Annotated in this window: 40 protein-coding genes and 1 pseudogene; 23 read left to right on the top strand and 18 right to left on the bottom strand. The window is 42.1% G+C overall.

Features of this window, described 5'->3' with window-relative positions; all coding sequences use genetic code 11:
- Positions 1–159: 159 nt before the first annotated feature.
- Both ACEW80_RS32545 and ACEW80_RS32540 read right to left on the bottom strand, forming a co-directional pair.
- Positions 160–339 (bottom strand): hypothetical protein, encoded by a 180-nt coding sequence (locus ACEW80_RS32545; RefSeq protein ID WP_373530567.1) that lies wholly within the window; start codon positions 337–339, stop codon positions 160–162.
- A 116-nt stretch (positions 340–455) separates the two neighbouring features.
- The gene (locus tag ACEW80_RS32540) at positions 456–5639 is read right to left on the bottom strand and encodes an AAA family ATPase (protein WP_373530566.1); all 5184 of its coding nucleotides are present in this window, start codon (positions 5637–5639) and stop codon (positions 456–458) included.
- Between the two features lie 254 nt (positions 5640–5893).
- Between ACEW80_RS32540 and ACEW80_RS32535 the strand changes: the two genes are divergently transcribed.
- From ACEW80_RS32535 to ACEW80_RS32520, 4 genes are all read left to right on the top strand, one after another.
- Entirely contained in the window at positions 5894–7723 is a 1830-nt protein-coding gene (locus ACEW80_RS32535; protein WP_373530565.1) for an EAL domain-containing protein, read from the top strand.
- Between the two features lie 477 nt (positions 7724–8200).
- A complete protein-coding gene (locus ACEW80_RS32530; protein ID WP_373530564.1) occupies positions 8201–12823 on the top strand; it encodes a PAS domain S-box protein in 4623 nt (1540 codons plus the stop codon).
- Between the two features lie 193 nt (positions 12824–13016).
- Positions 13017–13412: a hypothetical protein gene (locus ACEW80_RS32525; protein ID WP_373530563.1), complete on the top strand. Its 396-nt coding sequence runs from the start codon at positions 13017–13019 to the stop codon at positions 13410–13412.
- A 381-nt stretch (positions 13413–13793) separates the two neighbouring features.
- Complete coding sequence (locus ACEW80_RS32520) at positions 13794–15563, top strand: WD40 repeat domain-containing protein (RefSeq protein WP_373530562.1); 1770 nt, start codon at positions 13794–13796, stop codon at positions 15561–15563.
- Positions 15564–15841: 278 nt separating this feature from the next.
- Here the strand turns inward: ACEW80_RS32520 and ACEW80_RS32515 are convergent, their stop codons facing one another.
- A complete protein-coding gene (locus ACEW80_RS32515; protein WP_373530561.1) occupies positions 15842–16315 on the bottom strand; it encodes a shikimate kinase in 474 nt (157 codons plus the stop codon).
- A gap of 634 nt (positions 16316–16949) precedes the next feature.
- A complete protein-coding gene (locus ACEW80_RS32510) occupies positions 16950–17915 on the bottom strand; it encodes a glycosyltransferase family 2 protein (protein ID WP_373530560.1) in 966 nt (321 codons plus the stop codon).
- A 253-nt stretch (positions 17916–18168) separates the two neighbouring features.
- Between ACEW80_RS32510 and ACEW80_RS32505 the strand changes: the two genes are divergently transcribed.
- Positions 18169–20490 carry a PhoX family phosphatase gene (locus tag ACEW80_RS32505; RefSeq protein WP_373530559.1) on the top strand — a complete coding sequence of 774 codons (2322 nt, stop codon included), beginning with the start codon at positions 18169–18171 and terminating at the stop codon, positions 20488–20490.
- 214 nt (positions 20491–20704) lie between these two features.
- Here ACEW80_RS32505 and ACEW80_RS32500 read toward each other — a convergent pair whose 3' ends face one another.
- Positions 20705–21250 (bottom strand): PEP-CTERM sorting domain-containing protein, encoded by a 546-nt coding sequence (locus tag ACEW80_RS32500; RefSeq protein WP_373530558.1) that lies wholly within the window; start codon positions 21248–21250, stop codon positions 20705–20707.
- 873 nt (positions 21251–22123) lie between these two features.
- Here ACEW80_RS32500 and ACEW80_RS32495 point away from each other — a divergent pair.
- The 5 genes from ACEW80_RS32495 (at position 22124) to ACEW80_RS32475 (ending at position 27647) form a co-directional block, all read left to right on the top strand.
- A complete protein-coding gene (locus ACEW80_RS32495) occupies positions 22124–23098 on the top strand; it encodes a cation diffusion facilitator family transporter (protein WP_373530557.1) in 975 nt (324 codons plus the stop codon).
- A gap of 200 nt (positions 23099–23298) precedes the next feature.
- The gene (locus tag ACEW80_RS32490) at positions 23299–23511 is read left to right on the top strand and encodes a hypothetical protein (RefSeq protein WP_373530556.1); all 213 of its coding nucleotides are present in this window, start codon (positions 23299–23301) and stop codon (positions 23509–23511) included.
- Between the two features lie 39 nt (positions 23512–23550).
- Positions 23551–25515, top strand: coding sequence for an alkaline phosphatase (locus ACEW80_RS32485; RefSeq protein WP_373530555.1), 1965 nt, complete (start codon positions 23551–23553; stop codon positions 25513–25515).
- 126 nt (positions 25516–25641) lie between these two features.
- The gene (locus ACEW80_RS32480) at positions 25642–26157 is read left to right on the top strand and encodes a PEP-CTERM sorting domain-containing protein (protein WP_373530554.1); all 516 of its coding nucleotides are present in this window, start codon (positions 25642–25644) and stop codon (positions 26155–26157) included.
- Positions 26158–26444: 287 nt separating this feature from the next.
- Positions 26445–27647 carry an argininosuccinate synthase gene (locus ACEW80_RS32475; protein WP_373530553.1) on the top strand — a complete coding sequence of 401 codons (1203 nt, stop codon included), beginning with the start codon at positions 26445–26447 and terminating at the stop codon, positions 27645–27647.
- 36 nt (positions 27648–27683) lie between these two features.
- On the opposite strand, the gene ACEW80_RS32470 is transcribed toward ACEW80_RS32475, so the two are convergent.
- Positions 27684–28316 (bottom strand): DedA family protein, encoded by a 633-nt coding sequence (locus tag ACEW80_RS32470; protein WP_373530552.1) that lies wholly within the window; start codon positions 28314–28316, stop codon positions 27684–27686.
- Positions 28317–28805: 489 nt separating this feature from the next.
- On the opposite strand from ACEW80_RS32470, the gene ACEW80_RS32465 reads away from it, so the two are divergent.
- Positions 28806–29159: an STAS domain-containing protein gene (locus ACEW80_RS32465; RefSeq protein ID WP_373530551.1), complete on the top strand. Its 354-nt coding sequence runs from the start codon at positions 28806–28808 to the stop codon at positions 29157–29159.
- Between the two features lie 862 nt (positions 29160–30021).
- On the opposite strand, the gene ACEW80_RS32460 is transcribed toward ACEW80_RS32465, so the two are convergent.
- Complete coding sequence (locus ACEW80_RS32460) at positions 30022–30582, bottom strand: Npun_F5560 family protein (protein WP_373530550.1); 561 nt, start codon at positions 30580–30582, stop codon at positions 30022–30024.
- 187 nt (positions 30583–30769) lie between these two features.
- Positions 30770–31120 carry a 30S ribosomal protein S6 gene (rpsF, locus tag ACEW80_RS32455; RefSeq protein WP_373530549.1) on the bottom strand — a complete coding sequence of 117 codons (351 nt, stop codon included), beginning with the start codon at positions 31118–31120 and terminating at the stop codon, positions 30770–30772.
- 173 nt (positions 31121–31293) lie between these two features.
- Between rpsF and ACEW80_RS32450 the strand changes: the two genes are divergently transcribed.
- Positions 31294–31461: a hypothetical protein gene (locus ACEW80_RS32450; RefSeq protein WP_373530548.1), complete on the top strand. Its 168-nt coding sequence runs from the start codon at positions 31294–31296 to the stop codon at positions 31459–31461.
- Positions 31462–31531: 70 nt separating this feature from the next.
- Entirely contained in the window at positions 31532–32305 is a 774-nt protein-coding gene (locus tag ACEW80_RS32445; RefSeq protein ID WP_373530547.1) for a fumarylacetoacetate hydrolase family protein, read from the top strand.
- Between the two features lie 3 nt (positions 32306–32308).
- On the opposite strand, the gene ACEW80_RS32440 is transcribed toward ACEW80_RS32445, so the two are convergent.
- From ACEW80_RS32440 to ACEW80_RS32430, 3 genes are all read right to left on the bottom strand, one after another.
- Complete coding sequence (locus ACEW80_RS32440) at positions 32309–32788, bottom strand: Tic20 family protein (RefSeq protein WP_373530546.1); 480 nt, start codon at positions 32786–32788, stop codon at positions 32309–32311.
- An 81-nt stretch (positions 32789–32869) separates the two neighbouring features.
- The gene (locus tag ACEW80_RS32435; RefSeq protein ID WP_373530545.1) at positions 32870–33067 is read right to left on the bottom strand and encodes a hypothetical protein; all 198 of its coding nucleotides are present in this window, start codon (positions 33065–33067) and stop codon (positions 32870–32872) included.
- Positions 33068–33218: 151 nt separating this feature from the next.
- Entirely contained in the window at positions 33219–33398 is a 180-nt protein-coding gene (locus tag ACEW80_RS32430; RefSeq protein WP_373530544.1) for a hypothetical protein, read from the bottom strand.
- 478 nt (positions 33399–33876) lie between these two features.
- On the opposite strand from ACEW80_RS32430, the gene ACEW80_RS32425 reads away from it, so the two are divergent.
- Together ACEW80_RS32425 and ACEW80_RS32420 are read left to right on the top strand one after the other, a co-directional pair.
- Entirely contained in the window at positions 33877–36492 is a 2616-nt protein-coding gene (locus ACEW80_RS32425) for a hypothetical protein (protein WP_373530543.1), read from the top strand.
- Positions 36493–36670: 178 nt separating this feature from the next.
- The gene (locus tag ACEW80_RS32420; protein ID WP_373530542.1) at positions 36671–36781 is read left to right on the top strand and encodes a photosystem I reaction center subunit VIII; all 111 of its coding nucleotides are present in this window, start codon (positions 36671–36673) and stop codon (positions 36779–36781) included.
- A 246-nt stretch (positions 36782–37027) separates the two neighbouring features.
- Here the strand turns inward: ACEW80_RS32420 and ACEW80_RS32415 are convergent, their stop codons facing one another.
- From ACEW80_RS32415 to ACEW80_RS32390, 6 genes are all read right to left on the bottom strand, one after another.
- On the bottom strand, positions 37028–37147 hold the full coding sequence (locus tag ACEW80_RS32415; protein WP_373530541.1) for a photosystem II reaction center protein J: 120 nt from the start codon (positions 37145–37147) through the stop codon (positions 37028–37030).
- 68 nt (positions 37148–37215) lie between these two features.
- Entirely contained in the window at positions 37216–37338 is a 123-nt protein-coding gene (locus ACEW80_RS32410; protein WP_012411802.1) for a photosystem II reaction center protein L, read from the bottom strand.
- 8 nt (positions 37339–37346) lie between these two features.
- Positions 37347–37484 carry a cytochrome b559 subunit beta gene (gene psbF / locus ACEW80_RS32405; RefSeq protein WP_196517560.1) on the bottom strand — a complete coding sequence of 46 codons (138 nt, stop codon included), beginning with the start codon at positions 37482–37484 and terminating at the stop codon, positions 37347–37349.
- Positions 37485–37493: 9 nt separating this feature from the next.
- Entirely contained in the window at positions 37494–37742 is a 249-nt protein-coding gene (psbE, locus tag ACEW80_RS32400; protein ID WP_373530540.1) for a cytochrome b559 subunit alpha, read from the bottom strand.
- A gap of 184 nt (positions 37743–37926) precedes the next feature.
- A complete protein-coding gene (locus ACEW80_RS32395; protein ID WP_373530539.1) occupies positions 37927–38949 on the bottom strand; it encodes a photosynthesis system II assembly factor Ycf48 in 1023 nt (340 codons plus the stop codon).
- A 151-nt stretch (positions 38950–39100) separates the two neighbouring features.
- Positions 39101–39436: a rubredoxin gene (locus tag ACEW80_RS32390; protein WP_373530538.1), complete on the bottom strand. Its 336-nt coding sequence runs from the start codon at positions 39434–39436 to the stop codon at positions 39101–39103.
- Positions 39437–39722: 286 nt separating this feature from the next.
- Between ACEW80_RS32390 and ndhC the strand changes: the two genes are divergently transcribed.
- The 3 genes from ndhC to ACEW80_RS32375 are packed head-to-tail and all read left to right on the top strand — an operon-like array spanning position 39723 to position 41333.
- The gene (gene ndhC, locus ACEW80_RS32385) at positions 39723–40085 is read left to right on the top strand and encodes a photosynthetic/respiratory NAD(P)H-quinone oxidoreductase subunit C (protein ID WP_100899269.1); all 363 of its coding nucleotides are present in this window, start codon (positions 39723–39725) and stop codon (positions 40083–40085) included.
- Positions 40076–40813 (top strand): photosynthetic/respiratory NAD(P)H-quinone oxidoreductase subunit K, encoded by a 738-nt coding sequence (gene ndhK / locus ACEW80_RS32380; protein ID WP_373530537.1) that lies wholly within the window; start codon positions 40076–40078, stop codon positions 40811–40813. The genes ndhC and ndhK overlap by 10 nt, the downstream gene beginning before the upstream one ends.
- Positions 40806–41333, top strand: coding sequence for an NAD(P)H-quinone oxidoreductase subunit J (locus tag ACEW80_RS32375; protein ID WP_373530536.1), 528 nt, complete (start codon positions 40806–40808; stop codon positions 41331–41333). The genes ndhK and ACEW80_RS32375 overlap by 8 nt, the downstream gene beginning before the upstream one ends.
- A 104-nt stretch (positions 41334–41437) precedes the next feature.
- Here ACEW80_RS32375 and ACEW80_RS32370 read toward each other — a convergent pair.
- Positions 41438–42391, bottom strand: a pseudogene (locus ACEW80_RS32370) (Rpn family recombination-promoting nuclease/putative transposase).
- A 246-nt stretch (positions 42392–42637) separates the two neighbouring features.
- Between ACEW80_RS32370 and ACEW80_RS32365 the strand changes: the two are divergent.
- The 5 genes from ACEW80_RS32365 to ACEW80_RS32345 all read left to right on the top strand — a co-directional run bounded on the left by ACEW80_RS32365 (position 42638) and on the right by ACEW80_RS32345 (position 46113).
- Entirely contained in the window at positions 42638–43033 is a 396-nt protein-coding gene (locus tag ACEW80_RS32365; protein WP_373530535.1) for a hypothetical protein, read from the top strand.
- Between the two features lies 1 nt (position 43034).
- On the top strand, positions 43035–44837 hold the full coding sequence (locus ACEW80_RS32360; RefSeq protein WP_373530534.1) for an SUMF1/EgtB/PvdO family nonheme iron enzyme: 1803 nt from the start codon (positions 43035–43037) through the stop codon (positions 44835–44837).
- A 200-nt stretch (positions 44838–45037) separates the two neighbouring features.
- Positions 45038–45163: an SUMF1/EgtB/PvdO family nonheme iron enzyme gene (locus tag ACEW80_RS32355; protein WP_373530568.1), complete on the top strand. Its 126-nt coding sequence runs from the start codon at positions 45038–45040 to the stop codon at positions 45161–45163.
- 229 nt (positions 45164–45392) lie between these two features.
- On the top strand, positions 45393–45647 hold the full coding sequence (locus ACEW80_RS32350; protein WP_373530533.1) for a UPF0175 family protein: 255 nt from the start codon (positions 45393–45395) through the stop codon (positions 45645–45647).
- A complete protein-coding gene (locus ACEW80_RS32345; protein ID WP_373530532.1) occupies positions 45631–46113 on the top strand; it encodes a DUF3368 domain-containing protein in 483 nt (160 codons plus the stop codon). The genes ACEW80_RS32350 and ACEW80_RS32345 overlap by 17 nt, the downstream gene beginning before the upstream one ends.
- Positions 46114–46516: the final 403 nt, after the last annotated feature.

The raw sequence follows: 46516 nt of genomic DNA, 5'->3' as shown, positions 1-46516 counted from the left end.
TAATTATCCTTATGATGCCTACGGCGGTAAACTACGTAAATAGACCACGCTGTAGGGGTTTAGCAATGCTAAACCCTTACGAAAGATGTGGCTTTCAACCATATCCATATTTGGTATTTCTTGTCAATGCGTAAGTTCTATGGAAACTCGAATTCGATGTTAGTCAACTTTCATCAGAGGATCTAGCTGCTTTTCGTGCCTGGTTTGCGGAATTCGATGCAGCATACCGGGATAAACGACATGAATTAATGCAAAATTTAATACATGAGACAAATTTGCTTTTGGTACTAGAATTAACTGGAGATTTAATAAATGAGAATTGATGGACGGATGTTGCATACTACCAAACTCATGATTCCGACCACTGTGGAAAACAATAATTCCTGGGTGTATTGTTTTTTTCTGGTATGCATCAAAGTCTTAACCGAACTGTATTGGGCTGATCAATGGGTTCGTCAGTGATGGGTTAATTTATTGGGAATGGTGAAGTAAAAAGTCGCGCCTTGGTCTATCGCTGCTTGTCCCCAGATCCGCCCGCCGTGGCGTTGAATAATCCGTTGGACGATCGCCAGTCCGATCCCAGTACCTTCAAAATCTTGGTCGCGGTGAAAACGTTGAAATACCCCAAATAGATTATCAGCATACCGCATATCAAATCCGGCGCCATTATCTTTGATAAAATACACTCCTTCCCCATCCATCACTTCATAACCCACTTCAATGTAGGCTAAGGATTTGTAGCGGGTGTACTTGATCGCATTTGACAACAGGTTTATCCAGACTTGTTTGAGCAGCGAAAGATCAGCTTGACATTCGGGTAAATCAGCGATCGCAAACTCAATCTGACGCCCCTTCAAATCTGGAGCCAAATCATTCAGCACTATTTGAATTACCTCATTTGGAAAAACGGGCTGCTGGGATATTTCCTTACGATCCAGGCGGGATAGGTTCAACAAATCATCGATCAACTCACCCATGCGTTTGGCATTATCGCGCACAACTTTTAAGTGATGATTGGCTTCTAAATCGAGTTGCTCACCGTAATCTTCTTGCATTATTTTAGAGAAACCTGCGATCGCCCGTAGTGGTGCCCGCAAATCATGGGAAACAGAGTAAGAGAAAGCCTCCAAGGCTTTGTTAGCAGCTTCCAATTGAGCAGTCCTCTGGATTACTCGTTCTTCTAGTTCGGCATTGAGTTGACGGACTTCTGCCTCAGCTGCTTTAATCGCACTTATATCCCGCGTGACGCTAGAAAGATATTCTAGGCTGCCATCTGAGGCTTTGTGAGCAATGATCAGTTGGGAAACTGGGATTTCCTGACAATTTATGTCCAGTAAAGCCGTTTCACCAACCCAAGTGCCATCTCGAATTGCTGTCGGAATTCCTTGATTTTGAACCAAGTCTAATGCCCACTGGGGATGATAATTGGGGATACGAAAGTCAGAACCTTTATCTAGGGGCATCTCTGTCAGTTTGTTAGCTTGAGTATTCTGCCAGAGAATATTGCCTTGGGGGTCAGCCATGCCGATATAATCAGTGGATGCTTCCATGATCGCAATTAAACGATCGCGGTCTTTCTCTGCTTGCTGGCGATCGGCAATTTCAGCCTGTAAAGATTCATTCAATTCTGCCTGCTGCTTCAACAGACGGGCATTGTCAATGGAAATAGCTGCTTGAGTAGAAAGTAGACGCAGGATTTCAATTCGCTCCGGGGTAAATGCGTTGGTGGTAAGATTGTTTTCTAAAAGGACAATTCCAGTCAGTTTTCCCTGGTTCAACAGAGGCAGTTGTAAATACTGCCTTTCCATATCTTGGACTTTAGCGGTTGCCCCCCACCTTAAATAACCATACCTCGCCTCTTGCATATATGCTCTGGCAATGGTCATTCGCTTATTTGCCAGATGAAACTTTGCTGCTAGTTCGTTGGCTAAAGCCTCTTCTTGCAGATATTCGTTCTGCCTTGCTAGAATAATGGCGCGATCGTAGGCATCCATTGCTTCCACCACCTCACCCAACACTCGATGCCGTTCTGCTTCTACCAAGTGCCACTTGTGCAGATAATTCATCGGTGCGTGGGTTGACCAAAGCTGCATTAATCCTTGATTAGTAGCAATCTGCTGCAAGTAGTGAGATTGTTCTTCCGCAGTGATGTCAAGATAATTTGCCAGCAGTGCCAGCGATTGGTAGAAGTGCAAGGTAACGAAATATTCTGCCCCAGATCCAGAAATAGAATAACGGGCTGCGGTAGCTGCACTATCAACTGCTTGAGAAAAATCTCCTAGTGTATAAAAGAGAATCGTCTTTGCCAAATAGCTGATCAACAGAGCGTAGTAGTTGTTTTCGGCATGGAGTTGGGGCAACATGACAGATTCATCAAAACTTTCGCCAATTAGCTGGAGTGGATTGGCAGCTTTCCCTAAAAGATTCAATAAAAGTTGATGCCATATCTGCGATAGATAAATGGAGTGTTCCAGCTTTAGCTTTAAGAGCAAATCGTGATAGTTGACTAAAGATCGTTCGACAATTTCCAGGTTTTCTCCAACCAAAAATTGATAGAAGCAATAGTTGTTGATGCAGTAGCCGGCATATTCGTTATCCCCAGTTTCTAAACCGCTCTGCACTCCTTCAGCAAGATAAGGTAGACTTTCCCGCACCGATTTCTTCCAGTGCTGAATAAAGGTATAGAACATATTGTAAATCAGGGCTTTGTATTCCCTGGCATAAAACTGTTTAAGCAGTTCCAGCGCCAGTTGTCCTGCCTGATATCCGGCATCAATATTGCTCATACTATTACACAGGATAATACCGTACCAGACGTAAGCTCCCGATGCTAGTACAGAGTGTCCGTATTTGACACACAGTTTCACCTGTGTCAAAATTACTGGCAGCAGAATTTCCGGTCTGCCTCCGAAAATAGCGCTCAAACAGGCTTTAAGGATACGCAGGGCTGCCAATTGGGCAGGATCGGTCATGATCGGATAAGCTGCTAACTGCTCCAGAGTGGGCAGATTTATCAAAAAGTCCTGTTCATCCAGGTTTATGGACACGGGGTAGCCCAGCAGTTCCAATGCCTGTAAGCCGATGTCAGCAGCGTCACCAAATTGACGTTGTGCAATGTATATCTGCATTTGTAGCTCATAAGCCTTGATCCGATCAAGTAATGTTTTCCCCTGGTGTAACACCGTTTCGACTAGGGCGCTGGCAGCCGCAAAGTTAGCGTTGAGATATTCTGCCTCTGCTGACTCCACAAAAATATCCAACGTTAAATTGTATTGATTTTGCCAGCTATTGGCTTCTAGTAACTCCAAACCAGTTTGCATATATCTTAGAGTAGAGGTATATGCAGCAGCAGCTTTGGCTTTTTCTCCTGCCATCAAATTTAGCCGGACAAGTTCATTGCGTTCCACCTGAACCTGAATCAATTCACTTCCCAGATTTAGATGATTGACAATATCGAAAATGCGTTGCTCATGCTGTTCTGGTGGTGTATTTTGAAGTATTTTTTGTCCCACCTTGTAGTGAATTACTTGGCGTTCAGCTTCCGAAATCAGAGAATAGGCTGCCTGCTGAATGCGATCATGGGCAAATTTATATTCAATGGTAGGATTGCTCAGAAGTTGCACATCTAACACAACCGATTTGTGGGCATTGCTCAGGGGTATAATTAACCCTTGAGCGATCGCTATTCCCAAAATCTGGGCGGTTTCTCGCTGGGATAGTTCAGCAGCAAATGCCAGCGTTTCTAGATCAAAAGAGTTGCCAATGCAGGCAGATAGCTGCAATATTTGCTGCATCTGCTCATTCAGCTTCTGAATTTTCCCCGCCATCAACTCTACAACATTATCCGTAATCTCTCGATTCTGAATTTGCTCTATCGACCATTGCCACTTCTTTGTTTGGCGATCAAATTCCACTAGCTCTTCAGTGTAGAGAGATTTCAAAAATTCATTCATGAAAAAGGGATTACCATCGGTTTTTAGTTGCACCAAAACTGCTAAAGGCAGGGAATCCTCTGGTTGGCAACGCAGTGTATCTGCAATCAGCTGATTGATATCAAGTAGGCTTAATGAAGATAGAAAAAGTTGGTTTACCACTCCTCCACTCTGGCGGATTTGCTCTACCATCTGGCTCAGGGGATGAACTGCATTTACCTCGTTATCTCTGTATGCCCCAATCAACAACAAAGATTGCTTCTCAGTGGTGGTAGTTAGCAATTGAATCAGCTTTAGCGAAGCATTGTCTGCCCACTGGAGATCATCCAAAAAGATCACGAGCGGATGTTCTGGCTGGGTAAAGACGCGAATGAAATTTTGGAAGACTTGGTAAAAGCGATTTTGGGCTTCCGTCGGCGGCAGAACAAGTACATCTGGTTGATTGCCCACAATCAACTCCAATGCTGGAATTAGCTGGGTAATCACGCTACTGTTTGAGCCAAGGGCAGCTAAGAGGTGATCTCGCCACTGACACAACTGCACTTCGTCTTCGGTAAGTAATTGTTTAATCAGTGATCCAAAGGCTTGAGCGATCGCAAAGTAAGGGATATTGCGCTGATACTGGTCAAATTTACCCGAAATAAAATAACCTCGTTGTTGGGTAATCGGCTGATAAATTTCCTGCACCAAAACTGACTTGCCAATACCAGAGTATCCCGCTATCAGCATCAGTTCAACTTGAGAAGACGCTTTATCTGCTAATCTGGCGATCGCTGCTAATAATGTCTCAACCTCCCTTTCTCTGCCATAGAGTTTTTCTGAGATATGAAACTTATCAGAAATATCCTGTTGCCCTAAAGCAAAAGACTCAATTCGTCCCGTATGTTGTAGTTGGATTAGACATTGTTCTAGATCAGTTTTAATTCCCCAAGCACTTTGATAACGTTCTTCTGCTGTTTTAGCTAACAGTTTCAAGACAATTTCTGAAACTACCACAGGAATCTCTGGATCGATAACATGGGGTGGAACAGGTTTCAGAGCCAGGTGATAATGAATCAACTCCAGGGCATCTCTAGATTCAAAGGGCAGCCGATGGGTCAATAGTTGATAAAAGGTAACACCCAAAGAGTAAAAATCACTTCGATAGTCCAGAGAGCGGTTCATTCTGCCTGTTTGCTCTGGAGAGATATAAGCTAGTGTTCCCTCTAATACCGTGGGATTTTTAAGAGTTAATGTCTCCCGCGATCGGGTAGTTGAAATTCCAAAGTCAATAATTTTAATTTCTTGTGTTTCTAGATTTAAAATAATATTAGATGGATTGATGTCCTTGTGAATAATATTTGCATGATGAATTTCACTTAAAGTTTCAGTGATCTGCACTGCTAAATTCAGAAATTCTATCAAAGAAAACCTTTTTTTAGCTATAATCTTTGTTAAAGATTCCCCACCAAAATCCTCCAGAATGATCACAAAAGTACTTTGATATTGCTGCAATCCGTAAGCCTGAATAACCCCTTTTAATGATAAGCTGCGCGTAATTTCGTATTCGAGCTTATAGCGCGTGATTTCCTCTGGGGTAGGATAGTCTTTCTTCAAAATCTTGAAGATTACAGGCAAATGATCCCGTTCACGAATTCCTCGATAGACTCGTGAATTAGTACTTTCATGGATTTTTGACCGAATTTTATATTCAGTAATTTCCAGCATGGTTCAACCGCCTTCAATTGTTACACTGAGGGGCAAAGCAAGGTTGACTCAAAAATCCGATTATACATTCGTTAACAGCTAATTGGTGTTGTTTGGGATGAAAATGTGACAGATTAACTCAAAGTTTACGAAGGAGATTATGAGGTATGAGGTATGAGTGAACCCTTGAACGTCCTGATGGTTGAAGATTGCGAGACGGATGCCATGTTAATTCTCCATGAATTGCGTCGCGGTGGTTTCAAGCCCATCTGGCAGTGCGTCGAGAACTTGGGGATGCTCAGGTGCGGATAGAGCGCAAACAAGCTCAAAATCTGTTACAAACATTAGCGTCTAATATACCAGGAATGATTTACACCTTTGTACATCATTCTCATGATTCTGTTGCCTTTGAGTACATTAGTTTAGGCTGTATAGAACTTCTAGAGTTAACATCAGATAAAATTTTAGAAAATGCTTCTCTTTGCTTTGCACAAATTCATATTGATGACCGTGCCGGATGTTATGTGGCTGCCAAAGAAAGCGCTCAAACTTTAAAACCATTTTCTTATGAGTGCCGATTAATTACACCTTCTGGTAAACCCAAATGGGTACAAGCAAACGCTCGTTTAGAGTGTCGAGAAAACGGGGATATTGTCTGGCATGGTGTTTTATTAGATGTGAGCGATCGCAAACAAGCCCAAGAACTGATAATTCACAACGCCTTGCACGATCCATTGACAAATTTACCAAATCGGACACTTTTAGTAGAGCGGCTGGAACTAGCCATTAACCGAGCTAAACGAGTAAAAACCTATCGTTACGCCGTCTTATTCCTAGACCTAGATCGGTTCAAAGTGATCAATGACAGCTTAGGACACTTAGCTGGAGACCAACTACTAAAAACCATTGCTCAGAAGTTAAAAACTCATCTGCGCGAGGTTGATTTAGTCGCTCGAATCGGTGGTGACGAATTCGTAATTATGCTGGAAGATATTTCTGGTATTGAAAAAGTAATTCAAATTACTGAGCGTATCCTCACAGATTTTGAAACACCATTGATCCTTAATGATTCAGAAGTAGTTATCAGTACGAGCATCGGGATTGTCTTAGGAACAAAGGATTATTCTGAAGCCTCCGATTTACTTCGAGATGCCGATATTGCCATGTATCGAGCCAAAGCTCAAGAGAGAAGTTCGTATAAAGTTTTTAATATAAAAATGCACACTCAAGCCGTAGATCGACTAACTCTAGAAACCGATATCCGTAAAGCAATCGAACGAGAAGAGTTCGTTATATATTACCAACCTATTGTTGACATCCTTAGCGATGCCCACGGCGGACAAAGCCAACACGTTAGCGGAACGTCTCCTACAGAAACTTGGCTGCAAGGAGTTCGGCTAATTGGATTTGAAGCCTTGGTGCGTTGGCAACACCCAACTCGCGGGTTCGTTTTGCCGGAGGAATTTGTTCCTATTGCTGAAGAAACTGGGCTAATTGTGCAGATTGATCGCTGGATGCTCTACACAGCTTGTCAACAACTGGCAAACTGGAAAACCAAGTTTGCCAATCACTTGCCCCTCAAGATGAGTATTAACCTCTCTGCTCAAGATATTCGCCAAGCTAGCTTACTTGAAGACATCGATCAAACCCTAGCCAAAACAGGTTTAGAAGGCGATTCCATAGCCTTAGAAATTACCGAGAGTATGTTAATTGAAAATATCAGTAGTGCAATTGATTTATTAACCGAATTAAAGGCCAGAAAGATTCAAATCACCATTGATGACTTTGGTAGTGGTTATTCATCGCTCAATTATCTCCATCGTTTACCCGCTGATAATTTGAAGATTGATCGCTCCTTTGTAAGTCAGATGGAAGAAGGGAACCGTAATTATCAGGTTGTTAGTACTATTATTGCTTTGAGCAATCAACTCGGATTAGCCGTTATTGCAGAAGGTATCGAAACACCACAGCAACTTCACTGGTTACAGCAACTTGGATGCAAATTAGGCCAAGGTTATCTATTCTCTAAACCTCTAAGCCACGAGACAGTAGAAGCACTTCTAGCGCAATACGGTTCAGTTAAGGAAAATTGTAGGTTGGGTTGAGGCTTTGCGAAACCCAACAAACCTGCCCAAATGTTGGGTTTCGTTCCTCAAACACCAGATGCTTCTCCTTGCCGGAGACGCTGCGCGTAGCTTGCTTCCCCGCAGGGGTACAAGTCGGGAAACCGCAAGGGCGCAGTGGCTCCCCAACCTACGCAGCTTAAGGTTAACTGAACCGTATTGACTTCTAGCGAGTAAAAGTTTGGATTTATTTTCTAATTAATACGAGAAAGGGGAAACGAAGAAGAAAAACCTTGAATAATAATGGATAAGTTTCTTCTTATTTTTACTTCTTATTCTTCTTCTTTTACCCCTTCCCCTTCCTTGTCACATATCAGATAAATAATAAATTAACCTCTGACAAAGGAGGTTTTTAGAATTAAACAAAAATCTATCTGGAGATAAGTTACTAAAATTTGCAAACTAGCTTAGGGTTTGTACAGCCTCTGCAATGAGTATTGGTTGTTCCAAAACATTTTCATGCCCCATATTCATCATTCTCCTTTCCGGCGTTATGGCGTTACTGTATTAATTGTTGCACTAGCACTAGGGTTAATGTTAGCGATAGACCCTTGGCTAGGCATGAGTAAAACTCCTTTCCTGTTATTCTTTAGCGCTGTAATGGTGAGTGCCTGGTATGGTGGTTTCAAGTCAGGACTTTTAGCAATCTTCTTGTCTGGGCTACTGAGCGATTACTTCTTTATTTTGCCAGCCTATGATCTGAGTTTTGACTTCTCCAATGTTGTGCGAATTGGGTTGTTTACATTACAAGGATTGCTATTCAGTATCCTATGTTTAAAAAATACTCGGCTGCACCAGCAACTTCAGCAAGCCGTTCAGCAAAAAGACGAATTTCTAGCGTTGCACAATGCTTGGCTTGCCAGTTCACCAGTGGGACTGGCTTTTCTCGATACTGAACTTCGCTATGTTTACGTTAATGAAGCGTTAGCAGCTACAAACGGTGTGCCGCAAAGTCAACACATTGGTAGCACCTTTGGGGAAGTGCTACCGGAATGGGCAACGCAAATTGAGCCGATCTTTAGGCAAGTGATGCAAACTAGGGAGCCGTTACTTAACCAGGAAGTAAGGGGTGAAACCTATTATGGTCTTGTCAGCTATTATCCGGTGTGTTTACCGGATGGGCAGTTGTTGGGAGTGGGCATTAGTTCTATTGATATTACTCAACTCAAGCAGATTGAGCAAGCATTACGGGAAAGCGAAGCCAAGTTTCGCAGCGTAGTTGAGTCAAACATGATTGGTGTTGGCTTCTGGAATAGGGATGGCGGAATTATAGATGCTAATGATGCCTTGCTGAATATGGTGGGTTATACCCGTGAAGAATTACTTGCTGAAACACTTCGCTGGCAAGATTTAACTCCAATAGAGTACCATTCACTCGATGAGCAAGCACTGACTCAATTTCAAGACAGCATATTTTGCACCACTTACGAGAAGGAATATATTCGTAAAGACGGCTCACGCTTTCCGATTTTGATCGGTGCTAGCCACTTTGAAGGAACTGTAGATCGAGGAGCTTTCTTTGTTCTCGATATTACAGAACGCAAGCAGGCTGAGGAAAGACTCCGCTATCTCGCTCAAATTAGTAGTGTCCTCTCTAGTTCGCTAGATTATGAAGAAACCTTAGAACAAATCGCCAAAATCTCAGTTCCCCAGCTAGCTGATTGGTGTAGCCTAGATATTTTAAATGAAGATGGTTCCATTCGCCGCCTACCGATCGCTCACGCAGATCCGACTAAAGCCGAGTGGGCGCGTCAACTTCAACAATATGTGCCAGATTCCAAAGGTACGAATGTCATTAGTAGGGTACTGCAAACCGGGCAAAGCGAATTAATCCCAGAGGTGTCTGACTCATTCTTAGTGGCGATGACTCAGAATCAAGAACACTTAGACATTGTTCGGCAATTGGGGATTAAGTCTGCGATGATTGTACCTTTAATAGTACGAGGGCAAGTACTCGGCTGCATCAGGTTTGTCACCACCGAATCAGACCGTCGCTACGATCGCTCTGACCTGACTTTAGCAAATGATGTTGCTGATCGGGCTGCCTTAGCGGTGGAAAATGCCCGACTTTATGGAGATATCCACCAAGCTTTAGTACATTATGCCGAATCACTGTCTCTTTTAGATGCCCTGCTCGCAGGCGCTCCTGTCGCTGTCTGCTTTTTAGATCGGGAACTGCAATATATCCGAATTAATCAGGTTTTCGCTGACATTAATGGTTTGACCATAGAAGAGCATCTCGGACGCAAATTTGGGGAAGTGTTCCCTGAAATGATGGTTGAGTTTGAGCTACAGTTACAGCGCGTGTTGGATACTGGAGAACCCCTGCTAAATATGGAAATTAGCGGTGAGACAAGGGGACAACCCGGATATTATGGCTATTGGCTGGGCAACTATTACCCAGTCAAAAACAGAATGGACGAAACGGTAGGAATTGGGATTATTCTCGCAGATGTGACAGTAGCAAAGCAAACAGAAGTTGCGTTGCGCGAAAGCGAAGAAAGATTCCGGGCAATGTTCAACCAAGCGGCTGTAGGCATTACTTTAATCGCCTTAGATGGACGATTTCTGCAAATTAATCCTGCCCTGTGCGAAATTACTGGGTACAGCTATGAAGAGTTAATCCAGATGAATTTTCAAGAAATTAGCCACCCTGACGACTTGGAGATTGATTGGGAAAATGCTCGGCAAGTTTTAACACGAGAAATTAGTGGTTATTCCATAGAGAAGCGCTATATCCGCAAAGATGCTTCCATCGTTTGGGTAAACCTGACTCTATCAGCAGTTTGGGATGCTAAGGGACAAGCCAAGTATGCAGTGGGTATTATTGAGGATATTAGCGAACGCAAACGAGTTGAAACGACACAACAGTTTTTAGTCGAAGCCAGCACCTTACTCGCTGCTTCATTGGATTATGAAATTGCCTTGGAAAATGTGGCTAATTTGGCAGTTCCGACTCTGGCTGATTGGTGTATTGTAGATGTTTTCTGTGAAGATTGGTCAAGTAAACAAATTGCGATCGCCATTGCCGATCCCACAAAACGAAATATTCTAGACGAAATCCAACGCCATTATCCACCCAAAAGCCGAGCAAAATACCTTGTACAGCAGCTAAAGTTGGGAATTTCGGTATTTTACCCGGAATTATCTGACTTTCATCTTGTCTACATGGCTCAAGACGAGGCACATCTGCACTTGCTGCGAAGCCTGGGTATTCATTCTCTAATGGTGATTCCAGTCCGTTCCCGTGGGCAATTATTTGGAGCCATATCTTTTTTTACAGCCGAATCAGGTCGGCACTACAAACATACAGATTTGGCTTTAGCAGAGGATATTGCTCGTCGTGCTGCGACAGCAATTGACAACGCTAGACTCTACCAGGAAACTCAACAGGCAAAACAGGCAGCTGAACAGTCTGTGAATCGCATGGTACTTTTACAAAAAATAACTGCGTCCCTCTCGGAAGCCCTAACTCCCCAACAGGTAGCTGACGTAGTGGTAAACCAAGGTATTGCCGCCTTGTCAGCCACGGCTGGCTCCGTTGTCTTACTTGCTGATGTCAGTACTTTAAAAGTTGTGCAAGCAACTGGCTATCCGCAATCGCTCCTAGATGCTTGGGCAACTTTTCCCATCACTGCTGCTAACCAAATAGCAGAAACAGTCAGAACTAAAAAGCCGATTTTTTTAGAAAATCTCGCAGCTTTGATGGCAAAGTATCCTAACTTAGCAGATAATGTGGCTCTCACTGGAAATAAAGCCTGGGCTGCCATTCCGTTGATCGCAGAAGCCAAAATAATTGGGGCACTGGGATTAAGCTTTGCCACTGTTCAAAGATTTAATGAAGAAGACCGGGGATTTATGTTGACACTGGGACAACAGTGTGGACAAGCGATCGCTCGCGCTCAACTTTACGAAGCCGAAAAGACTGCAAGGGCACAAGCCGAGACAGCTAACCGAATTAAGGATGAATTCCTCGCTGTCCTTTCCCATGAACTCAGAACTCCTTTAAATCCGATTTTAGGGTGGGCAAAGTTACTCCGAACCCGCAAGTTCGATGAAGCCACTAGAATCCGAGCTTTAGAAACAATCGAGCGCAATGCCAAGTTACAAAGCCAACTTATTGGAGATTTACTTGATGTTTCGCGGATTTTACAGGGTAAGGTAAACTTTGAACTCTATGCAGTGGATTTGAAAGTAGCGATCGCCGCCGCACTAGAAACGGTACGCTTGGCAGCAGAAGCGAAGTCAATCCAAATTCAAACGTCGCTGAGTCATGATGTTGGCAAAGTTCTAGGCGATAGCGATCGCTTACAACAAGTAATGTGGAATCTCCTCTCCAATGCTGTTAAATTCACACCTGTAGAAGGACGAGTAGAAGTCCGTTTAGAGCAAGTTGGATTAGATGCCCAAATCCAGGTGATTGATACAGGTAAAGGCATCAACCCGGAATTTTTGCCTTACGTATTTGACTACTTCCGCCAAGCAGATGCCAAGACAACGAGAGTATTTGGCGGATTGGGATTGGGACTGGCAATTGTGCGCCGTCTCGTAGAACTACACGGTGGCACAGTTCATGCCGATAGTCTTGGAGAAGGACAGGGAGCAACCTTTACAGTCAAGCTACCTTTGGTCAAAAGTACTGAGTTACGAGTTGAGAATACCAAAGCTTCTCAACCACAATTCAGTACTCAAGACTCATTACTTTCTGGAGTGCAAATCCTGCTTGTAGACGATCAGGCTGATGTCCGAGACTTTTTTAGCTTTGCGCTAGAGCAATATGGGGCAACTGTAACGGCAGTTGAATCGGCAGCTGAAGCACTCGAAACATTAGCTCAGTTAAAACCAGATATTCTCTTAAGCGATATTGGAATGCCCTTCATGGATGGCTATATGCTGGTGCGTGAGGTGAGAAAATTGTCGCCAGAGCAAGGTGGACAAATTCCAGCGATCGCTTTGACTGCTTATGCAGCCGAAATTGACTACAACCAAGCAATGGCAGCCGGATTTCAAAAACACCTACCTAAACCTGTTGAACCAATCGATTTAGCTACAGCGATCGTTAATCTCATCGGTCATAATTAACTTTGAGTAGGGACACAGCAACGCTTATGTGTGTTAACTTACAGCAGCTTTATCCCAATCTAGTGATCTGGAATAACGAAGTAACTATAATTACAACAATATTAGTAGAGCAATTATACTTAACCCAATTGTAGGAAGTATTTTGGTAAGCGATCGTGTCAATCTAGCAAATAATTTTTCTTTGGATTTACTTATGGCTAAAAAATCTCAAACAAATTTAGAACAATACCAAGATGTCAGATTATCTGCTACCACAAGAATTTGGGTGATTACGGTAGCCATTCTCGGAGTTTGCGTTCCTCTTTCAATCGTTACTAGAAGCGGTGCTATTCTTCCTTTAGTTGCTATTGGTGGCGCAGCTGTTGATACAGTTGCAATTTGGCGTTCTGATGAGCAAAAATCAAAAACTAACTATTTGCAACAGCAGCAAATAGAACTGTTAGAGCAAAGATTAGCAAATTTAGAAACAATTGTTAGTAGTGATGACTTGAACTTGCAAATGAAAATTAAACAGATTGAGGCAAGAGATACTTTTGGCGACTCCTCTGATATGAGTACTACACCCAAACAACCAAAACGCAAAGGTTAAAATAATTTGTAATTCGTAATTTTCATAACACAAGGGTTTCATTGATTTGGAATGCGTGGTTTACTTCCGACGTGCTGTACTAAATTAGGACTTACGCAAGTAAACTTTCCTTTGTAGCTAGAACTGTTTCTAGGGAAACAGTATCTCGTTCTTCATCTCCCTTAGAATTGACCAACATCATCTAAATTCTCTATACCTTAGTTGCATTAGCTAATGAGATATCTAAATGCTATCCATCTCTATGTTTACCCGCAAATATATGTTAATGGCTGTGTTTTATTAGACTGCTAAAATTACTAGATTTTAATTAACTAAAGGTTATAAACTTGAGTAATTGCATTGGTATAGCTTACGGTAGGTATACAATAGTGTGACACGGGAATGCAGATGGATTGGATTAGCTTACTCAAGGCTCAACAAGCTGACTTCCTTCAACGTGTGAAAAAACCTAAAACTTACGACTTATCTTTGCTAGAAAGTCAAGTTAAAGGTTGTCACACTGAAATTATGGCCTTTTGGGGCGAACCTTTGGCAAAACTCCAAGAGCTTTCTCGCCAACAAGCAGAAGTTCTCGCCAAAAATCCGCCGCCGACTCCGCCTGAATATCCTGAACCTCCTGACTGGACGATACCTTTTCCTAAATATTTTCAGCAACAAGCCCAAGATTATCTTTTGCGGGAGCAAATCGTTAACCAGGTGATTACTGAACGCTTGGGCAAGTTGGTAAAAAAGGTGCCACAAGATACGTTGCAAAACATGATTTTAGATGATGAGGGAAATTTGTGTGGCGAAAGCAAATTTTCTTATGTACTAAAAGATAATCCTCAGCTAAGTGTTCAAGTTTATGTTGCTGATGGAGAAAGTTTTAATGGTATTAAAAAAGACAAAATTAAGTGGTCGGTTACTCAACAAGATTTAAAAAATCACCAAGTATTAATTTTTCTCTGTTTGTTTTATCCATATACAGGTAATTTAGGATACGAAAAACAAAGCATAATTACAGGTTTTTTACCTGCAAATCAAATTGAACTTACTGAACCAAAACTCTACATTAGTCCGAGTAACTTGTTGTATGCGGGGGGGTTAAGTTGGTATTTAGAATCACTTGTTGGCAAAAAAGACGCGCCGACAATAATTAACGAGACAACGATCGCAGAGACAATACAGACTATACCATCAGAGCATTGCCTCAAAGGTATAGTAGGTGATTGGGAATGCTGGCAGACTTTGAAAGGACATACCAGAGGAATTAATTGTCTAGCTTTCAGTTCAGGATGTAAGAATGGCAAAACCTTACCCATATTGGCAAGTGGTAGTCGGGGTGAGACGAAGCTATGGGATTTAACTAAGGGTGAATTAATAGATACATTGTCAGAGTATCCTTGGGTGATATCTGGGCTGGTGGATGAAGTGAATTCCCTCGCCTTTAGTTCAGATGGACAAACTTTAGTGAGTTGCGGTGCAGATTCCACAATTAAGATTTGGCACGTAGGCGCTCTAGACTTGATAGATATTTTGCACAAACATAATGGAGTAGTACGATGTGCTGCCTTCACACCCGATGGTAGAATGTTAGCCACTGGCGGAGATGACAGAAAAATTCTGTTTTGGGATTTAATGCAGCGTCAGGTTGCGATCGCACTCTCTTTAGATGATACAGCTGCTCATTCCCTGGTTTTAAGTCGAGATGGGCAGACTGTGGTAATAGGTAGCTATCGCAAAATCAAAGTCTGGCGCACCTCACCGAATACGGGGATCAAAAGTTTAAAGGATACACAACCACTGCATACCCTCATGGGTCATTCTCACATCGTTCGTTCCTTAGCAATTAGTGCAGATGCTAAACTACTAATCAGTGGCAGCTGGGATCAAACGATTAAAATTTGGCATTTAGAGACTGGGGAATTACTTCATACTCTTAAAGGACATAGGGATCGGGTATATGCGATCGCTTTAAGTCCCAATGGACAAATTATTGCCAGTGGTAGTGCTGATCAAACAATCAAATTGTGGCATCTACAAACAGGAGAACTGCTTGGTACTTTTATTGGTCATACTAACATAGTTACAGCATTAGCTTTTACAGTCTCCGGTGAAATGTTGGTTAGCGGCAGTTTGGATAAAACAATTAAAATTTGGCAACGAAGTTAAAAGTAATTCGTAATTCGGGCGTTGCTAAATCAAGAGATTAAATTTTATGTATTAAATCTAAAACCCTTATACTCTCTGCGTCTCTGCGCGACGCCAGGTGCTTCTCCTTACCGGAGACGCTGCGCGAACAAGTCGGCAGAGCCGCCCAACGCACTGGCTCCTCTGCGTGACATAAATCATCCCGCAAATTATGTAACACCCATAATTCGTAATTAATAAGTCTTTGAGCTCTGCAATCAAGAATTTTTCAAACCAAGATTATTTGTGGCACGATTGGCTTATGTAATAACTTCATATTTTCTACCATTATATTGATTAAATATTGAGCGATGGGATGAATAACCGAATTCATCATCGCGTTCTTCATATTGTTGAATCCAATTCTGGAGAAACTCGAATGTTTGTGCCTGCTCCTCGGTTGATTTAAATTTGTGCGGTTCCCAAGGACGATTGCGGTTATTTTCAAGACACTTACTAATGCCGGGATTTAGGAAATAGATTTCAGTCGAGAATTCAATAGCAGCTTTTATTAGAGTACTGTAGCAGCCTTCAATTACCCAAGAAACATTATTTTCTATGAAGTTTGTTAGATCCTTTTTTGAATCTTTTTGAGAATGCCGTATAGCAACTTGATTTGGTTCCCAGACGATAGTATCAAGATCAAGAATTGGAATCCTCAAGTCTTTACCAAGTCTATTTGCAAGAGTACTTTTTCCCGAACCGGAATTGCCAAATATTAAAATTCGATACATTGTGGTGATGTAATTAAGTACGGTGCGTTAGTCTACGGCATAACGCACGTTACATTTAAATTTCTTAATATAGCTTGAAATATTAACGCCGACTTACTTAGATAAAATCAAATTTAATAAGCAAAAGCTCATTTGACTTACTCATTTTGGTGTTTTTTGTAAGCAAAAGCTTATTTGACTTACTCAAAAGCTTATTTGACTTACTTATTTCAGTGTTTTCTGTAAGCAAAAGCTCATTTTACTTACTCAAAAGCTTATTTGACTTACTCATTTGAGTAAGTCACACACTTGTGATATCGTTTCATTTTAATAACGATACAAATACGTTGGTAGGGGCACAGCATGCTCATTGGTGTCAACTTAACGTGAAAGCGTAGTCTGATAAGCATTTCAAAATTTTTCGATGTACCACCTAGATTTAGATCCCCCCTAACCCCCCTTAAAAAAGGGGGAACTAGAGTCTTTTGCCCCCTTTTTAAGGGGGGTTGGGGGATCTAAAACCACAATAAATTGAGTGTTTGAGCTGAAGTTGACACGTATGAGCATGCTGTGCTCCTACTGTCATCTTAATTTTTTGAATTTAGAATTACTAGCAGTTTCTAACCGCCGATTTAACGTTAAGTTGACTTTTGAATCACAATATTTCCTGCATTTGAGCATAGGCTTCATAAACGCCCTTCACGTTGTACCAGTTGAGGAAAATCCGAGCAATTTCTAAAGCCAATTGAGGTTTACCTAAGTTAATTAACCATTGCAAAAAAGGTGCCATTGTTCGTTCATTAAGCGCGCCATTAAGTGATAGAATGCCCCACAGTAAACGATGTAGCCAAGTCATTTGAATCATCATTCGCACTTCCCATGTAGGATGCTTTTGATAAAATAAAACTCCCATACGCCCACGTTGAACTTCTTGGTCAATTAATCGAGGAATTTGCTCTAATTTAAATGGGGGATGCCAGTGATAACCGACGGCTTCTGGACATTTAATTAGTTTCAAATCTAGTTTTTTTAGCCGTACACCTAGCTCTAAGTCTTCCCAGCCATAGAGTTGAAACTTAGTATCAAAAAGTCCAGCTTTTTCTAACCAATGTTTAGGAATTGCGACATTTCCCGTAGCAAAAAAAGCTGCGGAAAAATCTGTTACTTTGTAGGGTTCAGCAGTTGGGTGATCGAAATTGCAAGTATTAATTACTGCACCGTAAGTAAAAAAGCGATCGCTTCCCAATTTCTCTTTTCCCTGCGCTAGTGCCTTACCATGAGCTTGCAAGAAATTTTTCAGCACCACTAAATCACTATCAATAAAGATAATTGTATCTCCCTGCGCCTGTTCTACCCCTAAATTTCGAGCCGCAGCTGGGCCAGCATGGTTTTGCTGAAAGCATCGCACATGGGGAAATTCCTCTTTGTGTTCTGCCAACCAATCCAATGTGCCATCAGTAGAACCATCATCCACCAAGACAATCTCGTAACCAATAACTGAACTTGGCTGACTCAACTCCTGCATTTCCAAGGCACGGAGGCACTTTTCCAAAATTGGTTGGCGATTATAAGTCGGTATTACAACGCTGAAAAACACAGTTTCACCCATAATACTACCCATCTCTAGGATAGGACAGATGCGACCTTGACACTGTTCCTTACCCGATTCTGGTCACGAAAATAGCATTTAGTTAATTAATATATAACCTAAGCTTAATTCTTGTAACCTAAACTTAGTAATATGCATAAAAAGTGCAAAATTTAGATTTATTTTATTATTAATAGGTTATTCGTTTTTAAAACTCAGTAAATTCCCAGAAATTAAAAGCTTTGGCTTATACTAAATTTTTCCTATCACATCAGAGGAAAGTTTGATGTCTAAACTGAGTCGCAGACAAATTTTAATATTTTTTGCTGGTAGTGCTGGTGCTGTTGTTTTAGGAGGCAAAATCCTAGAAGGTTTTATCGGCACTAAACAAGCAAAAATCTCGCCACTAGGCTTTACACCTGTACGCTTACCACATCCCTTACCAATTTATCAAGAGCAGACAAATTTCTTGCCAACAAAAATTGGTGAAGGAAAAGTAGTTAATCTATCTGCTGATGTGAAGTTAAGTAGTTACAACATTATTGATGACGTGGTGGTGCCGCCAGAATACGAACGTTACGTAATTGCCAGTTGGGGCGATCGCGTCTTTCCTAACAAAGATGATTATTTCGGTTACAATAACGATTTCACTGCTTTTATTCCCCTTGATCAAACTAATGATGTCGGGTATTTATGGGTCAATCATGAATACGTTAGTTTTCCATTTTCTAGCTTATTACTAGAAGACTCTTCTGATCTTAAAAAACTACCCGACGCATTTGAAAACGTCATCGGCTGGGCTTTACCCTCTAGCCAAAATATTGAAGTTGAAGGGGAATCTTTATATAATCAAGGCGGATCAATTATCCGCATCTCTCGCAGTAATACCAGTAAACGTTTTGCTGTGGTCAAAGATGTCAAAAATCGCCGCGTTCATGGTCTTTCTGGGTTAGGAATCAATAGCCAACGAAATGATAACTACAAAAACCTCACGGCTTGGGGAAGTCGCAGTCACCAGAAAGGTGATCAAAATTATTTAATCGCAACAGGCCCAGCTGCAACGGAAGTTTTTAATCTTAGTTCTGATCAACTGGGTAATAAAATTATTGGTACTGCCTTTAACTGTTCAGGTGGTAAAACTCCTTGGGGAACAATCTTATCTGCGGAGGAGAACTTCCAAAATTATGTTACAGAAGGAGTCAAAGCTAATGGGACTCAGACGAGTTACACAGATAAAAATATCGGCAAGACTTTTGGTTTAGTAGGAGAAAAATACGGCTGGATTGTTGAAATTGACCCCAACAATCCAGAATTTCGCCCTCGCAAACACACTTGGTTAGGTCGCTACCACCATGAAAATGTTGCCTTGCGTGTTGAACAAGGCAAGAAATTAGTTGCTTATTTAGGTGATGACAGACGTGGGGGACACACTTGGAAATTTGTTAGTACAGGTACTATTTCCTCGCCAACCAGCAAAGCCAACAGCAGTTTGTGGGAAAGTGGTACATTGTATGTCGCCCGTTATAATACAAACGGCACAGGTCGATGGATACCGTTACGTTTATCTACTGATACCAATCCCCTTGCGCCATCGGTGATTTCTTCTGTAGAGTTTGCCGCTTTGGGTTCGGCTCAAAGAAATGGTCGTTTATCCCTACCAAAACGCAACGGTATTGCAGGTCAAACTACAGATGGTGGTTTATTCAACTGCGACACCACTAACGAAGTAGCTACTCTACCTGCTTATCAAGGTAAGAAACTATCTAACTTCTATCCTACCCAAGGCGCGCTTCTGTCCGATGCTTTCTTAGCGGCAAACCTGGCGGGGGGAACTCCTACAGCCCGCCCAGAAGATATAGAAGTACATCCAACCACCAAAGAAGTGTTCATTGCTTACACTGATGGTGCGCCAGGAAGCGACGGCTATCCAGATTCGCGGATTTTCCAGGTTGCCAAGTTAAGTCCAAATGTTAATGCGACGCAGCAATCAGGTGGATTATACAAGATTATTGAAGACAGTGCCGATGGTACAGGTCTAACCTTCCGTTGGCAGAGATTCGCTCAGGGTGGCGAAGATGGGTCGGTGTCTGGTGCTGGTTTTGCGAATGTAGATAACTTAGTATTCGACAATCAGGCAAATGTTTGGGGTGTAACAGATATGTCTACCAGCACTCACAATGGTTTTAATGTTGGTGCTGCTGGCACTCCAAACCCCATCGACCACACAGCGACTGGTGATGTTTCCAGTTTCACAGGAGTCTTTGGTAATAACTGGCTGTTTTATATCCCCACCAAGGGTTCTGATGCTGGAAAAGTAATACCCTTTGCCCAAGGTCCGGTGCGTAGTGAAATGACCGGGCCAACTTTTGTGGGAGATACGCTGATTCTTGCAGTACAGCATCCTGGTGAAGATTGCCCGATTAACGATGGCACAATACTGAGTCGCAGCATTGAATTACTAGATTTAAATGGTACGACCTTCAATCAGACTCGCACTGTACCTCGTGGTAGTAGTTGGCCTAGTAACATCAATGGTCAACCTACGGGTGTCCCTCGTCCATCTGTAATTGCTATCCAGCGTAAGCAGCCAAATGGTAGTTTTGTTTAGCATTCTTTGTGTGTATAAAGATGTTGTCATCCAACATCTTTATATTGAAGTTCTAGCAAAAATCGCTGCTTTATAATTTGGAATCACAAATGCACACAGATAACTTATCTGTGTGCATTATTTGTCTAATTACCAAGTTAAACCGTTTAGTTGAAGTTGGTTACAACTTAATTGCAGAAAGCCTACGAGGTTGAAACTGAGTTAGTACAAGGTTTTACTTTTTCTTGCGTTTGAGGCATAACCCGATAATACCAGCGATCACTGTACCACCAAGAGTCATAGGTTCTGGTACGGGCTGACCTGTCGAGTAACTTACTGTACCCACCTCTATTACAGACAATAAGTCGGCACTAAGAATGCTAGAAAATTTTGTTCCCCCTCTATTTGGATTACCTGGATTATCCCCAATGAAAAACTGATCTTCAACCAAGTAGCTTAGTCCTAACAGATTGCCATTTGTAAAGCTGACTACAGGAGATAATGGGTAATCAAAATCACTGGCCTCTGTATACTGAGTACCCAAATAGTCAAATAAAATGGATAGTCCATTGCTAACCCCTAGATTTTCGTCACCTATCCCAGTTAAGGTTGAGTCCTCATATTGAAAAGAGCCGAAATGCTGACCCGGATTGCTGCCAGATGTCGCATTCACAGTGAAATCATAATTAACCACAGCAGCTTGTACCGATTTAGAACCAACAGCAGTGATGGAGATGGCAACAGCAAAAGTAGCAATGCCAAAATATGAAGCTAATTTCATTAAAAAATACTCCAAAGCTAAAAAGCTATAGTTCTGTAATTTAATTAAATAAGCTTTTAACCATCGTACATAGGTTAAGGAATACTAAACAAAAGACGATTTTTATAAAATCTTTAAACTTGTCAGGCACATATAAATTTCCTGTAAATTAATACCAGACTATTAGTATAGCAGTTCTCGTTTACGTGAGGTACACCCGTAGGGGCACGGCATGCCGTGCCCCTACACCTTGGGATCTAACGTTGTACCGCATCTGAATGGGAACCGCTATAGTAGGCGAATCTGCAAATCGGAAGCTCACAGACTTTAAAATTATATTCGCACGTTATAGAAATCAGTCAAAAAGATTCTCAATCTCTATGAATAGAGATATGTCTGTGCATCAAAAAGGTGTTTATTACCTGTATCAAAAGGAGATATAAAGATAATGATTATCATACTCCCAGGTTAAATGAGAGAGCGATGTCTCCGACGGGCTACGCCTACGCAAGTTTTGATTACAAATCAAATCATCCTATTAATAATTTGTCAGTAAGTAATAGAATGATTGCTGTAAATTGCAAGTGATAATCTGGCTTAATTTATCATTTTAATAAAAACATTACCTTTTCTTAACCCAGATAAGATAACTTTTATATATGTACATTAGTTGTTCTATTGTTTAAATATTTCTGAATTTGAAGGTATATATCTTAAGAAAGAGATGGATGAGCAATTTTAGAAAAACTGTCTGGTAAACAAAGTCTCTAATTTATAGGCATTCAAAGATAACTTTTGATAAACAATATTCCCAATTGACAAAACCCTCCCTACAAATACGGTTGGTGGGAATTTTTTCAGCTACTACTATACTGTAAAAAGGTTTTTTGAGTAATGCTTTCACTTCAATGGTGTGGATGTGCAGATGATGCAGTAAAAGTAATTAGTAATCGGCAAAAAGCAAAAGTTTTGTGGATGATAGTAGGTTTACTTGCTGTTTTTTTTATTGCGGAGTGGAGCGTGGGTTTATGGAGCCAAAGTTTATCTTTACAGGCGGATGCTGGACACATTTTTTCGGATATTACAGCCTTGGCAATATCTCTACTTGCGAGTTTTTTAGCACAGCAACCAGCTAAGACAAAGGCAACATTTGGCCATCAGCGGATCGAAGTTTTAGCAGCTTTGTTCAATGGATTAGCTTTGGTAGCGATCGCTACTTTTATCACATGGGAAGCTATTCAACGTTGGCAACATCCAGCAACAATTTTGGGCTTACCAATGTTAGGAATTGCGGTATTAGGTTTAATCGTTAATTTGTTCAACATTACTTTACTTCATCCCCACACTCACAACGACTTAAACCTACGGGGGGCTTTGCTTCATGTCATCGCCGATACTGCTAGTTCTGTTGGCGTAATTATAGCTGCTTTAGCAGTTCATCTTTGGCATTGGTGGTGGGCAGATGTCGCCATTAGTTTAGTAGTTGCAACTTTTACTGGTTTAAGTGCTTTACCCCTAATCCAAGAAAGCCTAAAGATTTTTTTGGAGTATGCACCAGAATCAATTGATCCTGCTGAAGTGGAAATATCTCTCAAATCTTTTCCTGGTGTTGTTCAAGTAGAAAAACTTCATATTTGGACAATTAGCTCAAATAAAGTAATGCTTTGCGCCAATTTGACTGTGGAATGTCCAACTATCCAAGAACGCGATCGCTTGCTCAATAAGTTGCAAACTCACATCCAAAAAACTTTTAATATTGCTGAGATAACTTTGCAGCTAACTAACTCTCAAAAACCTTCAGCGCCGCCGATTCATCCTTTGTTTAACCAAAACTTAACTTTAATGTTGTCTGCAAATAAAACAAATTAAAACTAGAGTAATAACTAAATATATGATGTTACTGAAAATGATTATTTTTTATTATATTGTACTTCCTTTGTTGACTTAAATTAACATTTACAAATGATGCTTATTGGCATTTATAAATTGTCAAAGCATATCTATAGCTGATTGTAATCGGTTATTTACTAGGAGTTTTTCTGATCATGACTTTCATCCCAAAATCCAAAATGATTTCATTACTAAAACAGTACAAAAGCTCGTTGGCTTGGTTTATATCTGGTCTGCTTCTGTCAGTTTTGTTGTTCTTAGGAACATCAAATCAGCAGCCAGCAACCGCCTCTAATCCAAGTTATGCCGCAGCCCCTAGTCAGGTAGATGTGACTACTACATATTCAGACTTTCGTGCTACTCATCTAGAACCAAATTTTTACCAAAATTAACCACTAAAACTTGCTCAATTAACTTTAAGGTACACTGCAATGATTTCATTTTTGGGGAAGTACAAGCGATCGCTAGCCTTGATTATGGTTGGCTTTATCTGTACCGTTTTGCTGGTATTTGGTAATTCTGTTATTAAGCCGAGCCTAGCTGCTGGTAACGGGATTAACGTAATTATCATGATTGGGGATGGTATGGGTTGGGAGATGGCGCGGGCCGCAGCCGTTGCTAAAGGCGCTCCTTTTTACACAAGTGGTAAAGGCTCAGGTCTAAGCTTCCAAAAGCTAACTGGATATGGATTGGTCACTACTTACGGCACAACTATTCAGGGAAATACACCAGCCACTCCAACAGACCAGCCCCATCTAACAGGTAACTCTGCTTTAGATGGATCTAATCCACTCACAGCTGCAAGTCCTGTTCGTCCAAACTTTTCATTCCAGCCTACTCCTTTTAATCCTGGCAATAGATTTGATGGTAATAGTCTGGAGAACGGTAATCTGGCAGGTTATGACATCAGTAAAGGTGGCCCTGTTCCCTGGATTCCTTTGACCCCTACTAATGCTGGTACTTATGACAAAGATTACATCAAGTACAGTTATCCTGACTCTGCTAACACCGCTACAACTCTTTATACAGGAGTAAAGAGCTTTAACAACGCGATGGGGGTAGACATCTACGAGAAGAAGTTGAAAACCATCCTGGAAATTGCCAAGGAAAAGAATAAGTCTACAGGCTTGGTAACATCCGTACCGATTAGTCACGCAACACCTGGGGCTGCTGCTTCTTTCGTAAATCGTCGTAGCAAGTACGACAGTATTTACGACCCCAGCAAGAGCAACCAAGACAGCATTTTGCAACAGACATTGCTGAACTTTAAGCCTAATATTTTGTTGGGTGGCGGTCATCCCAAAGATTTTGCCAATGATAAAAGTACAAGTACAGCCGATGGTGTCTTCAACTATACGTATATTACAGAAGACACTTACCAGCATTTGAAGAATAACCCGACATCCAATCGTTATGGTTATACCTTTATAGAACGTGGTCCTAATGCGACTCAGACGTTGCTAAACACGGCTGCTAAAATCGACCCGAACAAGGGAGGCAAATTATTTGGTCTGTATGGTGCCCGTGGACAAGATGGCAACATTCCTACCAGTTCTTCTAAAGGAGACTATAGTTTGACAGGTTTAAGCAACTTCTCCCTCTATAGCTCCGTTGTCAAAAGTGGTGGAACTCCACCTGTCTGTCCATCAGGTAAGATAATTACTGGTACCGTTGGGGATTGTGTTCCTGTCATTGATGCAGCAGGTAATCCCATCGCTCCTAATGTTCCTGCACCTGATACTGTGCGTCCTCTGGCTCCTGGTGAAACCGATGCCAGCTTTATCGCTAAAGAGATTAACGAAAATCCAACCTTGGCTGATTTGACCAAAGCAGCTCTAACCGTTCTAGGTAAAGACAAAGATGGCTTCTGGCTGATGGTTGAGGGAGGTGACATCGACTGGGGCGCTCATGACAACAACATGGATAACCTAATCGGAACCATGAATGATTTTGATAAGGCAGTCCAAGAGGTTACTACCTGGGTCAACAATCATGGTGGTTGGAGTAAGAATCTGGTGCTAGTTACTGCTGACCATGATCACTACCTAACCCTGAATAATGATTTTGCCTCGAAGCTAACTCCCAATCCTGACCCTAATCAAGCTAAAGGCTTGAAGTATAACGCCAAAGACATCACTTTCGTAAAACACAATCCTACGGATGCTGGTCACTTCTGGGGGTCTGATCCAAATTACAAGTACCTCTGGGGTAGCCATAGCCGCCGCGTTGTACCTGTTTACTACCAGGGCGCTTACGCATCAACTCTGACCCGATCTTTCGGACAAGGCTATCAAATTAAAGATAGCTCTGGTACTTACAGCGTGCCTGGTGTTCGGGGTGTGGTTGACCAAAGTCATATCTTCCAAGCTATGAAAGCTGCGATCACCGCTCCGTAAATTGAATACATCGCTTTAGTGAACACGGACTGAAAAGCTTTGTGTTGCAGAGACGTGTGTGATCACGTCTCTGTCTCATAAACCTATTGCGGTATTTTTGCACCTGTTATTAATTAAAGGAAAAAAATGACTGACTTCATCTTCAAGAAATTAGCAGCTGTAACGTTAGGAACTGCTCTAATTTTTTCGTTAGGGGAAACTACCTCTGCCCAAGCTGCAACCCTGATTTATGATTTCTCTAACGACAATAAGACTCTCACAGGCACTTTTTCGTTCGACCAAGCAGCAGCAACAGACGATCAACAAGTAACGATCGCCGAAGGTTTGAAGATTTTTGCTACCTACGGTGGCCAGTCATACACGGAAGCAGATGATTCTTTGGCGTCAGTTTTTACCGACTTTTCGGGAACTATTTTGAACGAAGCGGGATTGGGTTTATCTTTTACACTTGGTAGTTTTAATGTCTACCGCGAAAGTTTTATCGATCTGAATGATTCCACTGATGCTGGTGTTCAGACCGTCACTTACACTTACAGAAGTGTTCCAGAGCCAAGTTTCATGCTTGGATTGTCTGTGGTTGGGTTGAGTTTGTTCTTGAGTAAAAAGATAGCATCTTCTAGACTATCAAGCACAAAAGCTTAAGCCAAATTATCAAGAATAACAGGGTGGAATTATCCACCCTGCAAATTTTTAACATTTATAAAATCGAAAAGCTCAGATTCCCGATTTCTTTAAGAAGTTGGGAATTTCGTTGTTCATAAATAATTAAGTAGGGCTATATCCTTCTATTGGCAAACTTAGACGAGAGTTAACTGTAATGTCTGGGTTTGCAGTTAATTAACCCATAAGTTGTTGTATGAAGAAAATATACATGGACTAGTTTAGATATAATAATGACTCATTCTTTGTTTTCCTAACTGGAGAAATTAATGGGTCGCGCCAAAAAGGTTGTCCTGGCATATTCTGGCGGAGTAGATACCTCAGTTTGCATCCCCTACCTCAAGCAGGAGTGGGGTGTGGAAGAGGTGATTACTCTAGCAGCAGATTTAGGTCAGGGAGATGAACTAGAGCCAATTCGAGAAAAAGCTTTAAAATCGGGTGCAAGTGAATCCCTGGTGGCGGATGTCAAAGACAGTTTCGTTAAAGATTACGCCTTTGGAGCGATTCAAGCCAACGCCCTCTATGAAAATCGTTATCCTCTCGGAACTGCCCTTGCTCGTCCACTGATTGCCAAGGTATTAGTAGAAACAGCCGAAAAATATGGTGCTGATGCGATCGCTCACGGTTGCACGGGTAAAGGTAACGATCAGGTTCGCTTTGATGTCTCTGTTACCGCCCTAAACCCTAACTTGAAGATCCTCGCACCAGCCAGAGAATGGGGGATGAGCCGTGAGGAAACGATCGCCTATGGGGAAAGCTTTGGTATCCCCTCACCAGTTAAAAAATCTTCTCCCTACAGCATTGACAAGAATTTGCTTGGTCGTAGCATTGAAGCTAGTTTACTCGAAGATCCGTCATTCGAGCCACCAGAAGAAATTTATGAGATGACCAAAGCGATCGCTGACACTCCCAACCAGCCAGAGTACATCGAAATTGGTTTCCACGGTGGTCTTCCGACAACTCTCAACGGTATAGCTAAAAAGCCAGTTGAGCTAATTGAACAACTCAATCAAGTGGTAGGAAATCACGGCATTGGACGGATCGACATGATCGAAAATCGTCTGGTGGGGATCAAATCGCGGGAGATCTACGAATCACCCGCTATGTTAGTCCTAATTCAGGCACATAGGGATTTAGAAAGCTTGACTTTAACGGCAGATGTCACCCATTACAAGCGTGGCATTGAAGAAAGTTACAGCCAAATCGTTTACAACGGTTTGTGGTACAGCCCACTCAAAGTTGCACTCGATGCCTTTATTCAAAAGACACAAGAGCGAGTTTCTGGAACTGTGCGAATGAAGTTGTTCAAGGGCAATTCTACGATAGTTGGGCGCTGGAGCGACAATTCTCTGTATACTCCCGATTTGGCAACCTACGGAGCCGAAGACAAGTTTGATCACAAAGCTGCTGAAGGCTTTATCTACGTTTGGGGACTACCAACTCGCATTTGGTCGCAGTTAACCAGGGGTTAGAAAGCAAAATATAAACAGACGCGATTAATCGCGTCTCTACTCCTCACCATTCGCTTCCTTGATTTGGCGAGACTCTAACCACAGGGGTACAACAATTAAGCCAGTCATGATCAGCAACGCTGCGATCGCAAATTTACCCACCCAAGCAACCAATTGTTCTAGAGAGATAATTTTGCCAGCAAAGAAAGCTAATGTCACCATCAAACTAGCCCAAGCAACTGCTCCTAATAAGTTGTATAAAAAGAATTTTCCGAAGGGCATTTCGACTATACCAGCTAGTGGTGCAGCAAAAACTCGCAACAATGCCAGAAAACGTCCAAAAAATACCGTTTTAGAAGCATTTTGACTAAATTGCTCTTTAATTTTCAGCAGTCTTACTTCAGAAATCCGAAATATACTACCAACTTTGACTAAGAAAGGCCAACCGCTAACCCTACCAATCCAATAGCCACAAGTACCGCCAATTACAGCACCCATAATTGCGTCACTGAGAACCAGCCAGAAATTCAGTTCATTGCTACCAGATAGGAACCCACCCACTAAAGTCACGGTTTCACCAGGAAGCGGAAGTCCTAAATTTTCTAGTAAAATTCCCAAAAAAATTGCCCAATAGCCATACCTGTGGGCGACTTCTTGGATGTTTTCTAGTGAAATCAGCTCTAAAGACATCCTGCACCCCCATCTTTACAAATTTTTACTTTTACTATATCTTTGCTTGTTTTTGGGCAGGGTGTCAATCAAGCCGCTTATATGGAGTCATTAAGTCATCATTTTAATTCTGAATACTCCATAGCCTATAGTCTATGGTAACTATTATATTTTTACTATTAACTATGCAATTTTTAGCATCAGTTACCACAAAATAATATTTATTTAAAATAAAGAAAAAATTTTTATAATAATTTTATAAACACCCAGTACAATTATGAACATCTTGTAAAAGCTACGATTTATACTGAAATTATTAGGCGCTTATGCCTATACTCGTGAAAGTTAATCATAATTTATACGACATGAATACCGAAAAAACTCTCTCAACTACGTGGCTATAATTCCCCAAATATATGGGTAAAACAGTCATTTTATCGTTAAAAGAGAAGAAGTATTAATGTCATTTTGCGATTTTTTGTCAAGTGTTCCAACTACCCTGTTAAATTAATGACTCTCACACAAGAACTTCAAGTAATTTTGTTCAAACCCCAAGCAAGCATAGATTTGGAAGGCGGTATGGCTTTGAGCGAACAAATGGCTAGAGTAGTACCCCAAGCTCATCAACTCTGGGTTATCGACCTAGCAGAAGTGAATTTCATGGACAGTTCTGGGTTAGTTCCTTTAGTAAAAGGGTTGAAAGCTGCACGTCAGAGTGGATGCCGTTTGGTTTTATGCAACGTGCAAACTCCTGTACGGTTAATTTTGGAACTCACTCAACTAGATTCAGTGTTTGAAATTTTTCACACTTACGAAGACATTTTTACTGACGTTAAAGATAACAGTCTGGTGCTAGCAAGCTAATAAACTTACCTTTAGAAAGATGGTGGAGTCAAGGAATATCTGTATTTATTCACACTTTCCCATCTATCCTCACATCATCAAAGATAACAGTCTGGTGCTAATAGGCTGGTTTTCTATTTTATATGGAGAATAAGTTGAGGAAAACTCCTAGTTTTGTAGCTAGGTAATAACAATGGCACGTAAATGAATTTGGTTGTTGGTCGCCAATCTACCTAAACCATATAGAGTAGAAAATGACCAAAATCGATCAAAGCAAGTGCAATTATTTGTGACATTCTCCCGGTCTTTCAAAGGCAAGGCTTTTCTATCAATCACCTAAGCTAATTGCTCTGTTTGCCATCCAATTAGTATAAGTAGGTAATAGGTAAAAAAGGATAGAACATCAGCGCGTTATTTCTGGCTACACAGTTATCTTTGCCTTGATGTACTAATTGGATGTCTCCAAGACCCTTTGCCACGCCAATTTATTACGCCAATCAAGGCAGAAAGCTCGTAGGCTTTGTACCGTGGAGACGCCAGACGAGAGCGATGGGAAACCCGTTTACAGGGCTAGCGCTGGCTCAAGAGTGCGTAGAGGCTTTATCCTCAGTCTAAGTATATGTATTATAACTAACTCTTATAGGTTGGTAATTCGCAAATAAAAAGCCAAGTAGTTCTAGCGGAGTACTCACGAGCCGCAAAGAAAGGGAGCAAAACCAAAATATTATAGTTAAGTGGGAGTCATTGAACGAGTTTTTAGTAAAACTGCGCCTCAACGCTGTAGAGCATACAGTGTATGCTTACTAAGGGTAAAATCATTAGACTCCCATCGCCTAAAGAGCTTGGGAGTGTCAACTGCTTCGATTCCACCATAATGGTAAGTCTAGGCATTCTGAGGAGTCGAAATGTTGCTTTGTTCGGATGCTGGACGGGGAAAATTTGGCAAATCAATGCCGCTGTGACTAGCATTGCGGGTTTTGAGTGCTAAACGATAACTCACACTTTGCAGTTCTACCTGTAGTTGGCGGTTTTCCCGTTGTAGTATTGCTACCTTTTCTCTGACTGGAGTCATGCGCTCTTCAAACTTACGACGGTAAATTTGAGGCAACTCTTGTACTACTTGCTCCAACATCCGAGTGCGATCGGTAAGTTCTTGGACTGATTGTCGCAATTGGTAAATTTCGGAGTCACGAGTTGCAATTTGCTCTTGGTAGAATGTCACCTGTTGCTCCACAGCCTGGAGTTGTTCGCGCAAAGCCTGTAATTGAGTTAAATCGCGCTCAAGTTCCGGCTGCTGGGGCATAAAATTAGTATTACCCTTTACCAGCCGGAAGAGTTCTTGAGATAGCTGTTGCACTAATTGATCGCGAAGTTGCAACTCTTGGCGTAGTTGCGATACTTCCGTAGATAGAACTTGAATATTGGGTGTATCAAATTGGCTCACAGTAGCTCACATCTCCCATTCATAATCTTGTCTACTCTTAGGTATAACTGCGGGAGTACTATCTTTGGCAAGTATTTGTTAATTTAGCATTTCCAGACAATTTACGAAAAAAGAAAAAGACAAAATTTTATTGAATGGAATTGGGGATTAGGTACTGAAAAAACTATACCCGATACTTTTCTATTCCTTAGACTGTTGCAGCTACTTTAGAGGGTTTTTCCTTTTCCTCTTTAGGGGGTTTTTCTTCTTCGAGTTCCTGCTTAATTGTCAGATAGCGAATCACTTCTTCACTCAAGCGCATGGCGCGTTCAAAGGGGGCGATCGCAGTTGCAGGTGCAGTGTAGTTTAACTGTATGTATATGCCGTCCCGGTGCTTTTTTATTTCATAAGCCAGACGACGCTTACCACGATTTTGGATGTGCATATCCTCAACGCCTTGTTCTCGAAGAAAATTCTGGTATTTAGCAATTGCTTGCTCTACCTGTTCTTCTCCCAGGTCAGGGCGTAAGATATACATTGTTTCGTAACTTGTAGTCATATTTTCAGTTTCCTTATGGGCAAAAACGGCTGCTGATGTCAATTTATACTAAACTTTAATTTAAAATACTAGTATTAGTCAACATCTGAAGCAACAAGGAACTATAATCTTACCAGTTTTCAATTTGAATCATTAGCCCAATCTGCCGAAGTTTAGATTTTTTTGCATCTCTAATGAGAACTAAGTCGGGAAGTAACCCCCAGATTTATTTAGCAAGTAAGAATCCAGCTTTTGGCGATCGCCAGCAAATTGATCAAGCTATTAGCCTAGTCATAGGGTATCTTTTCCTAAAGGCATCTGTAGCGATCGCTTTCAGACTCAAGGCTCAATCAGTTCGCTAAAAAGCCAACTGAGGATTGCTACTCACTCACAGCAACAAAAAAAGCAGATAAAAGGATATTCATCAAGTTTATGGCGCAGCGCTATGTGCGAATTCAAAATCAAGAAGGACAGATTTACTACGGGTTATTACAACCATCCTTCAATGTCCAGGTGCTAGATGCTCCGCCCTGGTTACAAGGACAACCCACTGACTTAACTTTGACACCAGAAAATTACCAAATTCTGGCTCCCTGCGCTCCCTCAAAAATTGTGGCGGTGGGCAAGAATTATGCAGACCATGCGGCAGAAATGGGAACTTCAGTGCCTCCTGAGCCATTAATTTTTCTCAAACCACCTACGTCGATCATTCCATCTGAGACGGAAATTAAGTATCCTCCCCAATCGCAACGAGTTGATTACGAAGGAGAGTTGGCATTAGTGATTGGCGATCGCGCCTTTGACTGTACACCAGAAATGGCCCAAACTAAAATTTGGGGCTACACCATCGCTAATGACGTGACAGCGCGGGATTTACAAAAACGGGATGGTCAATGGACACGAGCTAAAAGTTTTGATACGTTCTGCCCCTTGGGGCCTTGGATTGTGCGGGAATTGAATCCAGGAGCGAGATTGCAGACTTTTATCAATGACGACACCAAGCCAGTGCAATCTGCCTGTATCGATCAGATGGTATTTCCCCCTGATGTACTAGTATCCTATATTAGTCAGATTATGACGCTACTACCCGGTGATGTGGTGCTTACAGGTACACCAGAGGGTGTAAATCCATTGCACCGAGGCGATCGCGTCCGTGTGGAAATTGAAGGTATTGGTCGTCTGGAAAACACCGTGGCAGCCCGTTAACTACTAGCGTACTTGCATATAGACTGCATCAGAAACCGCCGGAATTTCTGCATAACGCCCGATTACAGACTGGATGATTGAATATCCAACTGCTGCCACTACCCCTAAAAAGATGGTATTGGCTACTGTTTCAATTGCAAAGCCAGTACCAGGAACCTGTCCTAAAACTCGCACCAGTATAGAACACAAAAATATAACTATGTCTAGAAGAATTGCCTGCATTGTGTTGAAACGAATGAAGTGACTGATTTTTTCGTTTCTGACCACCAAGAAAAATAGGGCAAAGAACACAATTAGTTGTCCAAATTGTCCTAAACTACCATAAATTATTAGCACTGGTCGCAGCGGCAAAAGCAAGACTTGTAGCGCTGGAAATTGATTCAACAAAAAGCTGCCAAAGACTAAACCATCAATTAGGGGCAGCAAGTAAGGCAAGCAAGCAAAAATCCGATCTGAAACTGTTGTAGACCCACGCAAAGACATTATGCGTTCTCCTATGGTTAAATTTTAATAGTTACTTGACCTTAGGATAACGCAGTTGCTTGTTCTTGCTGGCAAATCTAATTATTCTATATGGGCGATGCGAAAGCCCATCATACATTCATACTGGTCTGACTGCTGTTGAGTAAGTTTCCGAATGGCATGACCACAGCGTAGTTGACCCCTACGCCAACGGGGTTGACCACTCCCGTCAGCGAGTAAACAAGACTGGCAAACTTGCTCAGGGGCAAGGATTTGCTCGTCTATTAAAATGACTAGCATGGAATCCCTCCTGTAAATCCTTATTGTCACCTATATTTCACTTAGAGAAAGATATACTTTGTAACGGTTCAAAGAGCCGCTTCCGGTAGGTTGGACAGGTGCTGTGTGTAAAGTAAGGATTTACGCAAAAATACACGCGCTCAGGGGCAATTCATGTAGACGCATTGGCGGCTACTCTACGAGTTTTCCAACGGAGTACCCGCAGGGTATTGCCTCTACCTGAAATCAGGGCTTCGGCTATTGTTTGCGTAAGTCCTGGAGTATTGTGATTTGCGATCGCAGAGGACACATTTACCTCTCTACAGCCACATCTTTCGTAAGGGTTTAGCATTGCTAAACCCCTACAGCGTGGTCTATTTACGTAGTTTACCGCCGTAGGCATCATAAGGATAATTAATAAAAGCCTGAAACGACCTATTTTCGTTAATTTACATCACAGTTAATTTGTATAGTGCGTAAGTCCTAAACTCAATAAAAATTGTCAAGTTAATCTTAATTTATTTTATTATGTTGTATTTATTGCAAAATGGACATTTTAGTAAAAAATAATCCAAAATTTTCGCTCTACGTTGAGCAGAGACAGTTAAATTTAATATTCAGGAAACCACAGGAGCTTTACGCATAAGCAACACGGCGACGCATTAAAATTCGGTTGACGCTACTGAATAAAGTGCGAGAAGTTAAGTAAGTAAAAATGAGTTAATTTGATAGCGATTTAGGTGATGCAATTACAAATTACTAAGGTAAACTTGCAAGCAAGATAATACACAATCTTACTGGGCGGCTCGTCGGTCTGGACATCACTCACAATGGAACACTGGCAATTTCTGATACAGAAACAAGGCGATCGCTCGTGGCATATTCTAGAATCGCCAAATTTAAAAATTTTGGAAGGGCAGTATAGAGTTTTGGCTCGTTCTAACCTTTCAAATATCGATGTGGAAGTGCGGGTAACTCACTCTTCAACCCAGGAAATTCACCCAAAGCCGCGAATTTTCAAGCGATCGCGTCGCATTAACTCAGAAGGCTTAATGGCGGTAATTCCCTTTACCTACTTGGGTCCGGGAGTTTGGGAATTGCGCTGTTCCAGTGATTTGATGTGGGATATGCTCGGTAAATCCTGGCAATACAGCGTCCAGCTTCAAGTATTGTCACAGGGAGAATCTGGAGAGGAAGAGAAAAAAGGCTTATCTCAAGCGTATTGCCAAGAGCCTGACTACCCGGCAGAAAGTGAGGCAACGTCCGTTTATGTAGAAACCTTAGATCAGGCGATCGCTGTCTTTGCAGAACAAGTAATTGCTACAGAGAGCAACCCTACTACTGTTGTGCCAAATGAAGTTGTGCCGAATGAAACTGAAGAAGATATTATTGATCAGCCTGTCAGTCCTGTATGGCTCAAAGGTGAGACGGCAGAACAAATTTTACAAAATTTAATAGAATTAACTTTACCCACCTCTGAACTTCTTTCCCAAGATGAACAGGTTACAGATTCTTCAGCAACACAACCACCGCCACTATTATTGCTAACTTTAGATCAGGATACTTACATTGCTCGTTGGGGAGAAGCTCTTGAAATCAATGGACACATAGAACTCAAGAAAAAGATAGAGTTAGGTTTGGTTGAAACATTTTCCTCAAAAAGGCTCCGGGCGATCGCACTGTTAATTGAACTGCGATCGCCCCTAGAGTCAAAAATCTTAACCCAGCTACGGCAACCCTTACCAGACCAAGAATTGCCCTTTACTATCAATGCCTCAATTGATATTCCTGCTGAGTGTGAATCTAAGTTAATTTTGGCAGATATTAGTTTGTATGGTAGATTAGCCGATGTTGGCGAAGTCATCCGGTTAGCTAGCGAGTCCTTCACGATTACAGCAGATGTAACAGAATTACTCGCAATCACAGCGGCAGCAAAAACTAATACATCTTTGAATGACCCTACGGCACTATCAGACTCGTCTCTTGGTTTCACAGAGCCAGAGGCAGCTGTTAGACTCGATCTGAAACTATTCAATCTGGTCAAAATTCCCAAAATAGACGAGTCTCAGAGACTCAATCCATCCCCAAACATATCGCTACCACCGCAAATTAATCTACAAGTTCTCCAACAAGCTACCCTGCGGACATCTAAGCCTAAGAATTCAACCACTTTGCCTCAATTACCAAAACTGCCTCCCGTGCAAACCGATGCCAACACTCCTACAGATGTTGTTGCAAAACCCCCTACACAAGAGGAACTTCTAGAAAAGGATACTACTATAGCTGCCATCAACTTGGAGCAGTTGGTGATCAGGCAACGTCGAATACCAATACTCGACGCTACTTTTCCATATTTGAGACGGCTACAAGCTGTGTCAGATGACACAGAAAAAGAAGTAGAAAGCAATGTTTCAAATGGATTGAAAGCTCAAGCGCCTGAAGACTTCGCGCAGTTGGACACAATTGTAGCTGAAGATGAAAATATACCGGAATTAGTAATAGGTGATGCCCAATTCCCAGAAGAATCTGTTGCTGAAGTAGCACCTCAGCCAAATGCACAATTCCCAGAAGAATCTGTTGCTGAAGTAGAACCTCAGACAAATGCACAATCTATGAAAATGAGTAACCTTTACTCATCTCCTTTGCTCAAGAAGTGGATGCAGAGCCAAGGATACTATGAACCTGAATCCATCAATGATCTGCAACCTGAAGACTACGACAACTATGTTCTAGCGCCGCAGATGCCGCTTTCTCTGAGTGCAGAAACTCCCAATGTTGATGTCAACTTGTCGTTAAGCCTAGATGACGACACGGAAATATGGCAAGACGCAGACACAGCAAAGAAAGCGGATTTGGAGATCGGAGAAAATACGGAAGTAGAAAAAGTATCAGAAGAAGTAACACTCTCACCGCCCCCCCCTCCTCCGATAAAAATAAATATAGCGTCAGCTTGGTTAGCGCAAGAAATCGTTGTCGATGATACATATAGTGAACTGGAAATCGATGCAACGAGGAGTTACTCTGTTGAAGAAGAAAAGTCAGATTCATCTCCTTCCCTACCGATAATTACGGCAGCCATTGAGCCTTTGCCAATTCCAGAACTGTATGTGCCAGACGGCGAACTAATCGCTGGCAAGTCTATCATCATACGTGTAGTACTACCTGAAGTACCTCCGCAAGTTGTTGTGAAGTTATGGGTTGAAGATTATCAAACTCGCTGCTTACTAGATGGACCCCATTTACTGACAAATTTGCTACCTAACGCCTTGGGAGGATTGGAAGTGATGACGCAATTGAATATTCCCTTTGGCTGTTTGGAAATTCGCTTGGAGGCGATCGCACTTGATCAGGCAACCCAACAGGAGAGTCACAAAGTTACAATAGTGCGGACTGTGATTCCTCCAGACTTGCCAAACTGGCAGCTAGATGAACTACTGGGAATATGAGGGAATTGGGCATTGGGCATTGGGCATTGGGCATTGGGCATTGGGCATTGGTTATTCTCCTCATCCCCCCATCTCCCAATATTGCCTGTGTTAAAAATATGAAAGAATTTCAAAAATCTGGCAGGATTTGCAGTAAGCTCATTTTGAATTGTAGTGTTATTTAACAGGAATTTTTACTATGGCAGCTTCCTTTTTGCCTTCTATCCTCGTTCCCATCGTTGGTTGGGTTTTACCAGCTGTGACCTTCGCGTTTCTATTTTTATACATTGAAAGCGACAATATCAGCTGAGGTAGTCATTAGGAGCCACTGCGTTGCAGTGAGTCCATCGCTGTCGGCGGGTTTTCCGGCGTAGGCGACTGGCGTTCATTAGTCAAGTTTTAGGACAACCGAAAGTTATCAACTCCCTTGGATACTTTCATCAACTATTGACTAAAATTAAAACCGCCTATCTCATGGAGACAGGCGGTTTTTTTATATTGATTTCTCAACAGGTGTGAGAAAATTCAGACTTATAGTATTCGGTTCAAGCTATTGTTAAATCGAAGAACCGATTCCGGCGTAGGCACCATAAAAGAAAATGCCCAGGACTGTAATTACACCTAATCCCACGATCGTAGCGACGACCCACAGGGGAATTCTTCCACTTCCAGACACAGCTTTTTCCTCCCTTAACAACAAATCAACACACGTTCATAAACAAAAATTAACAACCGTAGTTCCTGTTAGTTAAAGAAGTAACTGGAAAACAGAATCCCCAGAACGAAAACTAGTAATAGTCCCAGGTATAGCGAAGTCCGGTTTAGTTCAACCGGCTGATTATTGGGGTTGGGCGATCTTTCTACCATAATTGCTCCTAACGATGAGTAAATTGCATTGCGGCGATCGCGCCTAAAAAGAATACAGTTGGTACACCTAAAGTGTGAACTGCCAGCCATCTAACGGTAAAAATTGGATAGGTAACTGGTTGATTGATGTTATTGCCGCTAGTCATAATTTCAAACTACTTTCCGATAAATTCTTCAACTTGTTTTTTAGCTTCAAAACGGTTCTTCACAATTGGCACTTCTTGGCGTGCTTGTGTGAAATACTCATTGGGACGAGGTGTGCCAAAAGCATCATAAGCTAGCCCAGTTTGCACAAACAGCCAACCCGCAATAAACAATGCTGGGATGGTGATGCTGTGAATCACCCAGTAACGAATGCTGGTAATTATGTCCGAAAACGGACGCTCTCCAGTGGTACCTGACATTTAAATCTCTACCTTTACACAGAGTGTTATTGAGTTTATTATCCTACAAAGTTTAGAAACAGTTACAAGTTGCAACGTTATTCTCAGAAATTAAGTATTAAGTATTGGGCATTGGGCATTGGGCATTGGGCATTGGTTATTCTCCCTCATCTTCCCTACTCCCACTCCCCTCACTCTTAATTAATTAAGCTGCCTTTGCTGGGGAAGTTGTTTCTGGGTTTGGGATGTATTTTAGCAAAGCGCCGCGATCGCCAATCACAAATCCCCGATCTGGCTCTAAGAAAATAATCTTGTACAAATTAGCAGCCACTTCTTCCACCAGACGGTCTTTTTCCCACGTTTTGCCACCATCGGCACTCCGTAGCAAATTACCGCTACCGCCACCGATCCAAATTTCATTGGGTGTGCGATATGCCAAATCCAGTAAACCCCAGCTGGTGGATAACTCTGGATATTGTGCCTTTTGCCACTCTTCAGGTTTTGTTGGGTCACTAAACTGAATTTGACCTCCCCTGGCTAGTAACCATAATTGCCCATTTTCAGCAAAGCCCATGTTTTCTACCCGCCGAGAACTATTGCGGTTATGGGGTACCCAAGCATCTTGCCCTGGTTCCCAAGTCGAGTAAAAACTACCTTTAGCAGAAACCGCAACATATTTACCATCAGCAGAACGTTCTAAGTTACGTACCACACCCACTGCTGATTCCACCTGCGCTTTCCAATTTTTGCCGCCATCTGTGGTTTTATATATGGCTCCGACATCAGTAGCCATCTCAGCGGTGTTATTTGCCAGTGCTTTAATTGCGATCGGATTACCAGGTAGCTTTTCGTTAAGAGGAATACGTGACCAAGAACTACCTTCATCGGTCGTGTGCAGTAACAATCCAGGTTCCCCGGCAATCCAGCCTTCTTGATTGACAAAACTTACTGAGTCAAAGCGATACTTTTGCTCCTCCAGTTGCAGCGTTATTAGTTTCCAAGTATTACCACCGTCATTGGTTTCCAATAGGGTGGCATTGCTACCGACTAAATAGCCGTGCTGAGGGTTATTAGTAAAAGCAATATCTAGTAAATTCGAGTCTGTTGGTACAGAAATGATTTTCCACGGGTTGTAGCTAACAGACGGGATTTTGCTACAACTTATGCACATGACGACTACTATCAACAAGGCAAATATTCGTTGCCAACTTTTTACAATTGAATTCATCAGTATTTCTTAGTTGTTTCTAAATTTATGCAGTCAGGATGCCGGACAATCCTGGGTTTTCATTTTGAATTTTGTTAGCGCAGCGTTAGCGAGTCCGCGTTCGCTTTTAGCGTCTCGTAAGAGAGCGTCATTTTGAATTGCTTAACGGCTGTCATTGCAAGCCATAGAGACTGATAAAAAACAAGAAGCCAAGACCCAAAGCACCAAAAATTAGGATACTCTTTTGGGTAGGTGTGAGGTTATTGACACCAAAACCGTAACCGAGATTTTCTTTAAAGCCGGATGCAGTACCCGCAGGTCCGATGTTGGCAAAAGCAGTCTTCTTAGCACTACAAACTGGACAGCGCCAATTTGTGGACAGTTCTGCAAAAGGTGTTCCTGAAGAAATATCATGCTTGTCGTCTCCCTTTTCGGGTTCGTAAACATAACCGCAGGCGCGACACTCGTAGCGATCTAACACCGCAGTCTCAACAGCTGGTTCGCTCATGGCTAAAGTCTCGCAGAGGATAAATCTTAAATATACGTTAAAAATTATGACATAACGTTAGACTTTTCTATCACTAGCAGAAACGAATCAAATACCTGAAGTGCGTCTGTTTCTTAGATTTCAGAAAAATCAAACAGATATAATGTAAAAGAAAGTAACGTAATTAAGGGATTGGGCATGGGGCATTGGGCATTAGTTATTAATTCTTCTCCCTCATCTCCCTTATCGCCCCATTCCCTACTTCCACTCCCCACTTCAATTACTCCATAAGCGGTAGATACTCATTGTGTTTGTTCTCAGCGGTTACGAGTACCTTCTAGGCTTCTTCATAGTCTGTAGCCTAGTGCCTGCCTTAGCGCTCTCAGCGTCCAAGCTTCTACGACCGAGTGGTTACAGCCCAGAACGGCACACCACCTATGAATCTGGCATGGAACCCATCGGAGGAGCCTGGATTCAGTTCAACATCCGGTACTACATGTTTGCTCTGGTCTTCGTTGTGTTTGATGTGGAGACTGTATTCTTGTATCCTTGGGCAGTAGCTTTCCACCGTTTGGGGCTATTGGCATTTATTGAAGCGCTAGTCTTTATTGCAATTCTTGTAGTCGCGTTAGTTTACGCATGGCGTAAAGGAGCTTTGGAATGGTCTTGAATTCTAACTTAACAACTCAGGATAAAGAGCGAATCATCAACCCTATTGAGCGTTCTACAATCACTCAAGACCTTTCAGAAAACGTCATTTTGACGACGGTTGATGACCTCTACGACTGGGCGCGGCTTTCTAGTTTGTGGCCATTGCTGTTTGGTACTGCTTGCTGCTTTATTGAGTTTGCAGCTTTAATTGGCTCTCGATTTGACTTTGACCGTTTTGGACTAATTCCTCGTTCTAGCCCCCGCCAAGCCGATTTAATTATTACGGCAGGGACGATTACGATGAAGATGGCTCCCCAACTGGTGCGTCTTTATGAACAAATGCCGGAGCCAAAGTATGTAATTGCGATGGGTGCTTGCACAATTACAGGCGGAATGTTCAGCGTCGATTCCCCTACGGCAGTGCGCGGTGTCGATAAACTGATTCCTGTGGATGTCTACGTGCCTGGTTGTCCGCCGCGTCCAGAAGCAATTATCGACGCAATTATTAAGCTGCGGAAGAAAATCTCTAATGAATCGATGCAAGAGCGGGATAAAATTAAGCAAACCCACCGCTACTACAGTACGACTCATAATTTTAAGCCAGTAGAAGAAATTTTAACTGGTAAGTATTTGCAGTCAGAAACTCGCTCTGTACCACCGAAGGAATTGACAGAAGCGATTGGTATGCCAATACCACCTGCGATGCTGACAGCAAAGGTACAAAAGGAGGAACAAAGCCGTGGCTGAAGAAGAATCTCAACCAGTACCAGCAGCCGAAGAGTCATTGGTACAAGCCGGTAAAGTTTCCCAGTGGTTGAAGGAAAATGGCTTTGACCATGAGTTTTTAGCACCAGATAAGAATGGTGTAGAGATAATTAAGGTGGGGGCAGATTTCTTGCTTCCTACCGCTACAGCCCTTTATGCTTATGGGTTTAATTATCTCCAGTTTCAAGGCGGTGTTGACCTTGGGCCAGGACAGGAATTGGTGAGTGTGTATCACTTGATTAAAGTGGGTGATAATAGCGATCGCCCTGAAGAAGTACGGGTTAAGGTATTCTTACCACGGGAAAATCCTGTAGTGCCTTCTGTGTACTGGATTTGGAAGACGGCAGATTGGCAAGAGCGCGAGTCTTACGATATGTTGGGCATTGTCTACGAAGGACATCCAAATCTCAAGCGGATTTTGATGCCGGAAGATTGGGTAGGTTGGCCTTTGCGGAAGGATTATATCTCGCCTGATTTCTACGAGTTGCAGGACGCTTATTAGAGATTGCTGAATAGAGACGCGATTCATCGCGTCTGTACAATAGCTGAATTTCGGCAATGATTAACCCCTTTCCGGTGGCGGAGAGGGGTTATGTTTTTGGTGTCTCATGTCAAGTTATTTGACAAAACTTGCTGTAATTCATTGACTGTATTTACAGTTTTAATTGCCTGCTGAATTGCTTTTAATTTCTGCAAGTCCGTAATTTGAGAGATTATCGGCATCAATTCTAAACCTTGATTACCAAACTTAATTTCTAATGCTAATTCAATCCCTGAATATAACTCTTCCTTTCTTCCTCGTTCTTCTCCGCGTGCTTCTCCCCGTGCTTCTCCTCGTTCTTCTCCTTTGCTAAAAATTTCTTGATACCAAGGCGACTGCTCTAAGAGTGCCATATCCCACCTCATAATTTGTTGAACTATTGCACTATCTAATACAAACGTAGCAAAAAATCCTAATACTGTTTCTAGTTGATTCAATTGTTCATCTGCACGTAATATTCGCAATGCGTCCCGAATCGTAGACTCGTTATCACCTCCTTTGAGGATGGGTACCAATGGAAGTAGTGATGGTAATGGTTGTGCAAAGGCAATGTTTACATCGACTTCCCACAGATTAATAACACGGTAATCTTGAATAGCACGTAAACCAGCAATATTTGATGCATAACTTGTCGGTATTTCAGCATCACTTGCCTTGAGGATATTAATTAGTACTGGATACGTTGGCAAATTATATTTTTCTTCTGCAAGTGCTGTGTATGCACGCATTCTGCGCGGCATTTCTGGTTTATAGCGGAGTTGTAATTCGTTAAGAACGAGAAATTTTCCCTGCTGGGGACTTTCGACACGGATTAAAACATCACTTTCTCGACTTATCCACTGAAATTCTGAGTTGAGTATTTCGCCAGCAACAATATCAGGAATTTGTGAGCCAGCGCGTTGCGGGGGTTCCCCCCGTTGTAGCGACTGGCGAACCCTTTAGGGTGTTACCCATTTTACCCAGTTATCAGGTGCAAGGCTAATTAAGCGTTTGGTGCTGACATCGGCGGGTTTGATCATGGGGTTGTAAACGTAGCGGAAGTTATAAAATAATTGTACTTATGAATGTATTACAGATATTCAGATTTTTGATTGGACTACTTATGGAAAGCGTAGGCAAAGCCCGTCGTAGACATCGCACCCAATCTAAGATAATTTGAGTGCGATCGCTAAAATATTCAGTGAAATTTCTTAGTAATCAAAATCGCTATATCTAGCGTTGTATCTATATTTGTGGGACAATTTAATCTAAATATTTAAAATAATATGTCAGAAATACCCCAAGACGATCGCATTTGGATTGTGACGGATGATACCCCTCAAATATCGATTCCTGAAGGTGCTAAAGGCGGGAGTACTAATACACGCGGTTGGGGAGAGGAAACTATCAGGGATAGTATTGGTAGCAAAGGGGTAGGAGATGCTGTTAAGGTTAGCGCTCAAACATTAGAGCAAAATATGACTCACTTTCTTAAATTAGTGGGAAGTTTGTTTAGTCAAGCTGAACAGCAAGCAAAAGTCAACTCCAAGATGCAGCTAGATGAAATTGAGCTATCAGTGGAAATTAGTGCAGATGGGGAAGTTAAATTAATTGGCAGTGGTGTCAAAGCTGGGAGTAAAGGAGCAATTAAGCTGAAGTTTAAGCGCCAAGAACCAGGGTGAAATGGCAAAAAATTGGGCGATCGCGATCGGCGTTAACCAGTATGATTATCTGCAACCGCTAAACTATGCCAAGCGGGATGCACTGTTAATGCAAGAGTTTCTGGGCAATGAAGCCGGATTTGAGCGGATATTCTTCTTCTCTGATGACTCTCCTCCTGTTGACGGAAAATCTACTCGCCCAACTCGCACTAACTTGCTGCGAGTCTTGCGGCAGTTATTTGACAATCCCTTTATGGGAGCAGGGGATAATTTCTGGTTTTTCTTCAGTGGGCATGGGATGAGACACGCTGGCCGTGATTATCTCATACCTTCCGATGGCGATCCAGAGGATGTTGAAAGTACGGCAATTGCGATTAACGATGTGACTGAACGCCTACGTCGCTGCGGTGCTGATAATGTTGTCCTCATTCTGGATGCTTGTCGTAGTCTAGGTACTCGTGCTGGCGAAGGAATTGGGCGACAAACCGCAGAAGAAGCACGTCAACAAGGAGTTATCAGCATATTTTCTTGTAGCCCACAGGAGTATTCTTATGAAATTGAGGCTTTACAACAAGGTGCTTTTACTACTGCATTACTAGAAGGGTTAGGAATTCGAGGTAAATGCGCTACTGTTGAACGATTGGATCAGTATCTCAAGTTTCGTGTGCCTGAACTGGTTCGCCAGCATAAAAATACAAACCAAACACCTTATGTGATTGCTGAACCTGTGGATAAATCCCACCTAATACTTGTGCCACGATATGCAACTCAAACAGATATCGCCACGCTGAAAAATGATGCTTATCAAGCGGAAGCTGACAGGAATTTAGATTTAGCAGAGCAATTATGGATTCGGGTATTAGCTGCGGCTTCAGGGCAAGATACAGTTGCGATCAAAGCAATTCAAAGAATTGAAAGGTTGCGGTGGGAATCTCAACACGTATCTGCGCTACCACCTAGAAATACTGCTGCAAATTCTGCCAAGGGAGAATCTATAGTTGAAAAAAATTCTTTAAAAACTTTTCAATTTGAAGTGGTTACGGTAAATGCAAAAGGAAATATCACCAACCGCCGTAATGAGGAAGCGAAATATTTTGCAGAAGATTTAGGAAATGGTGTCACCTTAGAAATGGTGCAGATACCAGGGGGAACCTTTATGATGGGTTCGCCGGAAGGGGAAGCGGAACGACTAGATGTTGAAAGTCCACAGCATCAAGTAACAGTTCCTAAGCTCTTCATTGGTAAGTATGAAATTACCCAGACACAGTATCAAGCAATTATGGGTAGTAATCCTTCTAATTTCAAAGGTGAGAAACGACCTGTAGAACAAGTAAATTGGGATGAAGCGGTAGAGTTTTGTGAAAAGTTGAGTCAGAAGACAGGAAAAACGTACAGGCTACCCAGTGAAGCAGAATGGGAATATGCTTGCCGTGCGGGAACAACTACACCGTTTTATTTTGGGGAAACGATAACCATAGATTTAGTTAACTACAACGGTACTTATCCCTACGGCTCTGCACCAAAGGGCGAATATCGTGAACAAACAATAGATGTAGGAAAATTTCCGCCTAACTCTTTCGGTTTATACGATATGCATGGTAATGTATGGGAATGGTGTGAAGATGTATATAATCCTAATTATCTAGGCGCAACAACAGATGGTAGTGCGTGGCTCACTGGTAAAGATAATAACCTAAAGCTGCTGCGTGGCGGTAGTTGGGTCAACCTTGCCAGGAATTGCCGTTCTACCTATCGCCTTAGGGACGCGCGCGCGAATCGTGACTTCAATGTTGGTTTTCGCGTGGTGGCGGTGGCTGTGGCGTGAGGATTCCTTGCCCTTTACCCTCTTCCCCTCTTGCCCTCTGCACTTCTTTCTCTTTTCCCTTCTTCTTCACTTTCCGCCGTAGGCGGATCAAAATTTTTTTTTCAGAAAGTGCTGTATTTATATAAAATCTATTATAGACTACATTTAATCAAATTTCTCACTTAGTTTGAGAGTTTGAGCATGGGGCAGGTCGATTTTAGCTGCTGCGTGGCGGTAGTTGGATCAACAATGCCAGGAATTGCCGTTCTACCAATCGCAATAGGAACGCGCGCGCGAATCGTAACAACAATGTTGGTTTTCGCGTGGTGGCGGTGGCTGTGGCGTGAGCACTCCCCAAAGTCAGAGTCGGTAAGTGGGAATTTATCGAGCGTACACCAGGGAGTCCAGACCTGAACCAGCGAGGAAGGCGACAACCTCCGAATATAAAACCGAGTCGGATAGCTTGGTAGGTTGCAAAACCGAACAGTTGTTCGACTCAATTAATTTTGCGATTGGTGTGATATTAAGAGCATAGCGATCGCTAGTCACAGACAATATGAATAACTCTAAATTAAGATGGGATTACAGATTGAGATATCTGACTCTATTGTGCAAGCTCTTCGTTTACCAGAGCAGCGTATTGAGCAAGAACTACGTCGAGAATTGGCGATCGCTCTGTACACACAAGAAATTCTTCCTTTTGGTAAAGCACGAGAACTTGCCCAGATGGATAAATATGAATTCGGACAATTGCTTGCTCGTCGCCAAGTATTACGGCACTATGGTTTTGAAGAATTAAATGATGATTTGACCTATGCCGGTGGTGAGTAATACTTCACCGATTCTAAATTTAGCGATTATTAATCAGCTTATCCTTTTGCAGCAGCAGTTTGGTGAGATTCTGATTCCAAATGCTGTACTGGATGAGTTAAAAATTAATGAAGAACGACCTGGTTCTCAAGGCATTCGTGAGGCGATTTCAGCCGGATGGATTCAAAGTCGAGAGGTGGCTAATGAACCACTTGCTCAACTTTTGAAGCAAACATTGGATCAAGGAGAATCTGAAGCGATCGCTCTTGCGGTTGAACTTAAGGCAGATTTGACACTTCTGGATGAACGCGAAGGCAGAAAAGTTGCTAAATCTCTGGGATTAAAAGTAACAGGAATTTTGGGGGTTTTGCTACGTGCAAAACAATCGGGTGAACTGGAATCGTTGCAGCCTGTGATTGATGAATTAATAAGTAAAGCGGGGTTTCGGATTGCACCAGAGTTATTGGTACAAATTCTGACACAGTAGAATAAAAAAATTGTAGCAGCGACAAGCTAGGACGTTTTCCTATGCATTCTAGTGAGGAATGCCATCGCCATCAAACATCACGACCAAATCTGTCACAATATATTAATTTTAATGGTGCGTTGTCACAAAGGTCAACGCACCCTTATCTAAAAAAGCGGCGAGTCCAAACAATTATTTCACAGATGTCACTGTTTGGTTTACTACTAGACGTGCTTTTTTACGGTCTGACCTGCGCGTTCCACCAGCCATCTCATACTCATCACCTATACTTTTGCAGTTTTTACTATTTGTGGATGAGTAATAATACTCATGGCATGAGAAGAGGATTTCTTTAAAAACTAGTTCACTAACGCGTCGGACTAGTTATTTTTTTTACATAACTAGGTTTTTTCACACTTAATAA

The organism is Nostoc sp. (assembly GCF_041747015.1).
In the GTDB taxonomy this organism is placed as follows: Bacteria; Cyanobacteriota; Cyanobacteriia; order Cyanobacteriales; family Nostocaceae; genus Nostoc.
Note: the sequence above shows the minus strand (reverse complement) of the source record. Positions and strands in the feature narration are given on the sequence as shown.

Excerpts from the sequence above, each read along its gene's own strand:
- ACEW80_RS32545 (WP_373530567.1), bottom strand. The coding sequence starts at position 339 with ATGCAACATCCGTCCATCAATTCTCATTTATTAAATCTCCAGTTAATT.
- ACEW80_RS32540 (WP_373530566.1), bottom strand. The coding sequence starts at position 5,639 with ATGCTGGAAATTACTGAATATAAAATTCGGTCAAAAATCCATGAAAGT.
- ACEW80_RS32530 (WP_373530564.1), top strand. The coding sequence starts at position 8,201 with ATGCCCCATATTCATCATTCTCCTTTCCGGCGTTATGGCGTTACTGTA.
- ACEW80_RS32525 (WP_373530563.1), top strand. The coding sequence starts at position 13,017 with ATGGCTAAAAAATCTCAAACAAATTTAGAACAATACCAAGATGTCAGA.
- ACEW80_RS32520 (WP_373530562.1), top strand. The coding sequence starts at position 13,794 with ATGCAGATGGATTGGATTAGCTTACTCAAGGCTCAACAAGCTGACTTC.
- ACEW80_RS32515 (WP_373530561.1), bottom strand. The coding sequence starts at position 16,315 with ATGTATCGAATTTTAATATTTGGCAATTCCGGTTCGGGAAAAAGTACT.
- ACEW80_RS32510 (WP_373530560.1), bottom strand. The coding sequence starts at position 17,915 with ATGGGTAGTATTATGGGTGAAACTGTGTTTTTCAGCGTTGTAATACCG.
- ACEW80_RS32505 (WP_373530559.1), top strand. The coding sequence starts at position 18,169 with ATGTCTAAACTGAGTCGCAGACAAATTTTAATATTTTTTGCTGGTAGT.
- ACEW80_RS32500 (WP_373530558.1), bottom strand. The coding sequence starts at position 21,250 with ATGAAATTAGCTTCATATTTTGGCATTGCTACTTTTGCTGTTGCCATC.
- ACEW80_RS32495 (WP_373530557.1), top strand. The coding sequence starts at position 22,124 with ATGCTTTCACTTCAATGGTGTGGATGTGCAGATGATGCAGTAAAAGTA.
- ACEW80_RS32490 (WP_373530556.1), top strand. The coding sequence starts at position 23,299 with ATGATTTCATTACTAAAACAGTACAAAAGCTCGTTGGCTTGGTTTATA.
- ACEW80_RS32485 (WP_373530555.1), top strand. The coding sequence starts at position 23,551 with ATGATTTCATTTTTGGGGAAGTACAAGCGATCGCTAGCCTTGATTATG.
- ACEW80_RS32480 (WP_373530554.1), top strand. The coding sequence starts at position 25,642 with ATGACTGACTTCATCTTCAAGAAATTAGCAGCTGTAACGTTAGGAACT.
- ACEW80_RS32475 (WP_373530553.1), top strand. The coding sequence starts at position 26,445 with ATGGGTCGCGCCAAAAAGGTTGTCCTGGCATATTCTGGCGGAGTAGAT.
- ACEW80_RS32470 (WP_373530552.1), bottom strand. The coding sequence starts at position 28,316 with ATGTCTTTAGAGCTGATTTCACTAGAAAACATCCAAGAAGTCGCCCAC.
- ACEW80_RS32465 (WP_373530551.1), top strand. The coding sequence starts at position 28,806 with ATGACTCTCACACAAGAACTTCAAGTAATTTTGTTCAAACCCCAAGCA.
- rpsF (WP_373530549.1), bottom strand. The coding sequence starts at position 31,120 with ATGACTACAAGTTACGAAACAATGTATATCTTACGCCCTGACCTGGGA.
- ACEW80_RS32450 (WP_373530548.1), top strand. The coding sequence starts at position 31,294 with ATGAGAACTAAGTCGGGAAGTAACCCCCAGATTTATTTAGCAAGTAAG.
- ACEW80_RS32445 (WP_373530547.1), top strand. The coding sequence starts at position 31,532 with ATGGCGCAGCGCTATGTGCGAATTCAAAATCAAGAAGGACAGATTTAC.
- ACEW80_RS32440 (WP_373530546.1), bottom strand. The coding sequence starts at position 32,788 with ATGTCTTTGCGTGGGTCTACAACAGTTTCAGATCGGATTTTTGCTTGC.
- ACEW80_RS32435 (WP_373530545.1), bottom strand. The coding sequence starts at position 33,067 with ATGCTAGTCATTTTAATAGACGAGCAAATCCTTGCCCCTGAGCAAGTT.
- ACEW80_RS32430 (WP_373530544.1), bottom strand. The coding sequence starts at position 33,398 with ATGCTAAACCCTTACGAAAGATGTGGCTGTAGAGAGGTAAATGTGTCC.
- ACEW80_RS32425 (WP_373530543.1), top strand. The coding sequence starts at position 33,877 with ATGGAACACTGGCAATTTCTGATACAGAAACAAGGCGATCGCTCGTGG.
- ACEW80_RS32420 (WP_373530542.1), top strand. The coding sequence starts at position 36,671 with ATGGCAGCTTCCTTTTTGCCTTCTATCCTCGTTCCCATCGTTGGTTGG.
- ACEW80_RS32410 (WP_012411802.1), bottom strand. The coding sequence starts at position 37,338 with ATGGTAGAAAGATCGCCCAACCCCAATAATCAGCCGGTTGAACTAAAC.
- psbF (WP_196517560.1), bottom strand. The coding sequence starts at position 37,484 with ATGACTAGCGGCAATAACATCAATCAACCAGTTACCTATCCAATTTTT.
- psbE (WP_373530540.1), bottom strand. The coding sequence starts at position 37,742 with ATGTCAGGTACCACTGGAGAGCGTCCGTTTTCGGACATAATTACCAGC.
- ACEW80_RS32395 (WP_373530539.1), bottom strand. The coding sequence starts at position 38,949 with ATGAATTCAATTGTAAAAAGTTGGCAACGAATATTTGCCTTGTTGATA.
- ACEW80_RS32390 (WP_373530538.1), bottom strand. The coding sequence starts at position 39,436 with ATGAGCGAACCAGCTGTTGAGACTGCGGTGTTAGATCGCTACGAGTGT.
- ndhK (WP_373530537.1), top strand. The coding sequence starts at position 40,076 with ATGGTCTTGAATTCTAACTTAACAACTCAGGATAAAGAGCGAATCATC.
- ACEW80_RS32365 (WP_373530535.1), top strand. The coding sequence starts at position 42,638 with ATGTCAGAAATACCCCAAGACGATCGCATTTGGATTGTGACGGATGAT.
- ACEW80_RS32360 (WP_373530534.1), top strand. The coding sequence starts at position 43,035 with ATGGCAAAAAATTGGGCGATCGCGATCGGCGTTAACCAGTATGATTAT.
- ACEW80_RS32350 (WP_373530533.1), top strand. The coding sequence starts at position 45,393 with ATGGGATTACAGATTGAGATATCTGACTCTATTGTGCAAGCTCTTCGT.
- ACEW80_RS32345 (WP_373530532.1), top strand. The coding sequence starts at position 45,631 with ATGCCGGTGGTGAGTAATACTTCACCGATTCTAAATTTAGCGATTATT.